Annotated in this window: 54 protein-coding genes and 7 pseudogenes (1 of these 61 running past the window's edge); 34 read left to right on the forward strand and 27 right to left on the reverse strand. The window is 38.1% G+C overall.

Going from position 1 to position 57671, the window contains the following annotated elements; genetic code table 11:
- Positions 1-397: 397 nt before the first annotated feature.
- From RM539_RS02300 to RM539_RS02310, 3 genes are all read left to right on the forward strand, one after another.
- On the forward strand, positions 398-652 hold the full coding sequence (locus tag RM539_RS02300) for a hypothetical protein (protein WP_311501887.1): 255 nt from the start codon (positions 398-400) through the stop codon (positions 650-652).
- 224 nt (positions 653-876) lie between these two features.
- A complete protein-coding gene (locus tag RM539_RS02305) occupies positions 877-2049 on the forward strand; it encodes a PQQ-dependent sugar dehydrogenase (protein WP_311501888.1) in 1173 nt (390 codons plus the stop codon).
- A gap of 162 nt (positions 2050-2211) precedes the next feature.
- On the forward strand, positions 2212-2919 hold the full coding sequence (locus RM539_RS02310) for a TerC family protein (RefSeq protein WP_311501889.1): 708 nt from the start codon (positions 2212-2214) through the stop codon (positions 2917-2919).
- On the opposite strand, the gene RM539_RS02315 is transcribed toward RM539_RS02310, so the two are convergent.
- From RM539_RS02315 to gntA, 5 genes are read right to left on the reverse strand one after another with little or no spacing between them, the layout of a single operon-like run.
- The gene (locus RM539_RS02315; protein WP_311501890.1) at positions 2916-3497 is read right to left on the reverse strand and encodes a DUF1989 domain-containing protein; all 582 of its coding nucleotides are present in this window, start codon (positions 3495-3497) and stop codon (positions 2916-2918) included. The genes RM539_RS02310 and RM539_RS02315 overlap by 4 nt on opposite strands.
- 10 nt (positions 3498-3507) lie before the next feature.
- Positions 3508-4422: a non-homologous end-joining DNA ligase gene (gene ligD / locus RM539_RS02320; RefSeq protein ID WP_311501891.1), complete on the reverse strand. Its 915-nt coding sequence runs from the start codon at positions 4420-4422 to the stop codon at positions 3508-3510.
- The gene (locus tag RM539_RS02325; RefSeq protein ID WP_311501892.1) at positions 4412-5014 is read right to left on the reverse strand and encodes a DNA polymerase ligase N-terminal domain-containing protein; all 603 of its coding nucleotides are present in this window, start codon (positions 5012-5014) and stop codon (positions 4412-4414) included. The genes ligD and RM539_RS02325 overlap by 11 nt, the downstream gene beginning before the upstream one ends.
- A gap of 12 nt (positions 5015-5026) precedes the next feature.
- Complete coding sequence (locus tag RM539_RS02330) at positions 5027-5641, reverse strand: FMN-binding negative transcriptional regulator (protein WP_311501893.1); 615 nt, start codon at positions 5639-5641, stop codon at positions 5027-5029.
- 2 nt (positions 5642-5643) lie between these two features.
- Positions 5644-6345, reverse strand: a complete 702-nt coding sequence (gntA, locus tag RM539_RS02335; protein WP_311501894.1) for a guanitoxin biosynthesis heme-dependent pre-guanitoxin N-hydroxylase GntA — start codon at positions 6343-6345, stop codon at positions 5644-5646.
- 180 nt (positions 6346-6525) lie between these two features.
- On the opposite strand from gntA, the gene RM539_RS02340 reads away from it, so the two are divergent.
- On the forward strand, positions 6526-6966 hold the full coding sequence (locus tag RM539_RS02340) for a hypothetical protein (protein ID WP_311501895.1): 441 nt from the start codon (positions 6526-6528) through the stop codon (positions 6964-6966).
- Positions 6967-7021: 55 nt separating this feature from the next.
- Here the strand turns inward: RM539_RS02340 and RM539_RS02345 are convergent, their stop codons facing one another.
- From RM539_RS02345 to RM539_RS02355, 3 genes are read right to left on the reverse strand one after another with little or no spacing between them, the layout of a single operon-like run.
- Positions 7022-7288 (reverse strand): SemiSWEET family sugar transporter, encoded by a 267-nt coding sequence (locus tag RM539_RS02345; RefSeq protein ID WP_311501896.1) that lies wholly within the window; start codon positions 7286-7288, stop codon positions 7022-7024.
- A 4-nt stretch (positions 7289-7292) separates the two neighbouring features.
- Complete coding sequence (locus RM539_RS02350) at positions 7293-7814, reverse strand: DUF421 domain-containing protein (RefSeq protein ID WP_311501897.1); 522 nt, start codon at positions 7812-7814, stop codon at positions 7293-7295.
- 51 nt (positions 7815-7865) lie between these two features.
- The gene (locus RM539_RS02355) at positions 7866-8714 is read right to left on the reverse strand and encodes an SDR family oxidoreductase (RefSeq protein ID WP_311501898.1); all 849 of its coding nucleotides are present in this window, start codon (positions 8712-8714) and stop codon (positions 7866-7868) included.
- A gap of 187 nt (positions 8715-8901) precedes the next feature.
- Between RM539_RS02355 and RM539_RS02360 the strand changes: the two genes are divergently transcribed.
- Positions 8902-9588: a glycerophosphodiester phosphodiesterase gene (locus RM539_RS02360; RefSeq protein WP_311501899.1), complete on the forward strand. Its 687-nt coding sequence runs from the start codon at positions 8902-8904 to the stop codon at positions 9586-9588.
- Between the two features lie 127 nt (positions 9589-9715).
- Entirely contained in the window at positions 9716-10933 is a 1218-nt protein-coding gene (locus tag RM539_RS02365) for a BaiN/RdsA family NAD(P)/FAD-dependent oxidoreductase (RefSeq protein WP_311501900.1), read from the forward strand.
- On the opposite strand, the gene RM539_RS02370 is transcribed toward RM539_RS02365, so the two are convergent.
- The gene (locus RM539_RS02370; protein WP_311501901.1) at positions 10920-11402 is read right to left on the reverse strand and encodes a TspO/MBR family protein; all 483 of its coding nucleotides are present in this window, start codon (positions 11400-11402) and stop codon (positions 10920-10922) included. The two genes, RM539_RS02365 and RM539_RS02370, sit on opposite strands and share 14 nt — an antisense overlap.
- Positions 11403-11496: 94 nt before the next feature.
- Here RM539_RS02370 and RM539_RS02375 point away from each other — a divergent pair, with 94 nt between their 5' ends.
- The 9 genes from RM539_RS02375 (at position 11497) to RM539_RS02415 (ending at position 20758) form a co-directional block, all read left to right on the forward strand.
- Entirely contained in the window at positions 11497-12588 is a 1092-nt protein-coding gene (locus RM539_RS02375; protein WP_311501902.1) for a diphosphomevalonate decarboxylase, read from the forward strand.
- Between the two features lie 204 nt (positions 12589-12792).
- Positions 12793-13731, forward strand: coding sequence for a mevalonate kinase family protein (locus RM539_RS02380; protein ID WP_311501903.1), 939 nt, complete (start codon positions 12793-12795; stop codon positions 13729-13731).
- A 15-nt stretch (positions 13732-13746) separates the two neighbouring features.
- Positions 13747-14652: a geranylgeranylglycerol-phosphate geranylgeranyltransferase gene (locus tag RM539_RS02385; protein ID WP_311501904.1), complete on the forward strand. Its 906-nt coding sequence runs from the start codon at positions 13747-13749 to the stop codon at positions 14650-14652.
- A gap of 275 nt (positions 14653-14927) precedes the next feature.
- A complete protein-coding gene (locus tag RM539_RS02390; protein ID WP_311501905.1) occupies positions 14928-15404 on the forward strand; it encodes a nucleoside deaminase in 477 nt (158 codons plus the stop codon).
- A gap of 109 nt (positions 15405-15513) precedes the next feature.
- Positions 15514-16368 carry a pseudouridine synthase gene (locus RM539_RS02395; RefSeq protein ID WP_311501906.1) on the forward strand — a complete coding sequence of 285 codons (855 nt, stop codon included), beginning with the start codon at positions 15514-15516 and terminating at the stop codon, positions 16366-16368.
- A 353-nt stretch (positions 16369-16721) separates the two neighbouring features.
- On the forward strand, positions 16722-18125 hold the full coding sequence (locus tag RM539_RS02400; RefSeq protein WP_311501907.1) for an arginine decarboxylase: 1404 nt from the start codon (positions 16722-16724) through the stop codon (positions 18123-18125).
- 58 nt (positions 18126-18183) lie between these two features.
- The gene (speB, locus tag RM539_RS02405; RefSeq protein WP_311501908.1) at positions 18184-19059 is read left to right on the forward strand and encodes an agmatinase; all 876 of its coding nucleotides are present in this window, start codon (positions 18184-18186) and stop codon (positions 19057-19059) included.
- Complete coding sequence (locus RM539_RS02410) at positions 19052-20023, forward strand: deoxyhypusine synthase family protein (protein ID WP_311501909.1); 972 nt, start codon at positions 19052-19054, stop codon at positions 20021-20023. Before speB ends, RM539_RS02410 begins: the two co-directional genes overlap by 8 nt.
- 99 nt (positions 20024-20122) lie before the next feature.
- Positions 20123-20758, forward strand: a complete 636-nt coding sequence (locus tag RM539_RS02415) for a lipid-A-disaccharide synthase N-terminal domain-containing protein (RefSeq protein ID WP_311501910.1) — start codon at positions 20123-20125, stop codon at positions 20756-20758.
- On the opposite strand, the gene RM539_RS02420 is transcribed toward RM539_RS02415, so the two are convergent.
- The 5 genes from RM539_RS02420 to RM539_RS02440 all read right to left on the reverse strand — a co-directional run bounded on the left by RM539_RS02420 (position 20723) and on the right by RM539_RS02440 (position 27381).
- On the reverse strand, positions 20723-22117 hold the full coding sequence (locus RM539_RS02420; RefSeq protein ID WP_311501911.1) for an MptA/MptB family glycosyltransferase: 1395 nt from the start codon (positions 22115-22117) through the stop codon (positions 20723-20725). The two genes, RM539_RS02415 and RM539_RS02420, sit on opposite strands and share 36 nt — an antisense overlap.
- Before the next feature lie 46 nt (positions 22118-22163).
- Positions 22164-23630: a cellulose synthase family protein gene (locus RM539_RS02425; RefSeq protein WP_311501912.1), complete on the reverse strand. Its 1467-nt coding sequence runs from the start codon at positions 23628-23630 to the stop codon at positions 22164-22166.
- The gene (locus tag RM539_RS02430; RefSeq protein ID WP_311502281.1) at positions 23630-24316 is read right to left on the reverse strand and encodes a glycosyltransferase family 2 protein; all 687 of its coding nucleotides are present in this window, start codon (positions 24314-24316) and stop codon (positions 23630-23632) included. Before RM539_RS02430 ends, RM539_RS02425 begins: the two co-directional genes overlap by 1 nt.
- Before the next feature lie 168 nt (positions 24317-24484).
- Positions 24485-26071, reverse strand: a complete 1587-nt coding sequence (locus RM539_RS02435; protein WP_311501913.1) for a 4Fe-4S binding protein — start codon at positions 26069-26071, stop codon at positions 24485-24487.
- Positions 26072-26088: 17 nt separating this feature from the next.
- Complete coding sequence (locus RM539_RS02440; protein WP_311501914.1) at positions 26089-27381, reverse strand: NAD(P)/FAD-dependent oxidoreductase; 1293 nt, start codon at positions 27379-27381, stop codon at positions 26089-26091.
- A gap of 99 nt (positions 27382-27480) precedes the next feature.
- On the opposite strand from RM539_RS02440, the gene RM539_RS02445 reads away from it, so the two are divergent.
- Positions 27481-28188: a DUF547 domain-containing protein gene (locus RM539_RS02445; RefSeq protein ID WP_311501915.1), complete on the forward strand. Its 708-nt coding sequence runs from the start codon at positions 27481-27483 to the stop codon at positions 28186-28188.
- A gap of 53 nt (positions 28189-28241) precedes the next feature.
- Here the strand turns inward: RM539_RS02445 and RM539_RS02450 are convergent.
- The 5 genes and pseudogenes from RM539_RS02450 to RM539_RS02470 all read right to left on the reverse strand — a co-directional run.
- Positions 28242-28877: pseudogene (locus RM539_RS02450) on the reverse strand (methyltransferase domain-containing protein); the annotation flags it as partial.
- 233 nt (positions 28878-29110) lie between these two features.
- Positions 29111-29365: a hypothetical protein gene (locus tag RM539_RS02455; RefSeq protein WP_311501916.1), complete on the reverse strand. Its 255-nt coding sequence runs from the start codon at positions 29363-29365 to the stop codon at positions 29111-29113.
- Positions 29366-30332, reverse strand: a pseudogene (locus RM539_RS02460) (glycoside hydrolase family 130 protein).
- Positions 30304-32196: a sodium:solute symporter family protein gene (locus RM539_RS02465; RefSeq protein ID WP_311501917.1), complete on the reverse strand. Its 1893-nt coding sequence runs from the start codon at positions 32194-32196 to the stop codon at positions 30304-30306. The pseudogene RM539_RS02460 and the gene RM539_RS02465 overlap by 29 nt, the downstream one beginning before the upstream one ends.
- Positions 32196-34418, reverse strand: coding sequence for a GH92 family glycosyl hydrolase (locus RM539_RS02470; protein ID WP_311501918.1), 2223 nt, complete (start codon positions 34416-34418; stop codon positions 32196-32198). Before RM539_RS02470 ends, RM539_RS02465 begins: the two co-directional genes overlap by 1 nt.
- Before the next feature lie 139 nt (positions 34419-34557).
- Between RM539_RS02470 and RM539_RS02475 the strand changes: the two genes are divergently transcribed.
- Together RM539_RS02475 and RM539_RS02480 are read left to right on the forward strand one after the other, a co-directional pair.
- Positions 34558-35646, forward strand: coding sequence for a sensor histidine kinase (locus RM539_RS02475; protein WP_311501919.1), 1089 nt, complete (start codon positions 34558-34560; stop codon positions 35644-35646).
- Positions 35643-36356, forward strand: coding sequence for a LytR/AlgR family response regulator transcription factor (locus tag RM539_RS02480; protein WP_311501920.1), 714 nt, complete (start codon positions 35643-35645; stop codon positions 36354-36356). The genes RM539_RS02475 and RM539_RS02480 overlap by 4 nt, the downstream gene beginning before the upstream one ends.
- 103 nt (positions 36357-36459) lie before the next feature.
- Here RM539_RS02480 and RM539_RS20055 read toward each other — a convergent pair.
- From RM539_RS20055 to RM539_RS02490, 3 genes and pseudogenes are all read right to left on the reverse strand, one after another.
- A pseudogene (locus RM539_RS20055) lies at positions 36460-36608 on the reverse strand (transposase); the annotation flags it as partial.
- A pseudogene (locus tag RM539_RS02485) lies at positions 36608-36867 on the reverse strand (transposase); the annotation flags it as partial. The pseudogenes RM539_RS02485 and RM539_RS20055, both read right to left, overlap by 1 nt.
- A 29-nt stretch (positions 36868-36896) precedes the next feature.
- Complete coding sequence (locus RM539_RS02490; RefSeq protein ID WP_311501922.1) at positions 36897-37916, reverse strand: helix-turn-helix domain-containing protein; 1020 nt, start codon at positions 37914-37916, stop codon at positions 36897-36899.
- 658 nt (positions 37917-38574) lie between these two features.
- Between RM539_RS02490 and RM539_RS02495 the strand changes: the two genes are divergently transcribed.
- From RM539_RS02495 to RM539_RS02570, 16 genes and pseudogenes are all read left to right on the forward strand, one after another.
- Positions 38575-38910: an arsenosugar biosynthesis-associated peroxidase-like protein gene (locus RM539_RS02495; protein WP_143411608.1), complete on the forward strand. Its 336-nt coding sequence runs from the start codon at positions 38575-38577 to the stop codon at positions 38908-38910.
- Positions 38911-39011: 101 nt separating this feature from the next.
- Entirely contained in the window at positions 39012-40070 is a 1059-nt protein-coding gene (gene arsS, locus RM539_RS02500) for an arsenosugar biosynthesis radical SAM (seleno)protein ArsS (protein ID WP_311501923.1), read from the forward strand.
- 8 nt (positions 40071-40078) lie between these two features.
- Positions 40079-40693 (forward strand): TIGR04282 family arsenosugar biosynthesis glycosyltransferase, encoded by a 615-nt coding sequence (locus RM539_RS02505; protein WP_311501924.1) that lies wholly within the window; start codon positions 40079-40081, stop codon positions 40691-40693.
- A 7-nt stretch (positions 40694-40700) separates the two neighbouring features.
- Positions 40701-41513: a purine-nucleoside phosphorylase gene (locus RM539_RS02510; RefSeq protein ID WP_311501925.1), complete on the forward strand. Its 813-nt coding sequence runs from the start codon at positions 40701-40703 to the stop codon at positions 41511-41513.
- A 2-nt stretch (positions 41514-41515) separates the two neighbouring features.
- Positions 41516-41851: pseudogene (locus tag RM539_RS02515) on the forward strand (arsenosugar biosynthesis arsenite methyltransferase ArsM); the annotation flags it as partial.
- The gene (locus RM539_RS02520; RefSeq protein WP_311501926.1) at positions 41829-41996 is read left to right on the forward strand and encodes a DOMON domain-containing protein; all 168 of its coding nucleotides are present in this window, start codon (positions 41829-41831) and stop codon (positions 41994-41996) included. The pseudogene RM539_RS02515 and the gene RM539_RS02520, both read left to right, overlap by 23 nt.
- The gene (locus RM539_RS02525) at positions 41974-42165 is read left to right on the forward strand and encodes a hypothetical protein (protein WP_311501927.1); all 192 of its coding nucleotides are present in this window, start codon (positions 41974-41976) and stop codon (positions 42163-42165) included. Before RM539_RS02520 ends, RM539_RS02525 begins: the two co-directional genes overlap by 23 nt.
- Positions 42166-42262: 97 nt before the next feature.
- On the forward strand, positions 42263-42925 hold the full coding sequence (locus RM539_RS02530) for a glycoside hydrolase domain-containing protein (RefSeq protein ID WP_311501928.1): 663 nt from the start codon (positions 42263-42265) through the stop codon (positions 42923-42925).
- 335 nt (positions 42926-43260) lie between these two features.
- Positions 43261-43561, forward strand: a pseudogene (locus RM539_RS20060) (family 20 glycosylhydrolase); the annotation flags it as partial.
- 468 nt (positions 43562-44029) lie between these two features.
- The gene (locus RM539_RS02540) at positions 44030-47047 is read left to right on the forward strand and encodes a SusC/RagA family TonB-linked outer membrane protein (protein WP_311501930.1); all 3018 of its coding nucleotides are present in this window, start codon (positions 44030-44032) and stop codon (positions 47045-47047) included.
- Positions 47048-47067: 20 nt separating this feature from the next.
- Positions 47068-48684: a RagB/SusD family nutrient uptake outer membrane protein gene (locus RM539_RS02545; protein WP_311501931.1), complete on the forward strand. Its 1617-nt coding sequence runs from the start codon at positions 47068-47070 to the stop codon at positions 48682-48684.
- A 27-nt stretch (positions 48685-48711) separates the two neighbouring features.
- On the forward strand, positions 48712-49746 hold the full coding sequence (locus RM539_RS02550; RefSeq protein WP_311501932.1) for a glycoside hydrolase family 18: 1035 nt from the start codon (positions 48712-48714) through the stop codon (positions 49744-49746).
- A gap of 33 nt (positions 49747-49779) precedes the next feature.
- Positions 49780-50937, forward strand: a complete 1158-nt coding sequence (locus RM539_RS02555; RefSeq protein WP_311501933.1) for a DUF1735 and LamG domain-containing protein — start codon at positions 49780-49782, stop codon at positions 50935-50937.
- Positions 50938-50954: 17 nt separating this feature from the next.
- The gene (locus RM539_RS02560; RefSeq protein ID WP_311501934.1) at positions 50955-51956 is read left to right on the forward strand and encodes a BT_3987 domain-containing protein; all 1002 of its coding nucleotides are present in this window, start codon (positions 50955-50957) and stop codon (positions 51954-51956) included.
- Positions 51957-53237: 1281 nt separating this feature from the next.
- Positions 53238-53387: a hypothetical protein gene (locus RM539_RS02565; protein ID WP_311501935.1), complete on the forward strand. Its 150-nt coding sequence runs from the start codon at positions 53238-53240 to the stop codon at positions 53385-53387.
- A 110-nt stretch (positions 53388-53497) separates the two neighbouring features.
- Positions 53498-53743, forward strand: a pseudogene (locus tag RM539_RS02570) (transposase); the annotation flags it as partial.
- Positions 53744-53852: 109 nt separating this feature from the next.
- Here the strand turns inward: RM539_RS02570 and groL are convergent.
- The 5 genes from groL to RM539_RS02595 form a co-directional block, all read right to left on the reverse strand.
- Complete coding sequence (gene groL / locus RM539_RS02575; protein ID WP_311501936.1) at positions 53853-55493, reverse strand: chaperonin GroEL; 1641 nt, start codon at positions 55491-55493, stop codon at positions 53853-53855.
- Between the two features lie 90 nt (positions 55494-55583).
- On the reverse strand, positions 55584-55859 hold the full coding sequence (locus tag RM539_RS02580; protein WP_311501937.1) for a co-chaperone GroES: 276 nt from the start codon (positions 55857-55859) through the stop codon (positions 55584-55586).
- 142 nt (positions 55860-56001) lie between these two features.
- Positions 56002-56334, reverse strand: coding sequence for a preprotein translocase subunit SecG (secG, locus tag RM539_RS02585; protein ID WP_311501938.1), 333 nt, complete (start codon positions 56332-56334; stop codon positions 56002-56004).
- A gap of 2 nt (positions 56335-56336) precedes the next feature.
- Positions 56337-57254 (reverse strand): DUF8458 domain-containing protein, encoded by a 918-nt coding sequence (locus RM539_RS02590; RefSeq protein ID WP_311501939.1) that lies wholly within the window; start codon positions 57252-57254, stop codon positions 56337-56339.
- A protein-coding gene (locus tag RM539_RS02595) for an LptE family protein (RefSeq protein ID WP_311501940.1) crosses the window boundary here: on the reverse strand, positions 57254-57671 show its 3' portion. Its footprint extends 86 nt past the window's final position; the window shows 418 of its 504 coding nt (coding positions 87-504); its start codon lies off the right edge, out of view — the gene reads right to left on this strand; its stop codon occupies positions 57254-57256. The genes RM539_RS02590 and RM539_RS02595 overlap by 1 nt, the downstream gene beginning before the upstream one ends.

The following is a 57671-nucleotide window of genomic DNA, read 5'->3' on the forward strand; positions in this document are numbered from 1 at the left end:
CAATACTCTTAGCATTTCATCTCTTTCCTGGGTTTGTACTTTGTTTCATGCTTAAGATAATGTATAAACCACCCTAAATAATTTTCGTCTATCTCCTGAAAAAGGAATTTTTTTCTTTGCATTCCAATCCTCTCGCCCGCACAAAAAGCTCTTCAGGAATGAAGGGCTTTTTTATTTTTATTATATTTTAGTTGAAACCGATCTTGTTTTTATCATAACCTTGATCCGAGAAAGCTGGAAGACCAGGAGATAAGGACTGTGTATTGTAAATAATTTGTGGAAATAGATTGGCAAACGCCTTTAAATTAACCTTTTCATAAAATCAAATTGCACTTCATAATTTTCATTAAACATTTGTTGTAAAACAGATTTATAATTTAGTTGAAAATTGTATGAATTGACTTTCAAAACCTTATTGATAAACCATATCCTTCTACCTTTACAAAATAAAGAAGGTGTTTCCTGCTTTTATATTGCAAAGAAAATAAGGATAAATAACCTGCATGTAATTCATACTGAATTCTGTGAGTTGTTACCGGAAGAAAGGGAACGCATAAAATTAGGCCATTTTGAGCATATTGAAAAAGCGCTTATCGCGGGACAGGAAAAGTTTAAGTATGTAAGGCTTTGTAAACATTGCTGTAAGTTTTAGCGAATGTAAGATATATAATAATCGATAATTGCCGTATTTAGCTAATTGACAGATAAGAAATTTCTTAACGTATGCGAGCGTTTCTTAATGAAAGAACACCTGTATATAAACCTCATCGGTACTATTTTTAGTTTTAGAGAAATTTTAAACACGTATTAACCAGTATTTAACGAAGATTGCTGCATTTTAAATCTAACTTCAGGCTTTATTTAAAATGAGAAGCTATGAAAATAAATTTAATCCCGTTCATATTTTTAATTGTGGGAACAATTAATTGTATTTCCCAGGAAAAAGGGGTGATTTCCGAAGAGAAAATTGGGCATATTTATAAGCCTGAAAAAGTTAACCCCACGGAAGATAAGCTCAGTTCCCTTGAAATGCCGGAAGGATTCAAGATTCAGAAATTTGCTGAAAACCTGGAAAAACCCAGGATGATGGCGGTAAGCGAATCCGGAGATGTTTATGTTACCCGCCGCCAGGGAGATGTAGTGCTTTTGAAGGATGAAAATGGGGACGGAAAGGCAGACATCCAAAATACTGTGGTAACAAAAGAGGGTGCACATGGTGTGGCTATAAAGGGTAATACTTTTTATCTCATTACCGTTAATGATATTTTTAAAGCTGAGATTAATAACGATGGTTCTATAGGAGAGCTGGAAAAATTTGTTAAAAATCTACCAGATGGAGGTCAGCATCCAAATCGTACTATAGAATTTGGGCCAGATGGGATGTTGTATGTATCCGTAGGAAGCACCTGTAATGCCTGCGCAGAGACCAGGGAGGAAAATGCGACTATTTTGAAAGTAAATCCTGAAACGGGGGAACGAACAATTTTTGCTACAGGGCTTCGTAATACCATTGGTTTTCAATGGCATCCTGAAACCGGAGCATTGTATGGTATGGATCATGGTATTGACTGGCTGGGAGATGATGATCAAAAAGAAGAGTTAAATAGGATCGAAGAAGGTAATAATTATGGCTGGCCATATATATACGCTGATGGAAAATTTAATAAAGCCGATGAACCTCCAAAAACAACATGGGAGGAATATGCTAAAAAAACTACTTATCCTGAACTGCTCTTCACCGCACATAGTGCACCTATGGATATGATTTTTTATAAGGGAAATATGTTTCCCGAGGAATATGAAAACTCAGCTATAGTTTCTTTTCACGGTTCGTGGAACAGGAAACCTGCTTCAGGTTATAAGTTAATGAAAGTTAGCTTTGCAGATGGTAAAGCTGCAAAAGCTGAAGATTTCGTCACCGGATTTTTAAGCAAAGATGGATCTTCCCAATTTGGCAGGCCTGTGGGATTAGTTGAGCTTCAGGATGGGTCGGTATTAATTGCAGATGATGAGACCGGTATTATCTACAGGCTTAGTTATCAGGAATAAATCAAAAATACGATCTGTAAAGGAAGAATTAATTTATAAAACAAAATAGAAGCCCTGGAATTGTAGTTAAATGTAAAGATAAAGTTGAGCTAAACTAAATTCAGTTTAATCCATTTTTCCTAATTTGGACCTTTATTTCAAAATCTTCATCCGCTTTTTAATATGGAAATATTCTTACAGCCCGATACCTGGGTAGCTCTGCTCACACTAACATTTTTGGAAATAGTTCTTGGGATTGATAATATAATTTTTATATCACTTGTAGCTGGAAGACTGCCTGAAAATCAGCAGAAAAAAGCCCGCCTGGGTGGACTCTCTCTGGCCCTTATCACACGTATTCTTCTGCTTCTAAGTATAACCTGGATTATTGGATTAACAGAGCCTGTAATGACAATAAGCAGCTTTGATCTTAGTTGGAGGGATCTTATTTTAATTGCCGGTGGTATTTTCCTGCTCGTTAAAAGTACACTTGAAATTCATCATAAAGTAGAAGGTCAGGAAGGCGAGCAATCGGTAAGAAAGGTAAGTTCCTTTAGCTCGGCTATTGCCCAAATTGTATTACTGGATCTTGTTTTTTCTTTTGACTCCATACTAACAGCAGTAGGACTTACTGAAGAAATAATCTTAATGGTAATAGCTGTGATAATAGCAATAATTGTAATGATGATATTCGCTAAACCTGTAGGTGAATTTGTGAATAATCACCCCACAATTCAGATTTTGGCGCTCTCATTTTTAATATTAATTGGTGTAATGCTCATTGTGGAAGGAGCACACTATCATGTTCCCAAAGGTTATATTTACTTTGCCGTATTCTTCTCGCTTACCATTGAAATGTTGAATATGCGGTACCGTAAGAAAAATGTTTAATCTATAACCTCGTAGTGGATGGGCTTAAAACTGCCATTGTTGCTGTCTTCGGCAGAGCAGGCGGTTAAGCCTACTATCAAATCCATCCGTGCTTCAAAAAGAACAAAATCCCCTGCTTTACTTAGTGGGGGATCAACGCTTAATTTCCCGTTTTTATCAAATTGTACATTCATAAATATGTTAAATGCTGTGGGGATATCATCAGGTTCAATGTCAAATTTTTTGAGGTTGGTATGAAGATTTTCAAAACAGCTGGGGTGATATTCAGAATTATTGTACATAATTTGAAAAGTTTCAGGGCTGCAGGGAGCCAGGAGGAAATCATTACGCCCGTTCGTGTCTTCAAGTATTTTCATCATTTTCTGGCTTCGATTGCTCCAGAGAAAGTTTCCGCGGCTTATAAGGATGCTCTCCTCAAAATCCAGGGTTTTTCCGCTGGAAATTTTTTCCCTTTTGTCTTCAGCATTAAATAATACCAAATCGCTTACCTGCTGGCCTTTGGGATCGGTTACTTTTAACTTTTGTCCTTTTTTTATTCTGAAAGCTGCGCCTGTTTGCTTCTCGATTACCTGTGTCATTCTGTGTTTTTTATTCTTTAATAATTTTCTCAAATGCCGTTTTGGCAGCATCCAAAGTAGTTGCTAAATTTTCTATGTTCTTCCATGGATCTTCTTTTCTTCCCATTCTACGAAAAATATTCTTTATATTATATTTTTGAGCAGTATCCAGGGTAGATAATTCCTGCCAATCTATAGGTGTTGCTATAGGTGCACCGGGTATTGGCCTTATTGAGTAGGGTGCCACTGTGGTTTGCCCCATGCCGTTCCTGGCCACATCCAGGTAAAGCTTATTTTCACGCTTATTTTTTCTTGTGGCCGTGGTAAATTTCTCTGGATGTTGTTTTTCAAGGTAGATGGTAATCTCCTGGGCAAAACCTCTTACTTCATCAAAGTTCTTTTGCGGTCTTAATGGTATTGCCAAATGGAGGCCCCGGGAACCAGTGTTCATAAGGAAAACTGGTAAATTCAGTTTCTCAGTAAGAAATTTTTTAAAAATAAGTGCGGCAGATTTTACTTCAGCAAAATTATCTTCGGAAGGATCCAGGTCAAAAATCATCCTGTCGGGATAATCCGGCTCGTCTTTTTTGCTTAGCCAGATATGGGGCGTTATACAAGCCTGATTGGCTAAATAAATCAGAGTGGGTTTGTTGTTGCAAAGAACATAGCAGGTAGAGCCGCCATCCTGCTTTTCAATTTTTATGGTGTTGATCCAGTCCGGAAAATAATCGGGTTCGTCTTTCTGAAAAAACCTTTTGTTTTCAATCCCATTAGGAAATCGTAACATGGTAATTGGCCTGTTTTCCAGGTGCGGAAGCATGACTTCGGCTATTTTTTCATAATATTCAATCAGGTCACCTTTTGTATAACCTTCCCCGGGAAAAAACACTTTTTCCTGTTTGGTGATTTCGAACTCGAATTTCCCCTTATACTTTTCAGTTGCCATCTTTTTCTGAAGCTTTTTTAATCTGGTCAATCGTTCTGCCGGTGAGCACTGATTTATTTTCTGTACTTACCGGGTTTTTTCTTGCATCAGCTTTATCATCATCAGATTTTTTGAGGAGCCATTGTTCATCTTCACCTTGTTTTATCCTGATAAGACTGTAACCTCCCTGCATTTTTTTCCCGTTCAGGACAAAACTTGCTCTGCCATTTTTCAGCTGGTTTTCTAAGGGAATTAGATTTCCTTCTTTGTCTTTTTTCTTAATTTTATATGTGCCGGTATCCCAAACCATTACGGTTCCGCCGCCGTATTGGTTTTTAGGAATAACCCCTTCAAAATCGGCATATTCAACAGGATGATCTTCTGTTGCAATTGCCAGGCGCTTATCTTTTGGGTTTGTTGAAGGTATAGCCCAGCTTTTTAAAACTCCGTCTACCAAAAGCCTGAAATCATAATGCAGGTTAGAGGCATCATGTTTTTGAATAACAAAAATATCCTTTTTACCTTTTGCGATTTCAGGGTCTCCAAAAGGTTCGGAAGAAATATCAAAATTTCGTTTTTCCTGATATTTTTTCAATAAGCTTTTTGCCGCCATAGTCTAAACTATTTACATATTATTCTCCTTCTCAATATCCTGCTTTAATTTCTGGCTATGGCTGTTTTCCTTTTGTTGTAAATGCCGGGTTACCGACTCCAGATCTTCTTTCTCAAATCCCTGATGTAATTTTGCAATAGCTTCCGTTTTTACGGGTTCACACCAAAATCCTGTAATGAGTGGTAAATGTTCTTTCAACATATCTTCAGGAAGATCTTTATAATAAATGGGGTTTTTCTGATCTTTTTCAAAATGTTCCACCAACTCATTAAGTGATTGTTCCAATTCTTCCCTGCTTTGCAGTTTTAACCTCACATTTACATGAACTGCGGAATAATCCCATGTGCTTATATCTTTTTCCTTATACCATGAAGATGAAACATAGTCATGAGCTCCATGGAAAATAAGCAGGGCTTCAATGCCATCTTTTAAATATTGATACTGCTCACTGTTATAGGCAATATGGCCGTACAAAATATAATTATCAGGGCTTCCTTTTGTAAGCATAGGGATATGAGTTGCAAGCAGCCGATTCCCCTGTAATACAAAAGTGGCAAATGGGTGGTTGTTTATAAAATCAAAGATATAATTCTTATCGGTCTTTTGATATTTACCCCTTTTATACATTTTTACAATTTCCCGTTAAGAAAAGGACATTTCCATTCTTCTCCAACTTTTCTGCCGCTATACTGTCTCGCTTCACTGTTTTTTCCAAAATCTTCCAGCATAGGATTAATATTTCCCTGTAATTGTGTGTCCCTTTCCCTTATTTTATTTCGTACAGTTTGATAGGTGCCCATTTCCCTTAACTTTTCAAATTGCCAGTGCAGGTTAAAAGCAATGGTTGGAAACGGACTTTGCCTGGCTTTTCTTGAACTTTTAGGATGTAGCCCTACAATATAAAAAGCCCTTCCGCCAAGGCTAAAACTAAATTTATTGCTCTCGGGATCTTTGCTTACATTAGGATCCCATGGTGTATCATCAACTTCGTGAAGAAACTGGAGCTGTTTCCATAGTAATTGTTCAAATTGCTCTTCGCTGAAATTTTTACGGCCTTTAAAAGCAGCCATAAAAGTGAAAAAGACATTTGACTCAAAATCATAATTTTCTATATATTTTTTTAAATCTGCGAGTATTTCCTGAGCTGCCTTTTTGGAACCAAAACTTTCATAGGTATGAAAGTCTACGTGATCCATACTAAAAACAGTTTGTGCCATTACACAGGGATGATTGTCTTTTATAATAAAATTCTGAAAAATTTCTTTCATCTCTTTTCCAGTTTTATCAACGGAAAGCTTTACTTTTTGCGATTTTACTTCTTTTGTGATCATTTATAGAAAGGGTTTTTGCTAAATTTAAAATCTTGGAGCCTTTTGTTGAAAGACTTTAAGAATATCTTAATGCTATTTTTAGTGAAGATTAACTAGAGTAAGGCATTAGTGTTAAGTTCCTTCCTATTCGGGTTAAATCTTGTAGATATGTGATATATTTAAGCTACTAAAAAATTGAATATGAATTTTTATGTGATACTATTTGCAAGTGTTATTTCCACATCTGTGATGACAATTTTTACATATATATGTGCCGCAGTAAAGCGTGGGCAGTTTCGGCCGCCGGAGTTGCTAAACATGTTAATTAGTAGGAGTAGCATCTTTCCTGTTGAAGTTGGAAAAACCAGTTTTGCAGGATGGATAATTCACTATTCAATAGGCTTCTTTTTTGTTGTTATTTTTAGCTTACTCTGGAATTTTTTTTCTGTAGAAATTTCGCTTCTTAGCGGAATTATTTTCGGTTTTGGTGCCGGCCTTATTGGAATTGGTGGCTGGAAAATAATGTTTGTTCTTAATGAAAACCCTCCTGAAATAGAGTTGAAATCCTATTTTCTTCAGTTACTTTTGGCACATATTCTTTTTGGGATTAGTGCAAGCTTGGTGTTCATGTATGGCTATTAAAAATATTGAAATCCAGAAATCTGTTAGAATTAATCTTCATCATGAATGTCAGTAATTATTTCTTCTTTCTGAATCTTACCATAAGGTAAAGCATAAAGGAATTCAAGGCCAGGGAAGCCCCGTTAGTGGTAATTATAGGAATATCATTTTGAGTAATTCCGTAGATAACCCAAAGGAATACACCAAGCATTAAAATCCCGAACATAAAAGGAGAAACATCATCCACTTTTTTAGTTTTCCAGGCTTTTCTAATCTGTGGTATTACTGAAACCGTTGTGCAAATTCCCGCAACTATTCCCAATATATCTGTCCAGCTCAGCATTATATCAGCGTTTTACATCTTTTATAAGCCATTCCTCTAATTCCTCATTTTCATCATTACTGTGTAAAACCGAAATATCTCCCGTAGTTTCAAATATTACCGCTCTTACCTGGGATAAATTCAGCACATTGGCCTCCCTTAATTTTGACCGCACATCTCCTTCAGTCACCCGGGCTTTTTTCAGGTTATCCCTAAGGATTTCTGTCCTGTCCATGAGGAGCAAAGGAGAATTATCCACATGATCGCTTATAATTTTAAACCGTCTTAAAAAGGCAATAGAAATCTGTAGCATGTAAATTACCCCCAGGCCCACAATACCTTGTATTAAAGTAACAGAAGCCGTTAAAAGGGTGGAGGCGATAATGGACCCCACGGCCACTGTCATGGCAAAATCGAAACTGGACATTTTGGAAAAACTGCGTTTCCCGGTAATTCGGGTAAAGATAATTACTGCTGCATAGATGCCGATTCCCGTTATACATATTGCAGCCAGGGATTCCCAGGAGCTACCAAACCATTTATCCATAAATACTATTTAAAAAATCTCTTTTGGTGTAATTTACAACAAAATGAAGGTTTAACCTCCAATTTGTTCCCCGCCATTTATATGAATTACCTGCCCTGTAATATAGCTACTGTCTTCACTGGCCAGAAATACATAAGCAGGTGCAACTTCCGAAGGTTGTCCAGCCCTTCCCATAGGAACTTTTTTTCCAAAATCTTTAATATCACCAAAAGTAGATGGAATTAAAGGAGTCCAGATTGGGCCGGGAGCAACAGCATTTACTCTTATCTTTTTACTAACCAGCATTTTTGAAAGAGATCTGGTAAAAGTAGTGATGGCCCCTTTAGTGCTGGAGTAATCAAGCAAATGGGAGCTGCCCCGGTAGGAAGTGACAGAGGTGGTGTTAATTATGCAGCTGTCTTCTTTCAGGTGTTTAAGTGCCTCCTTTACAAGAAAGAAATAAGGATAAATATTTGTCTCGAAAGTTTCCTTCATTTGGTCTGTGGTGATATCTTCAATGTTTTCCTGCGGAAACTGAACGGCGGCATTGTTCACTAGGATATCAATTTTGCCAAATTCAGAGATGCTTTTTTGAATGGCCTCTTTGCTAAATTCCTCTTTCTTTAAATCCCCTTCAATAATAAGACATTTTCTGCCTTCCTGTTCTACCATTTTTTTGGTTTGTAGAGCATCATCGTCTTCTTCAAGATAAATAATTGCCACATCGGCTCCTTCCCGGGCAAAATGCACGGCCACACTACGGCCAATTCCGCTGTCACCACCTGTTATAAAAGCAGTTTTTCCTTCAAGTTTATTGCTGCCTTTATAATTTTCCCTGATGATTTTTGGCTCGGGATTCATCTGGTTTTGATCGCCCGGCTGACTCTGGTCCTGCTGCGGAAAATTTTTTGACTGTGTCATAGCTTCAGATTTTATACGATTTGTAGTTAATTGTACCCTTCATAATCTTTTAGTGCTGAAGGTAAAATTGATCTAAAATTAGGAAGGCCTGTATCAAATAAAATGTTAAGTGATATTAAGTCTTTCTAAAATCGATTTTAGTAGGCAGAAAGGAAATGCTTTTCAGCTAAATAAATACATTTGTCATATGAATTCGATTACAAAAATTGGCCATCGGGGAGCAAAAGGTCATCTTGCTGAAAATACGCTGGAAAGTATTGAAAAAGCGATTGCTTTTGGAGTGGAGATGATAGAAATTGATGTGCACCGATGTGCTTCAGGAGAAATTGTGGTAATCCATGATTTTACTTTAGACCGAACCACCAATGGCAGTGGCGAAATTGCCAAAAAGGACTGGGAACTTCTGAAGATTTTACAAGTAGAAGGAAAATACAAGATTCCGCTGCTTACTGAAGTTTTGGAACTTATAGAAGAAAAATGCGCAATTAATATTGAGCTGAAGGGCTTAAATACTGCAGAAGCCGTTTGCAAAATAGTGCAGGAACATATCAAAAAGGGCAAATGGGACTATGAAGACTTTATCCTTTCCAGTTTTCAGAAGAATGAACTTTTTGAAGTAAGAAAACAGGATAATAATATTCCAATTGGGGTTTTAAGTAAAGCCAGTTTAACCGAAGCCATACACCTGGGGAGAGATCTCCGCGCATCAGCTATTCATCCTTCCGTGGGTATTGTTACCAGGGATAATGTGAAGCAGGCTCAGGCCGAAGGTTTTAATGTGAATGTATGGACGGTAAACGAACCTGATGCAATTGCCAGAATGAAAGAGTTTGGTGTGAACGGAATTATTTCAGACTTTCCGGACAGACTGTAATTTGGTGTAAAAGTACGAGGTTAGAGGTTAGAAGTGGGAAAAGTGAAGAGTGAGATTTGAGTTAAAAGTTTTTCAAAACTATTAACAGACAACAGACAACAGACAACAGACAACAAACAACAAACAATTGAGATACGACATTATAATAATTGGTGGCGGAGCAGCCGGGTTTTTTACCGCTATAAATGCTGCGGAAATGACTCCGGGAGCAAAAATCCTTATTCTTGAACGTGGGAAAGAAGTTCTTACCAAAGTTCGAATTTCAGGTGGAGGACGCTGTAATGTTACACACGCCGAATTTATTCCGAAGGAATTGGTTAAAAATTATCCAAGAGGAGAAAAGGAGCTGCGCGGGCCGTTTCATCAGTTTATGACCGGCGACACCATTGCCTGGTTTGAAGAACGCGGTGTGGATCTAAAAACTGAAGAAGACGGAAGAATGTTCCCGGTTTCAGATACTTCAGAAACCATTATAAACTGTTTTCTTTCCGAAGCAGAAAGGCTAAAAATTGAGATAAAGAAAAGTGAAACGCTTAAATCTATACGGGAAGCAGGTGAATGCTGGGAATTAAAAACTTCAAAAACGGTTTATTCCGCAGAAAAAATAGTAATGGCGACGGGCAGTAATCCTAAAATATGGAATTTGCTGCAAAAGCTGGGACATAATGTTAATACTGCCGTCCCTTCGCTATTCACCTTTAATATTAGTGACGAACGGATTAAGAGTCTTCCCGGGATTTCAACTTATGCTGAAGTAAAAGTGCAGGGAGAGAAACTTCAGGATGAAGGGCCGCTGTTAATTACCCACTGGGGGTTAAGCGGCCCCGCTATTTTAAAATTATCGGCCTGGGGTGCAAGAAAATTACACCAAAGAAGTTACCAGTTTCAAATACTGGTGAATTGGCTGCCCGGCTTTTCTTCCGAAGAAATTCTGGAAAACTTGAAAAGGTTAAAGTTTGATCTTGCTAAACAGCAGGTACTTAAAAATGCCCAATTTGACCTGCCAAAACGTTTATGGCAAAACCTGGTAGCGGCTTCGGGTATAGCGGAAAAAGATATTTGGGCCAATATTAATAAAACTCAGCTCCTGGCTTTGTCTGCCCAGTTAACTGAAGCTAAATTTAAGGTAAACGGGAAAAGCACATTTAAAGAAGAATTTGTTACTTGCGGCGGAGTGGACCTTAAAGAGGTGAATTTCAAGTCTTTTGAAAGCAAACTTCATGAAAATTTGTTTTTTGCAGGTGAAGTTTTAAATATTGATGCAGTTACCGGGGGATATAATTTTCAAAATGCCTGGACCGGTGGCTTTATTGCTGCAAAAGCAATGGCTGCTAAAGGGAATTAAGACGCCACACTTCAAAATTTACCACCGCAATAAAAAGTACCCAAATTGCATAGGGGATCATTAGATATATGGCTTTGCTGCTAATTATCCTGAACCATTTAATAGTGATAAGAACAAGAATAAAAAGGGTGGCGATATCCAGTAAGGCCCATAACGGGCGGTGGAGTCCAAAAAATAATACCGACCAAAAAGCACTAAGCAGCAGTTGAAACCCAAAATGATAAAGTGCCACTTTTACCCATTTGTGATAGAAGCCTTTGTGCCACACCAATCCTGCGGCAATTCCCATTAAAAAATACATGATGAGCCACGCGGGATTAAAGATCCAGGCCGGCGGATGAAACCGTGGCTTCTCGAGCTCTGTATACCATTGCGAGATTCCGGCTTCTGTAGCTATCCCGGTAAGAAAGCCGAAAAGCAGGCAGACAGCTACGGCAATAGTGCTGCGTATGAGTAGTTTATTGCTCATTATGGTTGGTTTTCCATACTAATTTAAAAATTTATTTGAATTTCTCCTTTAGAATTCAACAGCATAAAAGTTTACCTTTGTTGAAATTTTTGAAATGATCGTAGAGGAGTTTGTTCCAAAGAAATATTTACAACCTGTTGAAAGTGGTAGCTTTAAATGGCAGTCTCCAAGCAACATTGCGCTGGTGAAATACTGGGGCAAAAAGAAGCATCAAATTCCAGCCAATCCATCGGTGAGTTTTACGCTGGATCATTGTAAAACGCTCACACAGCTCGATTTTCAAAAGAAAAAGCCGGGGTCTGATTTTGACTTTGATATTTTCTTTGAAGGCAGTAAAAAAGAAGATTTTAAACCTAAGATTAATACTTTTTTTAAGCGAATTGAAAGATACTGTCCTTTTCTGAAGGAGTATTCTTTACAAATTCATTCTGAAAATACCTTTCCACACAGTAGCGGGATTGCTTCTTCGGCCAGTGGGATGAGCGCTTTGGCTCTTTGTTTAATGAGTATTGAAAAAAAACTGAACCCCAACATTTCTGCGGAATTTTTCATAAAAAAAGCATCTTTTTTATCCCGTTTGGGTTCAGGAAGTGCCTGCCGCAGTATTGAAGGAGAACTTGTAGTTTGGGGGAAACATCAGGAAATTAAAGGCAGCAGTGATTTTTTTGGGATTCCTTATCCCAATCATGTTCATACAAATTTCAAAAATTATCAGGATACTATTTTATTGGTTGATAAGGGCAGGAAAGAAGTGAGTAGCAGTGTTGGCCATAATTTAATGCATGGCCATCCTTTTGCGGAAGCCCGGTTTAAGCAAGCCGGGAGAAATCTTGCTGATTTAAATTCGGTTTTGGCAGAAGGTAACCTGGAGGAATTCATCAAAATTGTGGAAAACGAAGCCCTTTCCCTGCATTCCATGATGATGAGCAGTATGCCTTATTTTATACTGATGAAGCCAGATACGCTTGAAATAATCAATAAAATCTGGGATTTCAGGAGGCAGAGTAGTCTGCCGGTATGTTTCACCTTAGATGCAGGGGCAAATGTGCATGTGCTTTATCCTGAAAAGGATAAATATGAAATTTTTGAATTCATTAAGAATGAGTTAGTTGCCTATTGTGAAAATGGGCAGTATATTTGCGACCAAGTGGGAAGCGGAGCAATACAGTTGCCAATGGATAATTGATAATGTACAATGGAGAGGGAAAATGTTATCAAAACAAAAAGCTTTTTATTCTCCGCAAAGGTTGTTAATTTATAAAAGAAAAGAAAAGTATCTGGATTCGCAGAGAGACATTCAGGAAATTTTGAAATTATTGATTGCTATTATTAAAACAGCAAAGCAAATATAATTATCAATTGTCCATTAACAATTCTCAATTTAAAATTTATGAAAGGACCTTTATTTTATTCAAAAATTCTTCTTTTCGGGGAGTACGGGATTATTAAAGATTCCAAGGGCTTATCTATCCCTTATAATTTTTATAACGGGGCTTTGAAAGTTTCGGAGGATCCTTCAGAAGAGGCAAAAAGATCTAATATAAATTTGCAGCGGTTCGCAAATCATTTAAAGGAACTGCAGCAAAAAAATCCGGAATTAGTGCATTTCGATATTGAAAACCTGAATGCAGATATTGCCAAAGGCATGTATTTTGATTCCAGTATTCCGCAAGGCTATGGAGTGGGGAGCAGCGGTGCACTTGTGGCGGCTATCTATGATAAATATGCCACAGATAAAATTACTGTTCTTGAAAATCTTACCCGGGACAAATTGCTTAAGCTGAAAAAAATCTTTGGCGAAATGGAATCTTTCTTCCATGGGAAGTCTTCGGGACTTGATCCGCTCAACTCCTATTTAAGTATTCCCATCCTTATTAATTCCGGGAACAATATAGAGCCTGCAGGAATTCCTTCCCAAACTGAAAAAGGAACAGGGGCGGTATTTTTGATCGATAGCGGAATAACCGGGGAAACCGGCCCAATGGTCAACATTTTTATGGAGAATATGAAACAGGAGCCTTTCCGCAAAATGCTAAAGGACCAGTTTGTTAAACATACCGATGCCTGTGTGGAAGATTTTTTAAAAGGTGATGTAAAATCTCTGTTTAAAAATGTAAAAAGTCTTTCTCATGTGGTGCTGGATAATTTTAAACCTATGATTCCGGCGAAATTCCATAAGATCTGGAAACACGGGATTGATACCAACGATTATTACCTGAAACTTTGTGGTTCCGGCGGCGGTGGATATATTTTAGGTTTTACAGAGGATATAGAAAAAGCTAAAAAAGCACTTAAAGGCTATAATTTAGAAGTAGTCTATAACTTTTAGAACTTCAGGGTTAACATGGCGGCTTTAATGAACAAACGCTTTTTGCTTAAGTTGCTTAGTTTATTTTCTGTGGTTCGTGGTTACAACATCCTAATTGTAATCATTGCACAATATCTAACTTCAGCCTTTATTCTGGCTCATGATTTGCCCTTAAGGGCTGTTATTTTTGATGATAACCTGTTTTTTTTGATACTTTCCACCGCAACAGTTATTGCGTCGGGATACATTATCAACAATTTTTACGATAGTGAAAAAGACCTTATAAACCGGCCAAAGAAGACTATGCTGGACCGAATAGTGAGTCAGCGTACAAAACTTTCTGTCTACTTTATTCTGAATTTTGCCGCGATTTTTTTTGCCAGTTATGTTTCATTTCGTGCGGTGGTCTTTTTCTCCCTGTACATTTTTGTGATCTGGTTTTATTCCCACCGGCTCAAAAAAATCCTTTTTCTTGGCAACCTGGTAGCTTCCATCCTAACAATAAGTCCGTTTTTTGCAATATTTATCTACTACAGAAATTTTGAAACTGTTATTTTTATTCATGCTACATTTCTTTATTTAATGATTGTAATGCGGGAGTTAGTGAAAGATCTTGAAAATATGCAGGGTGATCTGGTGCAAAATTATCAAACCATTCCCCTGGTTTATGGTGAAAAATGGAGCAAATTTTTTCTTTCGGCGCTTTCGGTTATTGCGGTGGTGCCGCTTATGCTGCTTAGCACGAGGTTTGAAATAGGTTATATGGAATATTATTTTTATGTTTCACTGGGATTGTTGGTGTTTTTCCTGTTGTTTCTTTACTTCAGCAAAGCAAAATGGCAGTATTTGGTGCTTCATAATATTTTGAAACTAATCATTGTTGCAGGAGTCTTCAGCATTTTACTTATTGATCCGGATGAGGTACTGAACCGGGTGTTTTAATTCTCATTGAAGGTTTATTTCTTAAGACTTATCTCGAAATTTTAGGATGGTTTGCGATTCAAGCTTCGCGCGCTTGTCCTAATATATTTAGTTTTTATTCCTTCGGAAGAATCTTTCGGCTTAGAAGCAACAGAACATTGATTTTGATTAATTTTGAACCCTCAATTGAAGGATCAACCGTTCAGAAAAAATTGTCACCTAAAGTTAGCCCGGGCGTCAGACGGGATTAGTTGAGAGGTTCAGAAGAAAATAGAAGCGATTGTAAATTTTGTTAAATGAAAAAAACTCATGAAGATTTCCTGAAGCAGGCCATAGCGCTTGCTGAAAAAGGAATGGATGAAGGCGCCGGCGGCCCGTTTGGTGCGGTAATAGTAAAAGATAATGAAATAATAGCTGAAGCATACAACAGAGTGACTTCTACCAAAGATCCTACAGCCCATGCTGAAGTGGTGGCGATTAGAAAAGCCTGCGAAAAATTAAATGATTTCCAGTTGGATGGCTGTATTTTATATACTTCCTGCGAGCCCTGCCCTATGTGCCTGGGTGCAATTTACTGGGCCAGGCCAGATGAGGTTTATTATGCTTTGGATCGCGATGATGCCGCTGAAATTGGTTTTGACGATCAATTCATTTATGATGAAATTGAAAAAGATATGGGATCGCGTCGTATTAAATTTGTAAAAATGGCCAGGGAAGAAGGGCTGCATGTATTTCAAAAATGGCAGCAAAAGGCCAACCGAATAGAATATTAGAGTCTGAAATTATATCTTTTGAAACTGTGGGGATCCAATCTCCACTAAATCTTTTTACAAATTTTATTCAACTCGGAATCTATCGAGTATCTTTGCAAAAAATATCAATATGGGCAGTAGAAACGACAAATCCTCAAAAGGAAGTATGAGTGGACGGCAGCATGACGGAGAGCGAAAGAAATCTTATTCTCGTGGGAACGCTCCTGTTAACAAGAACTCCGGCCCACGGGCAGGACAAAAATCTAAATCAGAAGCAGGTGGGATTCGCCTGAATAAATATATTGCCAATGGCGGAGTTTGCTCAAGAAGGGATGCTGATATTTTCATTTCAGCCGGAAACGTTACTGTAAACGGCAAAACGGTTACTGAAATGGGTTATAAGGTGCAGTTGAATGATGAAGTGAAATTTGACGGCCGAAGTATAAGCCCGGACAAACCTGAATATTTTCTGCTCAATAAACCTAAAGGTTTTTTTACTACGGGAAGTATAGAGAAGGGCGGCCGCACGGTTATGGATATTATGGGCAAAGCATCAAAATCCAAACTTGATCCTGTTGGGAAGTTGGATACCCAGGCTACCGGCCTTCTGCTTTTTACTAATGATGGGGCGCTGGCAAAAAGCCTGGCAAAACCAAAAAATGGTATCCGCCAGATTTATCATGTGGAATTGAATAAAAACCTTTCGCAGGAGGACCTTGAGAAGATAAGAGAGGGGCTTTATATTGAAAAAAGTAAACTTACCGTCCAGGACGTAAGTTATGTATCAGATCGGCCGAAGAATGAAATTGGACTGGAAATAAAAAGTATAAAGCCACATATTGTTCAGAAACTTTTTAAAAGTCTTGGATACGAGGTGGTAAAGCTGGACCGGGTGGTATTTGGCGGCCTTACCAAAAAAGATCTGCCACGAAGCCGGTTTCGTACCCTTACCAATCAGGAAATAATCAATCTTCGTAATCTTTAATTCCCAGGGGGCAGAGTTTCTGTTCTTGCTGCAAAGCGGGAATTTTCTGATGATAGTTTTACACTTCTAAAGTATCTATTCAGAAAATTTCTTCGGAAAGTATTTGAGATATTTTTATACATTTATACTCCAATCAGAAAAGGTTAAAACTGTTGATGATAAAGATTTCAAAAAAGTGATAATTTCTTTTCTCTTCAAACCAAGGACGCTCAGCGCAAAGTATTGCTTTGCATACAAAAAGTTGGAGCAGGGTTGGGTGCTACCGGAATTTTCTTAACAAGAATTTACCATCCATATTTTTTGGTACTATAAATTAATATCTGATTTTTACCTTTTAAAATTAAACTAATCCATTGAATACCAAGTATAGCGATCTCATAGACCAGACTTATTATTTCCCTCAGGAAGAATTTACACTTCAAGAAAACAGCCTGCATTTTCACGATATCGATTTGATGAAGCTGGTAGAAAAATATGGTGCTCCGCTAAAGTTCACCTATTTGCCCAGAATTTCTGAAAATATAAATCGTGCGAAGAAGTGGTTTCAACAGGCTATTGAAAAACATGATTATCCGGGTAATTACAATTATTGCTATTGTACAAAAAGTTCCCATTTTGAGCATGTGCTAAATGAAGCGCTTAAAAATGATATACATATTGAAACTTCCTCTGCTTTTGATATTAATATCGTGGAGAAATTAAAAGCTTCAGGGAAAATTACCGATGAAACTTTTGTAATCTGCAATGGTTTTAAAAGAGACCAGTACGTAGCCAATATTTCCCGCTTACTAAATGAAGGCCATAAGAATTGTATTCCTATAATTGACAATTATGAGGAAATAGATTTGCTGGGTGATAAAATAAACGATGATTTTGAAGTAGGCATTCGAATAGCTTCGGAAGAAGAACCAAAATTCGAATTTTACACCTCAAGGCTGGGCATTGGGTATAAGGATATTGTTCCTTTTTATAATCAGAAGATAAAGAATAATGACAAGGTGAACCTCAGGATGCTTCATTTTTTTATCAATACCGGCATCCGGGATACAGCGTACTACTGGAACGAGCTGAACAAATGTTTAAAGGTTTACATTAACCTGAAAAAGATTTGTCCCAGTCTGGATAGTTTAAATATTGGTGGTGGATTTCCTATAAAAAATTCGCTTGCTTTTGATTATGACTACGCCTATATGGTAGATGAAATTATTAATCAGATCAAGTTGGCATGTGAGGAAGCAGATGTGGACGTGCCGCATATTTTCACAGAATTTGGTAGTTTTACTGTAGGCGAAAGCGGTGGTGCCATTTATGAAATCCTTTATCAGAAGCAACAAAATGACCGTGAAAAATGGAATATGATCAATTCTTCCTTTATCACCACTTTACCAGATACCTGGGCTATCAGCAAAAAATTTGTAATGCTTGCTGTAAACCGCTGGAACGAGGAATATGAAAGGGTGCTGCTGGGTGGATTAACCTGTGACAGCGACGATTATTATAATTCTGAACAAAATACTAACGCCATTTATCTTCCAAAGTTTAAAAGAGATAAACCACTTTATATCGGTTTCTTCAATACCGGGGCTTATCAGGAAACTATTGGTGGCTTTGGCGGATTACAGCATTGCCTTATTCCGCAGCCAAAACATATTTTAATAGATAGAGATAAAGAAGGCAATATAAGTACCGAAGTCTTTAGCCAGCAACAAGATGTAGAAGATATGCTGAATATATTAGGTTATGGTTCAGGCAAATAAAAATTTTATAACTTTAGTTCATATAAAACATTCAGTTTAAAACAATCAACAACTAGCAATGAGCAAAAAGAATTACGCAGGGATACCAGATAAATACGCCCGTATAGATGATGCAAAGGTGGTATTGATTCCTGTCCCTTACGACGGAACCAGCACGTGGCAGAAAGGAGCAGATAAGGGTCCTGATGCATTTTTGGAAGCTTCGGAAAACATGGAGCTTTATGATATTGAAACACGAAGCGAGGTTTATAAGAAAGGAATATACCTGGCACCGCCCGTAACTGAAAATGCTTCTCCAGAAAAAATGGTGGAGGCGGTTTATAAAACGACAAAGAATTATATAAAACAGGAGAAATTCGTGACGCTTTTTGGGGGCGAGCACTCTGTTTCCATAGGTTCTGTACGTGCTTTTAATGAAGCTTTTGAAGACCTTACCGTGGTGCAGATTGACGCCCATGCAGATCTAAGGCCGGAATATGATGGTTCTAAATGTAACCATGCCTGTGCAATGCATGAAGCCAGTAAAAACACTAATTTGGTGCAGGTGGGAATCCGTTCTATGGATATTTCTGAAAAAGACTATATGGATGAAAATCAGGTTTATTTTGCCCATGATCTTTATGAAGACTGGCAGGATGATGCTATTGGACAAATGACGCCAAACGTATTTATTACCATAGATCTTGATGCTTTTGATCCTTCTATTATGCCATCTACAGGGACTCCTGAACCAGGTGGATTATTCTGGTATGAGACACTGGAATTCCTGAAAATGATGTTTAAGAAGAAAAATGTAGTCGGTTTTGATATTGTGGAGCTATGCCCGAATAAGAATGAAAAATCTTCAGATTTTCTAGCAGCCAAACTTTATTATAAAATGCTGAGTTACAAATTCAAATATTCAAATTATAACGAAGACGACGAAGATGAGTAAAGGTGCAATCTCGCAATTTATTGAAAAGTATTACTTACATTTTAATTCTGCAGCCCTGGTAGATGCAGCAAAAGATTATGAAAAGCAGCTGAACAAAGGTTCAAAAATGCTGGTTTCGCTGGCTGGTGCCATGAGTACGGCAGAATTGGGGAAAATATTTGCTGAAATGATCCGTCAGGATAAAGTGCAAATCATTTCCTGTACCGGCGCTAATTTGGAGGAAGATGTAATGAATCTTGTTGCTCATTCACATTACAAACGCGTGCCTAATTATCGTGATCTTACTCCCAAAGAAGAATGGGATTTGCTCGAGCAGGGCCTGAACCGTGTGACCGATACCTGTATTCCTGAAGAAGAAGCTTTCCGCAGGATTCAGCAGCATATTGTGAAAATCTGGAAAGAAGCTGAAGAAAAAGGTGAGCGGTATTTTCCGCATGAGTATATATACAAGTTATTGCTTTCCGGGGTTTTGGAAGAGCATTACGAAATTGACCTGAAGGATTCCTGGATGTATGCCGCTGCAGAGAAAAATCTGCCGATAGTGGTGCCGGGCTGGGAAGACAGTACTTTGGGTAATATTTTCGCTTCCTATTGTTTAAAAGATGAGTTAAAACCCTCTACCATGAAATCCGGGATAGAGTATATGACCTTCCTTGCCGACTGGTATACTGAAAACAGTAAAAGCGGGATTGGTTTCTTTCAGATTGGAGGTGGAATTGCCGGAGATTTCCCAATTTGCGTGGTGCCAATGCTTTATCAGGATATGGAAAGAACAGATACTCCTTTCTGGAGCTATTTCTGCCAGATTTCAGATTCAACAACCAGTTATGGGTCATATTCCGGAGCAGTTCCCAATGAAAAAATTACCTGGGGAAAACTGGATATAGATACTCCAAAACATATTATAGAAAGTGATGCCACCATTGTGGCGCCGCTTGTATTTGCTTATTTGTTGGATATGTAATACAACGTTTATTATAAACAAAGGCTGTTCAATATCGCTTTTAATATATTGAACAGCTTTTTTCATTGGCCTACCCGGCCGCTTATAAATATTTCCCGAATGAATCAATGGATAACTTTTGCAATTGGCTTTATGGCCCAGCTTTTATTCTCTGCCAGGCTTGTTTCCCAATGGTTTCTTTCTGAAAAAGCCAAAAAAGTTGAAACTCCGGTAATGTTCTGGAAACTTAGTCTTCTTGCGTCTATCCTTTTATTTACCTACGGGTATTTGAGAGAAGACCTGGCCATTATGCTGGGACAGTTTTTAATTTATGGTGTCTACTGGAGGAACCTGAGTATTCAAAACGAATGGAAAAACCGCCGTTTTATCTTTAAACTGCTTGTTGTGCTCTTTCCAATTCTTATCATTTCCTATATAGCTATCTTCGGAAGGCTGGACTGGAAAGACCTTGTTAAAGGAGATAATATCGCTCCCTGGATGATCGCTTTAGGAATATTTGGACAGTTGGTTTACACCTGCAGATTTTTCTACCAGTGGTATTATGCCGAGAAATTTCATAAATCAACTTTGCCGAAAGGTTTTTGGATTCTGAGTCTTATGGGTTCCTCACTATTGTTTACCTACGGAATTTTCAGAAAAGATCCGGTTCTAATCTCCGCGCATTTTTTTGGCGGAATAATTTATACACGAGATCTTTACCTATCTAAGAGAACGGAAGCTAAAGCCAGTAATTAAATTTTCTTGGCGCAAAACTTCAAATATAAAAACGCCAATGACACTGAGATATTCCGCAGCAATAAGCCAGGAATTTTCCTGAAATTGAGGATTACTATATGCGGAGTAGCTTAATATAACCATAAAAGACCATAAAATTACATATCGGTAAGTGGTGAAGACTGAAAGCAACAGGGGAGTGGCTATATACCAGGGATGAACGGTGGTGCTTAAAAAAAAATATGCGCTAATCCCGAAGAGAAAAGTAGTGAGGAACGACTGAAAAGTTATTCTTTTTTTGCCAAATGCCAGTGCAGTTAGAATTAATAGTGTAATTAAAGGTAATATTTTCCCCACATAAACAATAACATTATAACCGGTAAACTGAAAACCAATCCAGCGGATGATATAAAATACACTGGCGTTGAATTCGAATTTGCCAAACCACAGGCCAATGCTTTGAAAAAAGTTCCGCAGAATTTCTTCAGAGAAAAATGGCACAAATGTAAGAACAACCATAGATATTATAATGGCGTAGAATGCAATCAGTTTTGGGAGATCAATATTTCCTAAAGAGGGAATTTCTTTTCTATTATTTCTTCGGAAGAACTTCAAAAATAAAGGCAGAAGTATAAGTGGTAATAGCTTAACAGAAATGGAAAGGCCTAAGAGCAAAGCTGCCCATATCCATTTCTTTCGATATAATAAATAGAATGACCAGATTAGGAAAAACAGCATTACTCCTTCAAAATGCAGATTTCCGGTAAATTCTATGATGATAAAGGGATTGAGAATATACCAGAAAATCCTGTGTTCTGGCAGTTTTAAAGCTGTAAGAAGTTTTCTTCCGAAGTACAATATCCCTAAATCTGCTGCGATAGTTATTACCCGCATCACCACCACGGCACCCGATATGCTTTTCCCTGATAAAAAAGCGGCAACGGTAAAAAAGAACTGGTTTAGCGGCGGATAATTAGTGAAATTTGCAGCACTTAATGTTCCCATTTCCTGAATCAGCTCTGCCTGCCCTTGAATTTTTGGCTGTTCACCGGCCCATTCTACGGGCAAATGTAAAAATGGATTAAAGCCTTCAACTATTAATCTTCCATCCCAGATAAAGCGGTAAAAGTCCTGGGATAGATTCGGCAGGGCAAAAAGGAATAAAAGCCGGAAAAAAATGGCTGCTCCTGCCAGGAACCAAAAATTAGGTTTTTCTAATTGAACAAGTTTAAAACTGATAAAAAACAAGCCGGCATAAAGGCTTATGAGCTTCATGAAATCTTCCCTCGCCAGGTCATAACCAAATGAATAGTAGAAAGCCGCTGCGGCAAGCAACATTAAAATGGAAAACTTGTGATATTTTATGAATTCCAGGTTCATTTATTTTCCGGCCTGGCAGATTTTTGAAACCTCCATGGCCAGTTATTTATATTTTTACAGATCTAAAAATCACAAAACCGAAGCCTGCGAAGAGCATCAGGTGAAAAATGATCAGGCTAAAGTCGTTTAGTAAAAAGGCACTGTAAATTGCAAAGCCAAAATATAAGAAACACAAAATTTCAAGGATTGTGTTTCCTGAAATATTCCGTGAAATATATTTATTGTCTTTCCAGGAGGTCTTTAACGAATCAATATTAAATTTTGGTGTACGTACAAAAGCAGATTTTTTTCCGAAGTGTCCTTCCAGCACGGCCAGTGAATTATGAACTGAAAAACCCATGGCTACTGAGAAAAATGTGAAAAACATAGCCACGAAATTAAAGAAGCTTTTAAGGCCTTTTCCGTGGATTTTTGACCAGGCTGCGTAATAGCAAAAAATGAAAATTATGGTACTGATTGCAAAAAAGGCAGCTACATTAAAGTACCAGCCCAATTGCGCATTATGGTTTTTTATAAAAAGTACCGGCACACTTAAAATGGCTAATAAAAGCACAATAAGGAACATGCTGGAATTAAGCAGATGAAAAAAAGCATGAAATTTAGTTTTTGCAGATATTCCTTTATTCTTAAAAATTTTAGAATAGTTTTTTCTGAAATTTTCAGCACCACCTTTATTCCAGCGAAACTGCTGCGATTTTGCCGCACTCATTACTATGGGTAGCTCAGCGGGGGTTTCTACTTCTTCAAGATATTTAAATTGCCAGTTTTTAAGCTGCGCCCGGTAACTCAAATCCAGGTCTTCGGTTAAAGTATCTCCGCTCCAGTTACCGGCTTCAAGAATACATTGTTTTCTCCAGACTCCGGCGGTTCCATTAAAATTGATAAAATGCTTACCGAAATTCCGTCCTGTTTGTTCCAGGATAAAATGAAAATCAAGGGCAAATGCCTGGATTTTGGTAAGAAGGGAATAATTTCGGTTTAAATGCCCCCAGCGGGTTTGTACCACTCCAATGGTTGGATCTTTAAAATATAGCACCGTTTTTAAAAGCCAGTCTCTGTTCGGTAAAAAATCGGAGTCAAAAATGGCAATAAATTCTCCATTTGCAGTTTTAAGGCCTTCTCTTAAAGCGCCGGCTTTAAATCCTTTTCGGTCCTTCCTGGTGATATGCTGAATATCCAACCCCGATTTTTTCAATTCCTGAACAATCGCTCTGGTTTTTTTCAAAGACTCATCGGTGGAATCATCCAAGACCTGGATTTCCAGTTTTTCCCGGGGATAATCAATCTCAGCAATGTTTTTCAGCAAGCGTTCTACAACATATATTTCATTATACAGAGGCAACTGAATGGTAACAGTTGGGATTTCGGAATCATTAGAAAAATTAAATTTTTCAGAAGTTTCCCCTGATTTTTTGGATTTTATATAATTCAGCAGCAGCTGTAACTGCGATATGCTGTAAAAGAAAATCAGCAGCAGGGCAAGGGTATATATTATGATAATGGCTAAATCCATTATTTAAAGCTGTATTTAAAAATCCACCCCAGGATCTTTACACCTGCAAAGATAGCGCCTTTAACCGTGCCCGAAACTTTGGAAATACCAATGCGGTTTTTGTAACGTACAGGAATTTCAGTGTAAGTGAGATGTTGTTTTATAGCTTTTAACTGCATTTCTATCGTCCAGCCATAGGTTTTGTCCTGCATGTTCAGCACAAGCAATTTTTTATATTTTATTGCTCTAAAAGGTCCAAGATCTGTAAAGCGGGCATTAAAGAAAAGTTTCATAAGGGAAGTGGCCAGCCAGTTTCCAAAAATCTGGGGGAAAGTCATAGAGCCTTTATCGCGCAATCTCTTTACCCGGGCACCTACCACAAAATCAATATTATCATCAATTATAGGAGCGGTGATTTTTGTTAATTCTGAAGGATAATCACTGTAATCGCCATCAAGAAAAACAACAATATCGGGTTTAACAGTCTGCTCCGCGAGATATTCCATTCCTTTAAGGCAGGCATAACCATAACCTTTTCTTGGCTCGAATAAAACAGTGGCGCCGGCAGCTTCCGCATTTTTTTCGGTAGCATCGGTGGAATTGTTGTTTACCACAACCACTTCATCTACCACTTCAGGAATTTCTGAGATTACCTTACCAATAGATGCCGCCTCATTAAATGCAGGAATAATAACTTTCACCCTCATTGAGGGGCTTAATTCCCGATTTGCCTCGGATTTATTAATTTTTTTTTTCAATTCATCCATCGTTGGCTTGCCACGAGGTTCTTGATTTGGGGGCATTGAAATTTGAGGTTTTTTGAAGCTCTCCCGGAAACTAATAATTGGTACGCAAATAAAAGGCTTTACTTACAATTATTTGCTTTTCTGCTTAATTAAGTCCATTAGATCCACATCATTTCCCAGCAATACTTCTTCAGAATTAATCCGGCCTTCCTGCGGACCATCTTCCAGTTTTAAAACACCACGAGGGCAGACTGCAGAGCAAATTCCGCAGCCAACACAACTGGAACGCACCACATTTTGCCCTTTTTGAGCATACGCCCTAACATCTATTCCCATCTCGCAATAGGTAGAGCAATTCCCGCAGGAAATACATTGGCCACCGTTGGTAGTAATTCTGAAACGAGAAAATAGCCGCTGTTGCATTCCCAAAATAGCAGCCATGGGACAGCCGAAGCGACACCAGACCCTGTTGCCGAAAATTGGATAAAATCCAACCCCAATTACCCCGGAAAAAGCAGCCCCAATCAAGAAACCGTACCACTGGCGCAATTGCCCCCCGTGGAAAAAGAAAATGTTTCCATTGCCGCTAAAATAATTAATGCCAATAATGGCGAGGATGATTGCCAGGTAAGCAATGGCGCCACGCTTGGCATCCTCAGCAAGTTGTTCCCTCTTAAAGATCATGATTAATGCGAAGAAGAGTGTTAGAAAACCGGCAGAACCCCACAAAAAGACATCTTTCGTGAGCCAGGTTTCACCGGGATTTTCATTTAGAAAGCTATAGACCACAGCAATGGTCATTACCACCACAAATACAAGTACGCTATGTATTACCCAGCGCTCGATTTTCCAGGCTTTTAAAGATTTATCTGAAAGCTGCCTATATGGATCGCCGGCAGTTTCAGCTAATCCGCCACAACCGCAAACCCAGGAACAATACCAACGTTTTCCGTATTTATAAGTTAGAATTGGAGTAATTACAAAAATGGAAGCAATGCCAAAAAAAAGCATTATCATTCCGATATTTCCTGCGGAAAAAAATGTTTCCAGCTTATAATCGGCAAAAAGATCATAATTAAGCGGCCAGATATTAGCCGGATTGAAATAAGGCTGATTTAGCCGAACCAGAATTTCAGGAATCAGGAATGCAAAGCCCAACTGGAAAAACATCACTGAAAAAGTGCGGAGAACTTCGTACCGGTTATGGCGGTACTTCAGAATAAATTTATAACCAAAAATTAGAATGGCAAGTGTGTAGAGCGTGCCATACATAAACCACTGGCTGGCGGGATTCCCGCTGATAAGCCGGCTAAGCGGATCAAAAAGAGCCACGAGACCGGTGTTTTCGCCATCAGGATTTAATCCCAGATATTCCGGAAACCAATAGAGAACAATATAGAGCAGTGTGAGGCCAATACCTAATATCCATGCCCAAAAGCCACGGCCGCTAAGCGATTTAAACCAAACCCCGTTGTTTTTAATCCCCGCATGTTTTCCCAGGTATGCGTCGTTGGCAAAAATTATAGTTCCTAAAGTTATCAGGCCAATTGAAAGACTTAGAAAAAGGGTTTTATTCGGAAAATTGACGTTAAAGGCGGACAATAGAAGAATTGCCAATCCCACCAAACCAATCGCAGAAGCAACTTTTTGAGTATTGGAAATTGTTTTTGGCGGTTCTCCCGTAAGGGACATATTATGGTGAATTTTTGTGCTCATGTTTTAGAATTAATCAACTAATTTTCCTCGTTTACAAAATCATTTTTAAAACTCATGAAAATCTCCTTTTCATGTCGGTCATAAAATTCCGGGTCAAAATTGGCTTCCCGTAAATTTGCCAGGACATGATTTATTGTTCGCCCCTCGTTCAACCAAAGGTCAAAAATCTCGTGGCGCATGCGAAGCCCAAAGGTATTAATGCCATTAAACCTAGTATTTTCAGTATTAAACGAAATAGTAATGGCTTTTGTGCCATCTTTATGCTGCCAGTGAAAATGTTGCTCATTAGCTTTTGGCCGTGCCCAAACCCAGCCGTAGGTCTGGTATTCAATGTCAAAAAATTTGGCGCTGTTAAACCAGTTACCGGGATTATATTTCATTTTCCTGCCAGTTAAAGTTTGCGCCACAGCTTCTCCCATCATCCTGCCGGTGTACCACACCGCTTCCACCGGTTTTCGCTGGCCTATAACCTCGCGCTGTTGTGCACAGTCGCCAATAGCGTAAACATCTGGAATATTTGTTTGAAGATAATTATTAACAAGGATTCCTTTGTCTAATTCCAGTTTGGTTTTTCTTAAAAAATCTACATTTGGCCGCACCCCCGTACATAATCCCACCAATTGGCAGGCGATTTCTTCCCCGCTTTTTGTGATTACTGCGCGAACTTTATCATTTTTATCAGAAAGTATTTTATCCAATTCAGTTTCATTCAGTATTTCAACTCCGTGGGATTTAATGTGGTCAGAAATCATTTTTGCATCTGCATGAGGTAAAACATTTCCCCAAAATACTTTTTCCCTTACCAGAATTGTAACTTCAATGTTCCTGGTTCGGAGCATTTCTGCCAGTTCCACGGCAATTAAACCACCGCCTACCACTATGGCATGCCGGCAACTGGCCGTATTTTCTTCCAGAAGCTGAAGGTCCTGTTTGGTAACCAAACCCTGTACTCCATCTAAATCCTGCCCTTCCCAACCAAATTTATTATAGACAGAACCCGTAGCGATGATGAGTTTATCGTAAACCAGCGGATCACCAACGGCAAATAATAATTTTTTAGCTTCAAAATCTATTTTTTCCACCCTGCCATACTTCAGTTCAATCCTGTTTTTTTTCCAGAACCAATCTTCATAAGGTTTTAGATGTTCCCATTTCATGTGGCCCATATAAACATACATGAGGGCGGTGCGTGAAAAAAAATATTCGCTTTCATCAGAAATCACGGTGATTTTTTTATCCGAATTCTTCCGGATATGTCTCGACGCTGTAATTCCCGAAATTCCATTCCCAATAATAACAATGTGCTCCATAATTTTTTATAGTTTTAGAGGGTTTGGAAAGATATTGGTGTCACTTATTTGGTGAAGGCTTAGACGAAAATTTCTTCTCAAACTTAAAATTAAATTCAGATGAAGCATTTTACCTTTTTGATATTCTTTTTCTCTGCATTTCTTTCTGCACAAAGTAATGCGGAATTCTTTGATAAAGCAGATGATTTTTTCCGATCCTATGTAGAGAACGGTAAGGTAAATTACGCTGAAATTAAGCAGAATCGCAACGAATTGCAGGAGTTATTAAACCTGGCTAAAAGCTTTAATCCAACTCCTGAAAATGAAGATATTTATAAAGCCTTCTGGATTAATGCCTATAATCTTGCGGTTATAGATGGAATTGTAGACAGGTATCCGGTTAAATCACCTCTCGATATTAAAGGCTTTTTTGATGAAGAGAAACACAGTTTGGGGCAGAAATCGGTCACTTTGGATGAAATAGAGCATGAAAATCTTTTTGGCAGGTTTCCTTCTGAAGAAAGATTTCATTTTGTCTTGGTTTGCGCAGCAAAAAGCTGTCCGCCTTTATATTCCAGGGCTTATATACCCGAAAACCTAAATGAGCAACTGGAACGACAAACCAAAGATGCCCTGAATGATCCACAATTCATCAAAATTGAAAATGATACAATACTGTTTTCGGAAATTCTTAAATGGTACAAAGAAGATTTTACCCAAAACGGAAAAAGCCTGCTGCAGTATGTGAATCAATACCGGGAAAATAAAATTCCTTCAGGAACAAAGACCGGATTTTATGACTACAACTGGAACCTCAATGCGCTATAAGGGAACATTGTCTTTTTGCAAATTTTAGCAGTTTTATTACTGTTTCATGTAGTTCAGCAACAGCCACCACCATCGTAGTGGAAAGTAGATTCGCTTATAAAAATATCATCTCTTCCCAAATCAGCTAATGCTTTGACTGTTTTGTCACAGACTGCCAGCGGCTGATTCTGTAAAAGAACGTGGCCTTTTTTGTCATCAAAATAGCCTTCATTTCCATAATAAATAGCAGCTTTTCCGGTAAAAATGCAGGGGCCATCCTCAGGCATGGGATCTTTAATGGCGGCCACTTCAACAGATTCGATATAAATTAATTCTTCTGTGGGATAATGTTTTGGATCAAGGATGCGGTATGGTTTCCTCGCCCTTATTTCAATAGTTCCAAAGCCTACATCAGTGAGTGCTTTTACATATTCCTCCAGGGGAAGAGAACCGCTTAAACATAAAGCCCGGAGTTGTTCGTCATTTCGCAATACTTCATTCATCTGTTGTTCACAAATAGGATCGCTCATTACCAGCCTTCCGTGAGGTTTCAGAACACGGTACATTTCTTTAAGCGCTTTAGTAAGATCTTCAGTTTTAAAAATATTAAAAAGACAGTTTTGGGCGGCAACATCAACAGAATTATCTTCCACAGGCAAATCCAGGGCATCTCCTTGTTTGAGATCTACATAGCTACTCTTAAACCATTCAGCGTTCCGTTTATATTTAAGGCAGATTTAATTCCGGTGATATCTCAGCTGTCAATCTTATTTCCTCCTTCTCGATAGGCTTCGGTCAACACAAATCCCAAACAGGATTTAAAGCATTCATTTTGAATTTCAATATACTTTTGGCATCCCCATCAGGATCGATGAAAACTTCAAAATCGTTGTCATAAATATGGTATCCCATTGCTTTAATGTGGCCCAGGTATGAGGTTATTCTAATTTTGCAAAGATATAAAAATACTCCTCATCCCAAAGCATTCTTGCCTTGCATTGGTTCTATAATTATGGGTTTTATCTCCTTCAATACCTATAAAATCTGCAGTCCATTTTGCTTCTTCCAGCTTCTCTTCAGCTTTACCATCTATAGTAATTACTTCTAAAGTTTTATTCGTCACATAAACATGGGGAGTTTCTTGCACAACAGCATTCAGAAAAAAAAGCGAACCAAGAATGAATAAAAAGGATTTCACCTAAAGACTATTATTTTTTACAAAATCAAGGATCTCGCTTATCCTTCCAAGGCGACACCGGTCACCGTATCTGCCGCACCATAATGGAACACTAATTTATCTTCTTCATAAGAATGGAGGGCAGCGCATGGAAAAAGAACATTGGGCACATCCCCGGTAATTTCATAAAGCTCAGCCGGCGGCATAAGATATGGCTGCGACCTGTATTTTACTTTATCAGGTTCATGTTCTTCAAGAATTGCCGCACCAATAGAGTACCTAAACCCATTGCGGGTGGCAATTACTCCATGGTAGAACATCAGCCAACCTTCATCTTTAAGAATTGGGATTGGGCCTGCACCAACTTTGGTACATTGCCAGGCACTATCTTCAAACGGTGCAACTTTTATTACAGAGCGATGTTCTCCCCAGTACTTCATATCTGGACTATAACAATATAAATATCCCCAAAAGCCGTGTGGGCATTAACACAGGTACGACTCAGCATCGCATATTTTCCATTTATTTTCTCCGGAAATAAAACGTCGTTCCTGTTAAAAGGCGAGAATGCATTTTCGCACTGGAAGAATTCCTTAAAATCAAAAGTTTAGCCAATGCCAATGGTTGGACCATGATAGCCATTGCACCAGGTAATCCAGTAGCGGTTTTCAATAAAAGTTACCCAAGGATCGTACTTATATTCGAAATCTATAGTTTGGGTGTTTCCCGCCTGAAAATTTATTGGCTTATATTCAATATTCCAGTTTATACCGTCTTTACTAAAACCGGCAAAAATATTCATTTGCACCGCTTTGTTATCAAATCTAAAAACGCCGGCAAAACCATCTTCGAAAGGCACTACGGCACTATTAAAAATACTGTTGGATATGGGAATGGCATATCGATCTATAATAGGATTCTGGTCATGACGCCATAATACATCTTTGGATTTTTGATGTTTATCCTGCCATGGTATGTTCTTCATCATCTTTAAATTTTACTTTATCCAGCCAGGTGAATTTTAAAATTAACGAGATTATTAAAAATACGGCAAGCGTGATCCACATTTTGCCATAATCCCGCACCACCAAAAATATCGGTAATAAAATCATACTGGACTGCCAGACTATTCCAACAATACAGTTGAACATATCCAGCCAAAATTGGTCGTTTTTTTCTACTTTTTCATCTTTTAAATTTTCCCTTACCGGTTTCCACCAACCCCATGGATGCACATTTTTGTAAAAAGATTTTAGGGTGACCATATCTGTTGGTTGGGTGAAAAATGTTCCCAGTAAAGACCCCAGAATGGAGCAGACCAGGATAATTGGAAACAGGTAAATGGCAGGTATTTCTGCAAGTTCATGTAAAAGAGTATCAACTTCCAGATTTGCTTTGTTCTGATCTAAAATAAATTGTAGTGTCGCCACAATTAATCCTGCCAGCATCCCCCAAAAATAGCCCCAGCCATTAAAACGCCACCAGATCCATTTCAGGAAATTTGCTGCAACATAACCACCGTAAAGGGAACTAGTAATCCACAAGGTTATGGAGTTAATTGAATCTGCAAAAAAGCCCATTACCACACCAAGAATTACCACCGCAAAGGAGGCAATGTGGCTGGCTTTTACATAATGCTCATCAGAAGCTACTGGTTTAAGGTATTTTTTATAAATATCGTTGACAATATAAGCGGGCCCGGCATTTACAAAGGCTGAAAAAGTTGACATAAATGCCGCGAGCAAACCGGCCAGCAATAAGCCTTTGATCCCAACAGGCACCTGGTTATTAATCACTTTAGGCAGTATCACCTCAAGATCATTCCCGGTTACAGCACCGCTTTCCACCATTTGCGGGGCTATAAAGAATAATCCCAGCAACACGATGCCGGCAATAAGCAGGTAACGAGGAATAAAAAGTACCAGATTGGTAAATCCGCTCATATACGCGGCCTCTTTTACGCTTCGGGTAGAAAGGATACGCTGCATATCGTACCCGGGAGTGGGACCGGCTACACTGGAGAAAAAACCTTTAAAGATCGTCATCCCTATAAAAGCACTGAACATCTTATAACCCTGAGTATCTATAAGATGGTTAAATTCCTGATAATCCCCGGACCAGAATCCGGTAAGCTCATTTCCGAAGAAGACATTTTTCCATTCTTCAGGTATCACATTGTTTACCTCAACATCGGTAAAAGCCATGAACGTATACCCTGCAACTAAAATCCCTGCAACTACCATAATACCGTATTGCAATACTTCAGTAGTCACTACAGAAAACATTCCGCCTTTAATGGTATAGATCGTGGTGAAAAATATAATTAACAAGGCATAAATCTGTTCAGAAGTAAACAAATTTGCCCCGGCCAGATTTAAGCTTAAATCCCAGGGGAGAATTACCGTCAAAAATTTACCGGCGCCTTCAAAGAAATACGCGATAAAACCGATGGAAGCAACCACGGCGAATATTGCCACAATTAAATGCGACGCCCGGCCTGCCTTACCGTCGCCAAAACGGGTTAGTATCCATTCAGACCCCGTCATCACCCTGGAGCGCCTAATCCATACCGCCAGAAACATCATAACAAAAACCTGGTTGAAAACCGGCCACATCCACATAAACATAAAACTCTTTACCCCATAGAGAAAAAGTATACCCACCATCCAGGCGGTACCCGATACATCGAACATCCCCGAGCCGTTACTAAGGCCCAGGTAATACCATTTTATAGTTTTACCTCCTAGAAAATAAGAATCCAGGCCTCTGCTCGCTTTTTTCGATACCCAAACCCCAACACCAAGCGTTAATAAAATATAAAGTACAATTATGATTACATCTACTATATGCATTAATCCTGATTGTTTTTGGCCACGCCCCAATTCTTGTTAGGTTCACTGCCCATCGTTAATTCCAATTTCCCTCCTTCTAAAATTTGCTTATGGCTTATTGAAGTTTGGTTAAACTCCTCACCATTCAATTTGGCCGACTGGATATAGAAATTTTCAGGAGAGACATTTTCAGCCTCTATAGTACACTGTGTCTCGTTTTCCAGATTAATTGTTGATTTTTGAAAAATCGGGCTACCAATCTCATAGCTTGCACCAGCGGGATTAAAAGGATATAAACCCATAGCACTGAAGACATACCAGGCAGACATTTGCCCTGCATCTTCGTTCCCGCTTAATCCATTTGGAGAAGTGTTGTACTGCGTATTTAAAATTTTATGAACGTAATATGGGGTAAGCCAGGGTTTACCTGCTTTATTAAATAAATAAGCGATATGGTGGCTAGGCTCATTTCCATGGGCATACTGGCCTATGAGACCTGAAGTATCTGCAGAAGTATGCTCTCCAGTAATCTCTGAACTTTCATTAAAAAGCTGTTCTAACTTTTCAGTAAATGGCTCTTCCCCGCCATGAAATTCAATTAAGCCTTCCGGTTGATGTAACACAAACCAACTATGTTGCCAGGCATTACCTTCTGTATAATCGGTATTAACCCGGTGTTGAGAATGCTTTGGATCAAAAGGGGTATGCCAGTTTCCATCAGAAGATTTTCCGCGCATAAAGCCGGTTTCAGGATCAAAATGTTTTTTGTAGCCTTCAAACCTTTTCAAAAAATATTGGTAATCTTCTTCTTCACACAGTGCTTTGGCCATTTGGGCCACTGATTTGTTTCCAAAATCATAAGGTACATATCCATTTTTTTTATATTCCTTCAGGCTTCGCTGGTCCTGCATCATAGTATTCTTCATCGCCTCGTATGCTTTTTCTGCATCAAAACCTTTTATTCCTTTAAAATAGGCTTCAGCAATAACAGGAATTGAATGGTAGCCGGTCATGGTATTGGTTTCATTTCCATAGAGCGTCCAAACCGGCAGAGAGCCGCTTTCTTCATAATAGGCGAGCATGGAATTGATGATGTCTGAAGTCCTTCCGGGGTCGGTAATGGTGAGAAGTGGATTTTCAGCTCTAAATGTATCCCAAAGAGACAAAGTTGAATAGGTTATCCCACCGGCTTTAGCGATACTATCGTTTTGCAAGCGGAATTCCCCGTTTTTATCACTGAAAGTAACCGGAGATAAATTTGAGTGATACAGGAGGGTATAAAAAATGGTTTTCAAAGAATCAACCGGAGTTTCCACAATAATATCAGAAAGTGCTTTTTCCCATACTCGATTGGATTTAGTTTTAATATTTTCAAAGTCGAAGTTTGCATCACTATCCAGGTTTTCTTTCGCGTTTTTCAGGCTCACTGAAGAAAGAGCCACCGCTACCTGAAGTTCTTTATTTTCTTTCCTGAAATATAGCTGTGCTGAAGTTTTGTTATTGCTTACCTGGGATCCGGAAACCGCTTCTCCTGCTGAATATAATTCAGATTCAGTAATTGGCCTGGGAAATTTTGCCACAAAAAACACCTTTTGGTTTTTGGCCCAGCCTGTACTATGGCGGTATCCTGTGATTGTATTTTCATCTTCTATCTTAATAGAAGTTTGGGTGGAATTATCCCAGTTTATAGCAAAACCAAAATCGATAATTACAGACTGCCTTTCTCCCTCTCGAAAAGTATAATGATGATATCCCGGTCTTGTAGTAGCGGTTAATTCAACATTCACATCAAAATCCTGCAGATATAATTGATAATAACCAGGCCGTGCTGTTTCATTATTACGGGAATAACCGGAGAGGTAGGGAATATCATTTCTTTCTTTTACCTGCGTGGTAAGATCTATTTTTTTATTTACCGGCATAAGCAGAATATCGGCAAGATCACCAATCCTGGTACCGGAAAGGTGTGAATGACTAAAACCTGCCACCAGGGAATCTGAATAGTGATAACCGGAGCACCAGTCCCACCCGCTTAAGCCATTATCCGGACTTAACTGCAACATCCCAAATGGGCGGCTTGTCCCCGGGAATGTATGCCCATGACCGCCGGTGCCGATAAATGGATCTACATATATTGCTGATTTTTGTTTCTTTGGGAAACCCTGTACATTTTCCTGCTCTGCCTTTTTAAATGATATTAAGAAAAGTACCAGGCTTAGAAATGTGCAATATCTTCTTATCATAAGTTGATTTTTCGAATTATAGCCGACTTAGTGCCACTTATATGCTAAATATTTATATATTTCTCAATAAATAAAAAGTTATTAGACCAATAACATTCCTGAAAAGACAAACAACTTAATAGTTAAGAAAACTAAAAAATTGGCAACGCATAAATTCAGAAAAAACTTCCTGTCCTTTCCGAAAATTGTAAACTATGAGATTAAACCCAGCCACCACGTTATTTTCTGGAGCATATATTTTTTGATAAACACGCTACGTTGGGGGAGCTATTATGAAGATTATATTTTATCACTAAAAGGAAATATGCTTGGTTTTCCCATACACATGTTTCTATGCTATGTAACCATCTATTTCCTTATTCCGAAGTTTATTTACAAAAAATTTTATATACTTTTTTCCACATCGCTATTTCTGCTCATTTTTTGTCTGGTAATTGTAAAATTTGAGCTCACCTATTTCTTAATTAACAATAATGTATGGCCTGAAGGTCCCGAAACCAATAACCTTACGGTTAATTACATGATCCAGATGATGTTGGGGGAGCTTTATGTGATTTCTTTTGTAACCTCTATAAAAATTACGATTGATTATCTTTCAACAAACAGGAAAGCCGCAAAACTGGAACAATCAAAATTAGAAACTGAACTCCGCTTTTTACGCTCCCAGATTTCACCTCATTTCTTTTTTAATACTTTGAACAATATTTATTCGCTTAGCTTGGAAAAATCTGAAAAAGCTCCGGATGTTATTTTGAAATTATCTGAGTTAATGCGCTATTTATTATATGAGACCAAAAATAAGCAACAAAGCCTTGAAAAGGAGATTCTTTGTATACAAAACTACCTGGATCTTGAACGCATTAGGCATGGTGAAAATCTTGACATAAAAATGGAAATCTCAGGAGGTATAATTGGGAAAAAAGTTGCTCCCATGCTATTAATTCCTTTTGTGGAAAATGCCTTTAAACACGGGATAAATGCAAATATTGGTGAAGTTTTTGTGAATATTAACATTAAAATTGAAGAAGAATTTCTATATTTTGATATTACTAATCCCATTACTAAATCCAAAAGTAAGCGAATGCTTAAAGATAATAATAATGGTGGCATAGGGATTTCTAACGTGAGAAAGAGACTGGAATTAGGTTATTCCCAAAATGAATACGATTTGAAAATTTTCGAAAAGGATAATCTTTTTCAAATTTTTCTAAAAATAAAATTAAGATGAGCCTTACGTGCGTAATAATTGATGATGAACCTCTGGCTATTAAGGTTATAAAGAATTTTATCGAACAGATGAACGAATTAACCCTGAAGTCTACTTTTAACAATGCTGTGGAGAGTATACAATATATTCAGGAACATGAGGAAATAGATCTGATTTTTCTGGACATTAATATGCCCATGTTGGACGGGTACAGCTTTTTAGAAAGTCTGAAGAAAAAACCCGATGTAATTATTACCACCGCGCATGAAGAATATGCTGTAAAAGGATACGAAATGGAAATTTTAGATTATCTGGTAAAACCAGTTTCTTTCCCTAGGTTTGTTAAGGCAATAAACAAAGCCAAAAGTCAAAATTCTATTCATGTTTCTTCAAAAACACAAACACAAACACAAACAGAAGCAGAGCACATCTTTATAAAGATTGATAAAAAGCTCATGAAGAAGATCTATCTGGAAGAGATACTGGTAGTAGAAAGTTTGAAAGATTATATAAAAATTGTCACCCTTACCGGGAAATATATAGTTCACCAGACCTTGAGCAGCTTTACCGATTCGCTCCCTCAAGACAGGTTTATTCGTATACACCGCAGCTACACTATTGCCATTTCCAAAGTACAGGCCATAGAAGGTAGCAGCGTAGAAATTGCAGGTTTCAGATATGTAATTGGTCGGAGTTATCTTAGTAAATTTAAGGAGGCCATTCTAAAATAGACACTATCCCACAAAGTGTATAAAGTTTAAATAACAGGGGGTGGACTTTTTTAAAGTTTGACCCTTTTTCATAGATTGTTAGGAACTGATTTAAAATGATACCTCAATTCCTGATGGGCATTAACCACTTTTTAGTAGCTTCCCTTGTAGCCAAATATAAAGACTTCATAACGGCCTCATCTGTTGGAAGGATAATTTATTTTTGGTTTACTTCCTGATTTTCCCATTGAGGTTCTCGATAAGGTTAGTGGTCGTTTGGGGACCATCATGGGATTAAAGGAAGAGCATTGCGATCCCTGGGAACCTGGATCTGTGATTCCCCGAAGGACGTTTGTACCATTTTCTGACCAAAACCATAACGAGCACTAAGGTTATCGAACTTGTAGTTTTTATTATAGCCCAGATGGCCATCGAGTTCACCTTCAAGCATCTTTTCGATACCTCGCTTTTTGAATTGTTTCAAAAAGCCGTTGAGTTCGTCTCCGCTTTTGAACTGCTTCAAAAACTCAATTTATGAGATAGTACTCTAAAATAAAATTTTTAATCTTGCTTTCTTCTTGTTTTTAAAAAATACTTCGGATTCACTCCGTACTTTTCTTTGAAGATTTTAGAGAAATAACTACGGTTGTTAAGCCCTATAGCCACTACAATTTCAGAAATATTCCTGTCTGAATTAATCAGCATCCCTTTAGCTGCCTCCAGTTTAATATGCTGCATGTATTTATTAACAGTAAGATCATATACATATTTAAAGCCTTCCTGTAGTTTGTTGACATTTGTGCCTGCTTCTTTGGCCAGCGATTCCACTGTAAGATTACTTCCAAGATCCCCCTGAATTCTTTTAGCCACATAATCTACTTTTTGAATGTCTGATTTTCTTAAGATTTGAGGTAGCCTGTCTTCATCCTCATCATCCTGATATTGGGAAATCTGGATAACCAACATTTCAAAAGCTTTACCCTCAAGAAACAAAGACCTCAAAAACCCGGTAAGGTCCTTACGATTTATTTCATCCATTAAATCGGCAGCTTTAATACTGTAATTACCCTGATAGAAAAATTGCCTTTCAGAAACTTCATCTATAAAAAGTTCTTTCAAGGTGGGGTTCAGATCCTTGAAATCATAATTAGACCTGTGAGTAAAAACCGACCTTATTATTTCCAGGCTGGAAACATAAGTGGACTCATTAGCTTTAAAATGCAGGGAATGGCCATTGTAGCCGCTACTTGAAACTATAATATTCTGATAAGTATCAATAGTATTGATTTTATGGGCGTCCTGAAAAGAATGACCTACCCTACCTTCTGAACAAAAAATAAATTTTAAGGGATGTACGGTATTTAAAATAAAGCCAATCTCCACATCCTGAAAAAACTTACAATTATAGGTAATAATTCCTATGCCGGAGTCAAAATTTGCACCTCTTATATAACCTTCTCCTATATCTTCCGGAAGATTCACTGTTAATTCTCCACTCCCATCTGTTATAGAAGCATTTAAGGATTCTGCAATGTCATAAATTATTTCCTTTACTGGTAAGGTCTTAACGTCTATTCTCATATTGTGGGGCTTCATCAGCCACTTATATTCACCCGCAAAGGGTCTGATCTAATTCAACAATTTTTAAAATCTCCCTGCTTAAACCAAGGTTGTAGTAAAATTAATATTTGCCAATAATTCCAACATATACACTGTAGATATTATGGCAATACAGGTAACAGTCGTTTGAAAAACGTTAGAACCCGTTGTTAATGTGGCACGGAAACATCATATAACCATTGTTTACAGTAATAATTAAACTAATAACAGTAATTAAAATGGATAAAAACATAGAAATTTGCTCAATAATTCAAAGGCTGAACTTCGCACATTTTGTCTTTTTTAACCTCCCGAGAAATATGACATTATTCTTAATTTTACTTGGCCTCGAAATCCTGATTGTACTTATAATTTCCTTTTTCCTTCTAAGAAAAATTCACAGAGTTAACAGGAATAGTAATCCTTTTTAGAGTAGATTATATTTTATAAATATACCTGATCTTCAATTTATACAATTTTCTCCAACTTCCCCAAATTTATCAAGATTCTTTAACTATTGTTGATGAATTTTAATTGGTTTCCTGGAAATCTTAATTTTTATTTTCTTTTATTTTAGCATTTCATTTATTCAATCCTTATGGGGAGTCGAGTTCAAACTGTTATATTTAAATAAAATATTATGTCTAAAAATTATTACGATCCAGCCGATTTGCGAAAATTCGGAGAAATTACAGAATGGAGTGAAGAACTGGGAAATAAGTTCTTTGACTATTACGGAAAAGTTTTTGAAGAGGGAGCCCTTTCCGCCAGGGAAAAATCTTTAATCGCCCTTGCCGTGAGCCACGTGGTAAAATGTCCTTATTGTATTGATGCCTATACCAAAGACGGACTTCAGAGAGGCATTACCAAAGAAGAAATGATGGAAGCTGTACATGCAGGAGCGGCTATAGAAAGTGGCGCCACTTTGGTACACGGTGTACAAATGATGAATAAGTACAAAAAATTAAGTATGTAATTTCACCTGAAGCTGTTCGTCTAAACTTCTATAAAATTACGTTTACTTCTGATTTACTCTTCCCTTAGATCAGAAGATTTTGCGTTTATTGAATTTTCTCTATGTCCATAAAGTCACTTAAAGCAAGAAAAGATAAATTATCCAGTGCTGCCAACCAGCTGGAATTTTTAAATGATGGCCTGTTTGAAGAAGGAGAATTACCACGGTTTAAAGATAAAATTGCAGAAACAGGCAATTTTCCCTTCAAACCAAAAAAACTTGAAATTCTCCAGATTAACCTTGGCTACATGTGCAATCAGGTATGCTCGCATTGCCATGTAGATGCCGGGCCGGACAGGAAGGAAATCATGACGATGGAAACCATGCAGCAATGCCTGGAAGTGATAAAAACCACAGGTGCCCATACTTTAGATTTGACAGGCGGCGCACCCGAGATGCACCCGGATTTTCGCTGGTTTGTGGAAGAAGCTGCCAAAGCCGGTGTAAATGATTTTATTGTAAGGTCTAATCTTACCATTATACTAGCCAATAAAAAATATCATGACCTCCCCGATTTTTTCAGGAAACATAATGTTCATGTTGTTTCTTCCCTCCCTTTTTATAAACGGGAAAAAACAGATAAACAGCGCGGCAGCGGAGTGTTTGATAAGTCTATAAGAGCACTTCAAATGCTCAATGACGTTGGATACGCTAAAGAAGGCACCGGTTTAAAACTTGATTTGGTTTACAATCCTTCCGGAGCATTCCTTCCAACCAATCAGGAGGCTATGCAACGTGACTTTAAAAAAGCATTAAAAGAAGATTTCAATATAGATTTCGATAATCTTTTCGCCATTACCAATCTTCCCATAAGCCGCTTTCTGGAGTATCTTATTGCTTCTGAAAATTATGAAGATTATATGTATGCCCTGGTTGAAGCATATAATCCCGCGGCTGTGGAGAATGTTATGTGCACCAACACCATTTCGGTAAGTTGGGACGGCTGGCTTTATGACTGTGATTTTAACCAGATGTTGGAACTTAAGGTAAACAGCAAGGTAAAGCATATTAGCGATTATAATGAAGATGTTCTTAACAACAGGAAAATTATAATTTCACAACATTGTTATGGTTGCACCGCAGGTGCAGGCAGCAGCTGCCAGGGAAGCGTCACAAAATAACTTATTAAATGCAGCAAAATAAAGAAAAGCGTTTACTTCTAATTTTTACCCGAAATCCCGAACCAGGGAAAGTTAAAACCCGGTTGGCCAAGGATATCGGGAATGACGCAGCCCTGGATATTTATAAATTTCTCCTGGACCACACGGTTTCTATTACAAAAAATCTGCCTGTAAAAAAGCAGGTTTTCTTTTCTGAAGTAATCCCGGGCAACGATAATTGGAAAGAAAATATCTATGAAAAAAAAATTCAGAAGGGAAAGGATCTTGGAGAACGAATGGAAAATGCTTTTAAAGAAGGTTTTCTTGCAGGGTTTCGCGAAATAATTATTATTGGAAGCGACATCTACGATCTTAAACAACAGGACCTGGAGCTGGCTTTTGATGAACTTAAGAAGAACGATTATGTTATAGGCCCGGCGAGTGACGGAGGTTACTATTTATTAGGAATGAAATCCCTAAATCCCGATTTATTTAAAAATAAGGCCTGGGGCAGCAATTCAGTCTTAGAATCTACCCTTGAAGATATAAAAAACAACCAAATTAAATTACTCGAAGAGCGTAATGATGTAGATGTGTATTCAGACATTAAAGACCACCCTACCTTCAGTAAATTTTTAAAATAATGAATTTATGATTAAAGAAATAGCAGAATCTACAGATTTTCTCAAGTCCAAAGGCTTTGATGCGCCTGAAATTGGAATAATTTTAGGAAGCGGCCTGGGAAAACTTGTGGAGGAAATTGAAATTGAATCAGAAGTAAGCTATAACCATATACCTTATTTTCCTACTGCCACTGTTGAATTCCATAAAGGAAAACTGATCTACGGAAGCATGGAAGGTAAAAAAGTAGTCGTAATGCAGGGTAGGTTCCACTTATATGAGGGTTATACCCTGCAGGATGTCACCTATCCGGTAAGGGTAATGAAACATTTAGGCATACATAAATTACTGATTTCTAATGCTTCCGGTTCCATCAACTTAAACTTCAAAAAAGGTGAAATCATGCTTATAGACGATCATATCAACCTGCAGGGCGGTTCTCCCCTGGCTTTTAATGGAGTGGAACATCTGGGCGAGCGCTTTGTGGATATGAGCCAACCTTATAATCTTGAAATGAATAATTTATTGGAAACTGCCGCCAAAAATAACGGTATCACCCTGCACAAAGGTATTTATACCGCTGTCTTGGGGCCGCAACTGGAAACCCGGGCAGAATATCGTTACCTCAAAATAATAGGTGCAGATGCCGTGGGTATGAGTACCGTTCCTGAAGTTATTGTTGCCAATCATTTAAGAATTCCGGTTTCCGCGGTGTCGGTGATTACAGATGAAGGTAATCCTGATGATTTAGAACCTGTAGATATTAACGATATTCTGGCTATGGCTGCAAAAGCCGAACCGCAAATGATCACACTTTTTAAAGAAGTAATTAAAGCACTGTAAATATGAGCTACCTTGAAACCACCAGAAACGTTTACCGTGACGCTGCATTGACTCCCGACGTGGGATTATGCTGCACCACAAATCCTGTTTGGGAATTACCTGGCCTTAAAATTCCTAAAATCATGCAGGAGATGAACTACGGTTGCGGCAGCACCGTGCACCCCAGAGATCTTTCCAATAATCCCAGTATATTATATGTTGGCGTTGGCGGCGGAATGGAACTGCTTCAGTTCGCTTATTTTTCACGGAAAGAAAATGGTGTTATAGGGGTAGATTCTGTTGATGAAATGCTGGAGGCTTCAAGAAAGAATTTTAATGAAGCTGAACTTCAGAATGAATAATCCCGGAGATATTGATAATTCCTGGGAAGTAGAAATCGTGATGCCCTGGGAAGTTTTGACAGAAGCCAGCAACAGTGGTGAAATTCCGGTAAATTATTTTTGGCGTATGAATTTCTCACGTGTTATGGGACCACGTTCTTGAAAATGGTACTTCTTCCAGGAAGAAGGATGAGAACGGAAATTTTTTGCCGGAGTACAATTGGGTATGGGCTCTGCATGGCATCAATATGCATAAGCCGGAGCATTGGGACTACGTTTATTTTAGCGATAAAAAACCTTCAGCTATTCCTGAAGATGAATATATTCGCTGAAAATGTATGAATTATATCGTGCCCAAACATGATCTTGCTACATTTGGTGGGACACTAAGTTAAGGGTAATAATTAAAAACCTTAACTTTATAAAACGATGAAGGAAAATAATCAAAAGCCATTTTCCCAATTCAACCATGAGTGTGAAGAAGCCTCTCCAAGATATTATGCGGTACAGCTTTTAGATTATGATATAAAGGCTGAACTTACAGCAACACAAAGAACCGGAATCCAGCGATTCACCTTTCCTGAAGATAGCCTTTTTGTGCCGCAGGATATTCCGGGGCTAATCCAAAAGACCGGAGGAAAAGAATGCTTTACTCAGAAACTGGATTCCATGTTTAACTGGTATCCGAAAAGGGGAGATAAATCGCCTATTTTTAGTAGCGGAATGATTGGCCAGTATGTCCATGGAAATGAGCCCAGCCATCATGTGACTTATCTATATGATTATATGGGCATACCGTCAGAAATCCAGCGGCTGGTTCATGAAATCCTTACTGAACAATACAAAAACGAGCCTAAAGGGCACTGCGGAAATGGAGATTGCGGGCAAATGTTTTCCTGGTATATCTTCAGTTCGCCAAGATTTTATCTCGTAAATCCGGCGCAGGGTACTTATTTATTAGGAGCCCCTTTATCTGAGCAGGCTAAAATTCAGTTAGAAGATGATAAGAAATTTGTCGTAAGAACAACCATTTTTAGCCCGGAAAATCAATTTGTTGCGAATATCAAATTGAAATATATTACCCATAAATAAATTACGAGCGGTGGAGATTTACTATTTTGAAATGATAAACGAACCGGTAGATGATATGCTGAAAACGCCGGAGCCGAATATAATTTATTGATTTTTAATTAATTATTTGAAGATAAAGTCATCCTTACCTAATTCAGGGCTTATTGGAAAATAACATATGAGATGCTGAAACAAGTGCAGCATCATTGTAACGAAAATTGTTTCCGATTTATGACAGAATAAAACCTAAACCACGATTTTATGAAATTGGTTAAAATATTGCTTTTTTATTCTAATTACTGCTACAAGCTGTGGCGAAAAAAATCCTTCTTTTAAGAAGAAGATTTGGTTCTGGTATCAAAGAAATAGTAGCCTATGCGCAGGAAAAAGAATCCGCGTAACTCCTGAAATAGAAATGCCGACACCCGTAATGTGTACCATTGCTGCTTACCCGTGGTGGTCCTGTGCCGGTGAGCCTATTGCGGTATCCTCAGACGGTATCTGGCCAATTACCAGCATTTACTGCGCAGGAAAGGATTCCACTTTTAAGTTTCTGGAAGAGGTTCTTACAGAAGTCATGGAACTGTTTCAGGAAAATATATTCACGTAGGCGGAGATGAAGCCATAAAAACCAACTGGAAAATCTGTCCGGATTGCTAGCGCAGGATTAAGGAAAAAGGACTTGGTTCCCTCGCAGCCGGTTTATACTCTGGTCAAGCCATCTTTTCAGAAAATCAACGTTCATCTCGATGAGAATTATTTTTCCTGTGAAACCTTGACCATAGAATCAACCTTCTACAGAAAATCTAAACCTAAAGATTAATAAATAACAAGGTTTTCAAAAATTTCCTTATCAATTTCATAACATAAGACTTTTCTAAAAAAAATACTGATTCAATGATTTTTTAATTAAATTAATTAGTGTATGATTCAAATAAAGCTAAAAAATGTATTTATTCCATTAATCAAAACGATTTTTAAATAAAAGTTGTTTAGCTATGGAGAGATGTTGTCCGTCGAAATAATTTTAAAGTAGTTAAGTTTTTACTAATATTTAAGATAAAATTAATAAATATTGGTTTTAGCGAAATTTAAGTGCTTATCAGAATCAAATTAGTTATACGTATGGTCAAAAAAATATTTTTTTTATTGTGTATTGGTTTGGGATTGCCTCAAATTATTTCGGCACAGGAACAAACTGTCAGTGGAATTGTTACTGAAGTGGGAAGCGGCATGCCATTGCCGGGAGTTACAGTTATGGAAAAAAGAACCTCTAATGGAACTTCTACAGATTTTAATGGGGATTTTTCATTAGCAGTTGGGGAAAATACCATTCTGGTGTTTTCTATGATTGGTTATGAAACCCAAGAAGTTCCTGTGACTTCTGGAGAATTAAATGTTGAGATGCAAATAAATACGGAAGCTTTGGACGAAGTGGTGGTGACAGCACTGGGGATAAAAAGGGAAGAGAGAGCACTGGCATACAATGTGCAAGAAATTGAGTCGCAGGAAATAGTACAGGTTAAGGATGCCAATTTCATAAATAGCCTTGCGGGTAAAGTTGCCGGTGTGAACATAAGTACCAGTTCTACCGGTATTGGTGGTTCTGCAAGGGTGGTAATGCGTGGTACAAAATCAATTTCAGGTAATAATAATGCATTGTATGTAGTAGACGGTATTCCGCTGCCTTCACTGCAGTCTGATCAACCATCTGACATTTTTTCTGGAGCTGGCCAAACAGGGGATGGAATTTCAATTTTTAATCCTGAAGACATAGAATCTGTAACAGTGTTGAGTGGACCTGCAGCAGCAGCTCTGTATGGTAGTGCCGCTGCTAATGGTGTTGTAATGGTCACCACAAAAAGTGGTCAGGAAGAAGGAATGACTGTGAATTTTTCAAATAATACCACTTTCTTTTCTCCTTTTGTGTTGCCCGACTTTCAAAACCTTTATGGTGTTACTGAAGCAGGTAGCTATTCCAGTTGGGGGGATGAACTTTCTGAGCCAAGTTCTTACGATCCAACTGATTTTTTCCAAACTGGGTTCAATGTAACAAATTCAGTTAGTATTTCAACAGGTACAGATAAAAATCAGACCTATTTTTCGGCTTCTTCTGTAGCTGCGGAAGGTATTATAAATAACAATAATTTGGACAGGTATAACTTCTCATTCAGGAACACCAGTAATTTTCTTGATGATAAATTATCCATGGATATTACTGCCATGTATATGTATACCGAAGAGCAAAACATGCTAGCACAGGGTCAATATTTTAATCCATTAATACCTATATATCTATTTCCTCCGGGAAGAGATATTAGAAAATATCAGGTTTTTGAACGGTATAACCCTACTCGAAATTTCCAAACACAGTATTGGCCTTTTGGCGATCAGGGGTTTCAGATGCAAAACCCATACTGGATTACCCAAAGAAACATCTTCAATAATGATAAGAATAGATATTTGATGAGCGGATCTTTAAATTATGATATATATGAAGGGATCAGCATAACTGGAAGGGTGAAATTCGACAGAAATAATGCATTAAACGAAAGGAAATACTATGCCTCTACGGCTGGTTTATTTGCAGGTGAAAATGGAGCTTACTATAGGCAGAATGCTGATACAAGGCAATTATACACCGATGTTATAATGAATATGAACAAGCAGGTGGAAGATTTCTCAATTTCAGCAAATATCGGGGCGAGCTTACAGGATGTGGAATATGATTTTTCCACCTTCGGTGGCAATCTTCAAGGAGTACCAAATTTATTTGCGTTACATAATATAAACCTTAATCAGGCTGAAACTTTACAAAATGGATATCATGACCAAACGCAGGCAATATTCGCAACAGCTCAGGTTGGGTATAAAAATATGGCTTTTCTTGATGTTTCTGCCAGAAACGATTGGGTGTCTGCCCTGGCAAATACCGATGCAAACTCCATTTTTTATCCTTCTGTAGGACTATCCGCTATAGTTTCAGATTTATTTGATTTTAATTCTGATACATTTTCATATTTAAAAGCCAGGGCTTCATATAGTGAGGTAGGAAATGCGCCCCAGCGCTATATCTCTATAGCAACTTACCCGGTTATTAATGGATACCCGCAAACAAGTACTTTTCTTCCTGCAACAGGTTTAGAACCAGAACGAACAGAATCTTTTGAGGTAGGTATTAATGCCAGGTTATGGAATAGGTTAAAGATCGATTTAACAGCTTACACCTCATCTACCTATAATCAATTGTTTAATCCTTCACTTTCATCAAGTTCAGGGTATGATAGTTTCTATGTTAATGCAGGGCAAATAGACAATAAAGGTATTGAGCTTTCTGTAGGTTATGATCAGGAATTTGGAGATTTAAAGTGGTCTTCGAATCTTACCTATTCACTTAACAGAAATAAAATTGAACAATTATTACCTTCTTATACTATAGAAGAGACTGGTGAAACTGTTTCTCTTGATAGTTTAAACATGGGAGGCACCGGAAGTTATAGGATGATTTTGACCGAAGGCGGATCAATGGGCGATATTTATGTAAACACCTTAAGGAGGGATGCTCAAGGTTATATTTATGTAAATCCTATGAATTATAGCGTTTCACCGGATCAAGAAAGATTTGTGAAAGCAGGAAATTCCAATCCTGATTATATGATAGGGTTTAGAAATTCCTTTGAATATAAGGGTTTTAATTTGGGGTTTTTAGTCAATGCCAGGGTTGGTGGTGAAGTAGTTTCGGTTACACAGGCAATTATGGATGCCTATGGGGTTTCTGAGGCATCAGCGCAGGCCAGAGATGACGGTGGTGTTCTCGTAAATGGATTCCGAGTGCCCTCACAAAGCTATTATCAAGTTGTTGGTGGCGGCACATCAGGAATTGGCTCACGCTATGTTTATAGTGCAACCAATGTAAGGTTGGCTGAAGTGTCCCTGGGATATAACCTGGATTTTGAAAATAAGTTTCTTGGATTGAAGAATCTCAATTTCTCCCTAATAGGACGTAACTTATTTATGTTTTACAACAAGGCACCGTTTGATCCACAAGCCACTGCAAATACAGGAACTTATTATCAAGGCGTAGATTATTTTATGCAGCCTAGTCTACAAGGGATCGGTTTTTCGGTTAGAGGAAGGTTTTAATAAATATTAAATTCATAGAAATGAAAATATATAAAATTTTGAATAATAAGATGCCTCTTATTGGTGCTTTAAGTGCTTTACTTTTCACTGCCTGCACCGACAATTTTGAGGATTATAATACAAATCCTTACGAAACCACAGAAGAAATGTTGGGGTACGACAACCTTTCAACAGGATCTTTTTTTGTGCAGATGCAAAGAAATGTTTTCCCTATTGCACAGCAACCTGAATTTGGGGATGAAGTATATCAAACTATGCAAAACCTTGCGGGTGATGTTTTTTCCGGGTACATGGGAGCAACTAATAACTGGTATTCTGGAGCAAACAACACTACTTACGCTTTGATTCCGCAATGGTACGGGCAGGCCTTCAGCAGGGCGTTTGTAGATGTGATGCCTGCATGGAATTCTATTAGAAATAGTGCAGAGGAAGAGCTTCCACAGGTTTATGCAGTTGCTACCATCGTAAAAATAGAGGCTTTGCATCGTATTACAGACATGTATGGGCCTTTACCATATCTTAATTTTGGAAGTGGTGCTTTACAAAATGATTATGATAGCCAGCAGGAAATTTATTATTCCTTTTTTGATGAATTAAATGAAGCCATTGAGATTCTAACGAATTTTAACATAGGCTCACCAGATGCAACCGTATTAGATGATTACGATTACATTTATAATGGAAATGTTGAGCAGTGGATAAGATTTGGAAATTCTTTAAAACTTAGGCTTGCTATTCGTATTGTAGATGTAGATCCTTCAAAGGCCCAAACTGAGGCTGAATCTGCAATTAGTCATCCAATGGGTGTAATGACGAGTGCTTCAGACATTGCTGCGCTTAATCGTGGTGATGACTTCAACTATAACCATCCTCTGTATATTATAAGTCACAATTTTGACGATGTAAGGATGGGAGCTGAAATGGAATCTTACCTTGAGGGTTATAATGACCCAAGAATCGCCCAATATTTTGATCCTAACCAAGATGGGGAGTATATTGGTATTCGTAATGGTATTAATATTAACAGTAAATCTGACTATGCGGATGGCCCTTTTTCAAATTTAAATATTTCAGCGAATGCTGATATTATATGGATGAATCCTGCTGAGGTGTATTTTTTACGTGCTGAAGGCAATTTACGAGGATGGAACATGGGAGGTGAAGCCAGAGATTTATATGAAGAAGGGATAAGAATTTCTTTTAACATTAGCGGGGCATCGGGCAATGTAGAAGCCTATTTAAGTGATGGTACTAGCCAGCCTATTGGTTATACCGATCCTGTTAGTAACGGAAATAGCGTAGGAGCTTCAAGCGATTTAGTGAGTGATATTACAATCCAGTGGGATGATATGGCCAGCTTTGAAAAAAATCTGGAGAGAATCATAACACAAAAATGGATTGCAATTTATCCTGATGGTCAGGAAGCCTGGTCAGAATTTAGACGTACTGGTTATCCTCATGTTTTCCCCGTTGTAATTAATAACAGCGGTGGCCTTATCAGTACTTCTGAACAAATACGCAGACTACCGTTTCCTTCTCAGGAATATCAAAATAATTCTGCCGGGGTCAATGTTGGAGTTTCTTTATTGCGCGGAGCTGATAATGGAGGAACCAGACTTTGGTGGGATGTAAATTAATAGTAAAAAAATAAAATCTTGAAAATAATGAAAAAAAGAAGATATTACTTATTAGCTTTTTTTATATCGATTTGTTTATCAGGGATATTTCTAGCTTGCGATACAGATCCTGAAGCATTGAATATTGAAAGGCCATACACCTATAGTGAGGAGTATTACGAAAGCTTAAGAGCCTATAAAGAATCAGATCACCAAGTTTTTTACGGTTGGTACGCAGCTCCAGGGCAATTAGAGGGCGTGACAGCAGGTTATAGGCAATCCCCTTCTATGGGTGAACATATTGCAGGAGTGCCAGATAGTCTGGATTTCCTGAGCCTTTGGTTCGGTATTCCTTCTTTAAGGGAAGACGATTCCTTAAGCAGCTATAATCCAATTGCTTATGAAGAAATGCGTTTTGCGCAGGAAGTAAAGGGCACCAAAATGCTTGTGGTGGAAATTACTAGAATGGAGGGATATAGTTGGCTGGAATTATCTGAAGAAGGTATAAGAGATTATGGAGATTATCTAATGGGAATGGTGTTTGACAATGATCTCGATGGGTTAGATCTTGATTATGAGCCAGAGGGCGACTGGATTGCAGGAGAAAATTTTGCGACCCTCGTGGAGTACATTGGTAACCGTTTAGGCCCAATGTCTGAAAATCCAGATAAATATTTAATCATTGATTATTATAACCAAACACCACCTCCCTCTGTGGAGCCTTATATAAATTATTTGGTAAACCAGGCTTATACTCAAGGAAGAACATCAACTTCAGCCCAATATCTTCAATCCAGGTATAATCAGGTAAGTGACTGGCTTCCAACAGAAAAATTTATAGTTACCGAAAATCTTGGAGAATGGTACGAAACAGGGGGAGCACCGTTTACCGAAGCTGATGGAAATACAATGAATGAAGATGGTGAGCAAATTTATTCTCTTGAAGGAATGGCGCGTTGGAACCCCAGGCAGGGAGAAAAAGGAGGTTTTGGAGGATTTTATTTTGGAAGGGATTATATTAATTATCCTCCTTATCAAAATGTGCGGCAAAGCATTCAGGCAGCAAATCCTGCTGTTAGGTAAATAAGCCAAAAATAACCTGAAAAAATAAAGAAGATGAAGATAAAATATAATATAAAATTGATTAGTGCGATAATGCTTTGTGCTGTGCTTACAATCCTGAGTTCCTGCGATGATTTTGTAGATTTTCAGGACGTAATACTCATAACCGGTACAGAAGAAAATAACGTATTGAGGTTTGCGGTAGAAGAAGCGCCAGCAACTTTCTCCATAACGGCAAGTTCCACTGCGAGAGTTACACAAGATGTCAATGTTAACTTTAATGTAGATCCAGATATGGTTCCAATTTATAATGAAGAAAATAATGCTAATTATGAGTTTGTACCTGAAGGGAGTTATGAAATTTCTTCAAACAGTTCTCAAATTTTATCAGGTACAGCAGTATCAGATCCCGTAACTGTTACTATAACCTCAACTGAAAATTTTGTAGAAGGAAGAAATTATATTATCCCGGTAACAATTTCTGGACAGGGAAGAATGAAAGTACTGGAAGCTTCAAGAACCGTATACCTTCGGGTTTCCAGGGTCATAGATTTTAATGCCGTAGATATATCCAATCCCGATTTCTATGATACTTATCAATTTAGTGAGCCTATAACAGGAATTACGGAATTTACTTATGAAATACGTTGTAAAATTGATGAATGGCATTCGGGTCAACCCCCCATCAGCCGTTTATCTAACTGGGGTCCTGTAGATGAATCCTTACCAAACCTTTTGCGTTTTGGGGAAGCAGGAAGTGATGTTAATCAATTGCAATGGGTAAGTGCAGAAGGAGCAACTTTTTCAGAAACCCGATTTGCTACAGATACATGGTATACAATTTCATGTGTATATGATGGTTCAGATTATAGACTTTATGTGAATGGATCATTAGATAGCCGCTTTAGTGGTTCGGGGCAGCAATATGTTCTCGCTGCACTGGAATTGGGGATGTCTTATGGCGGTTATGAATATTCCCAAAGATTTTTAGGAAGCGTAGCTGAAATAAGATTTTGGAATAGAGCTTTATCTTTAAATGAAATCCAGGCAGGGCTATGTGCAGTCGATCCATCTGCAGAAGGTCTTCTAGCATACTGGAAACTTAATGAAGGCGAAGGAAATGTATTTTACGATAATACGGGAAATGGGCGTGATATGGATTGGTCCAATGAAGTAGTGTGGAATACCGATGATAACCAATGTGCTCAATAAAAATAAAACTATTTATTATGAAAAATATAGCAAGTAAAATCTTAAATTTTATTGGGTTAATAGCTATGTTCACAATAGGTGCATGCAGTAGTGATGATACCAATTACGATTTTGAAGGTGATACTACAAATAGAATCTTCGTAAACTCAGGAACCCAAATGGTAAACAATTATAATGGTTTTAATACATCTGTAGTATCTACGCCGGTAGGATATATAAGTGAAGGAGTCTTTGCTAAATTTCCAGTTCGATCTACATTAAGGACATCCTCAGATGTTATGGTGAATTTTGAGGTCAATAATACTTTAGTTGATAACTACAATTTAGAAAATGGAACCAACTTTAGTACGGTGCCAGAGGGTATGGTAAATCTTGAAGTGCCATCACTAACTATCAATCAAGGGAATTTTCAATCTTCTGACTCAATTTCCTTATCAGTTCCATCAGAAAGCTATTCTCAGTTAACCGAAGAAAACTACTTGGTCCCAATAACAATTTCCTCTTTGGAAGATGCAGGAAATGCAGAAATTAGTACAAATCTCAATACTGTTTATTTAATGATAAATACCTTAGAGACTAATGTATATGACGGGGCGGTAGAAGAGGATATGGAAGGTGAAGTTGTTGAGGATAAATCTACCTGGACAGCTACAACAGATGTTCCTGTTTCAGCAGGTTTATTAGAAAATATGTTTAATCCAGATGTAAGTGACTATTGGTTCATTAGCCCGGCTCAGGAGACTGAATTGATTGTAGATCTAGGAATTGAATATACTGATATTAAAGCTATTCGTTTTAACAGTTATAGTTCAAATTTCTCATTGACTTCTATACATGTTTCAACAAGTAATGATGGAGAGACTTGGATTTCCCAAGGTACGGCTGGATTATCAACCTCTTCCAGTTATCAATATATAAAATTTTACGCGCCGGTAACTGGTCGTTATTTAAAATTGGGTATTGAGGGATGGTCTTCTTCATCTTATGTAATTATGTCTACTTTCGATATATATCAATAACTTCTTTTAAACATTAAACTTTTTACATTTTACTAAAATAATTGTCGCGAATTCTCGGCAAAATTAAATCAACCTTAAATATTTAGATATCTACTTTCGCATAATAAAGGTCTTGGAAAAGATAAAAAAATATTGAATAGAATCTCAGAACTATTAGAGTATAATTTTACTGTTGTTAAGTTTTATATAATCAGCACTTTAATTTTTTAAATTAAAATTACTGAATGGTTACTGATAATTCCTAGGGCAGAAAAAAACATCAAAAATCATTATTAAATACTAATTTCATTGATTAGCCAAAGGAAACCGATTGGTAAATGACCAACCGGTTTCCCTTTTTTAATTTCAGAAGATAGATGAAGAAAATTTATTTTTGTGTTCTACTAGTTTCAAAATTTTCTTACTGCTCAGGATATCAGTAATCAATTATATAAAGATTTGGCGCAGAATAGGGGTGAGGGTGGAAAACTTAGTTTCTTTAATGACATTAGAAGAAAAAGTAGGGCAGCTTACTATGCCCTTGGGTTGGAAGATGTACACCAAGAACGGTAAAAATGCGGCAATAAGCAGATTTTATAAAGAAGAAATATAGACCAGGCATATTGGTGGTTTATAGGGATTGCAAAGAGCAGATCCCTAGACACAGAAAACACTGGAAAATGGGCTCTACCCAAAAGAAGCTGCTAAAGGAACCAATGCCATTGAAAATAGCCGTTTAGAGATTCCATTGTTATTGTAAGAAGAAGCTATGCATGGGCATATGGGCATTGTGACTACCGTTTTTCCAACTGCTATAAGCGAGGCCCGCACCTGGAACCCAAAGCTACAAATGGCAGAAGCCATTGCTGAAGAAATTTGTGCCTAGGGAGCCAAGATGGTTCTGTGTGGAGGAAACTTTTGGGGAGGATCCTTATCTAATTTCAGAAATGGGAAAATCTATCTTTACCGGTTTCTAGGAAGAGACCGGGGAAGTCTCAAGAACGGAAAGCATGTTGTTGTTGCCATCTTAAAACATTTTGCAGCTTATGGGATTTCTGAAGGTGGCCACAATGGAGGTGCCGTCCCAATTGGAGTTGCTACTTTTATTCGGACATAAAATTTAAGACCGTTTGTTACCAAACAAATATCTAAGAACCATGAAAAAACGATTTTACAGTCCCGAATTAAAGGAGCAAGCAGTTCGTTTAAGTTACCAGCGCGAGAATATAAAAGAATTAGCAGATGAACTAGGCAGAAGTCCAAAGGATCTACAAATGGCGCAAGGCAGCTAAAACAGCTACATTGCCTAAGCCTGAAAAACCAATACCCGATGATACTTTAGAGCTTAAAAGACTTCGCAAAGCCCTTAAAGAAAAGGAACTTGAACTTGAAATATTAAAAAAGGCCGTGCACATCTTCTCCAAGAGCGATGGGAAATCTATGGATTTATAGCCAGCTATAAACATTTATATCCGATAGAGAGGATGTGCAAGGTTTTTAAAAACTATCAGACTTTTTCCTGCAAGTCCATTGCGTCGATGGGGGTGCACCTGATAACCTAGATAAGGAACAATGTGAAGAATTCGCTGATGACACTCTCGGACAAAATACTGCTGAGAAAGCGTTCTATTATAGAGACTGTAAACGATGAACCCGAGAATATATGCCAGATTGAGCATTCAAGGCACAGGAGCTTCGGCAACTTTATGACAAACTTTATCTGTAGGCTTATAACCTATAGTTTCCTGCGCAAAAAACCATCGATCAAATCTCAAACTATCCAAACACAACAGCTGGCTATTTTATAATCGAAATCGGATTACAAGGTCAGAAAAAGACCTTGGAGGATTGAAACAAAGAACCCGCTTCAAACAATTGAAGCGGGTTCTTTGAATATTAGAAAGTCTAACTTCTATCTTACATCATTCCTGGCATTCCGCCACCCATTCCTTGTGGCATTCCACCGCCTCCGGCATTGTCTTCAGGGATGTCTATTAATGCACATTCTGTAGTAAGGATCATTCCGGCAACAGATGCAGCGTTTTCAAGAGCTACACGGGTTACTTTCTTAGGATCTATAATACCGGCTTTCATCATATCAACAAAAGTATCGGTTTTAGCATCGTAACCAAAGTCTTTTTCGCCTTCAATTACTTTGTTAATAACCACAGATCCTTCTCCGCCTGCATTTTCAACGATAGTTCTTAATGGAGATTCGATAGCGCGGGCAATTATCTGGATTCCTGTACCTTCATCTGCGTTTTCAGCTTTCAAAGATTGAAGAGCTTTAATGGCACGAACTAATGCCACACCACCACCGGCTACAATTCCTTCTTCCACAGCCGCACGGGTTGCATGAAGGGCATCGTCTACTCGGTCTTTCTTCTCTTTCATTTCTACTTCAGAAGCAGCACCAACATAAAGTACGGCAACACCGCCTGCTAATTTCGCAAGACGCTCCTGTAGTTTTTCCCTGTCATAATCAGAAGTAGTAGACTCTATCTGAGCTTTGATTTGGTTTACACGTTCCTCAATATTTTTTTGCTCTCCGGCACCGTTTACTACAGTGGTATTATCTTTATCTATAGCAACTTTTTCAGCAGTACCTAATTGATCGATAGTAGCATTTTCCAGGGTGAACCCTCTTTCTTCAGAAATTACAGTACCACCGGTTAAAAGGGCAATATCTTCCAACATTGCTTTTCTTCTGTCTCCAAAACCAGGAGCTTTTACGGCAGCGATCTTAAGAGAACCTCTTAATTTGTTAACTACCAAAGTAGCAAGAGCTTCCCCATCCACATCTTCAGCAATAATTAAGAGAGGCTTTCCAGATTGTGCCACCGGCTCAAGAATTGGAAGAAGATCTTTCATCGCAGATATCTTCTTGTCAAATAACAAGATATAGGGACTCTCAAGATCTGCAGTCATTTTTTCGCTGTTGGTAACAAAATAAGGAGAAAGATATCCTCTGTCAAATTGCATACCTTCAACTACATCTACGTAAGTCTCAGTACCTTTTGCTTCTTCTACAGTGATAACACCTTCTTTTCCAACTTTTCCAAAAGCTTCAGCTATTAATTCCCCGATAAGCTCGTCGTTATTGGCAGAAATTGAAGCTACCTGCTTAATTTTTTCTGAGGAGTCTCCAACTTCTTTGGTTTGATTAACCAAATCTGCAGTTAAAGCCTGTACCGCTTTGTCTATCCCTCTTTTAAGATCCATAGGATTAGCACCGGCGGCAACGTTTTTAAGGCCTTCTTTTACGATAGCCTGGGCAAGAACAGTTGCAGTTGTAGTACCATCACCTGCAAGATCGTTGGTTTTGGAAGCAACTTCCTTAACCATCTGCGCACCCATATTTTCAATCGGGTCTTCCAGCTCGATCTCTTTCGCTACAGTAACACCATCTTTGGTAACCGTTGGTGCTCCGAAAGATTTGCTGATAATTACATTACGGCCTTTAGGACCTAAAGTTACTTTTACTGCATTTGCAAGTGCATCCACACCGCGCTTAATTCCATCGCGTGCCTGAATGTCAAATTTTATATCTTTTGCCATTTTTTAAAGATTTTATTATTTCCGCAGAGCGGAAAGAAAGATTAATTTTTCAGTTGATTTCTATGTCGGGATCCCCCTACAGAGAAGAATTTAGACTATCGCAAGGATATCGTCTTCTCTCATAATTAAATAGTCTGTACCTTCAAGCTTAAGCTCGGTACCGGCAAACTTGCCGTAAAGAACCATGTCTCCAACATTCACTGTCATCTCGTGATCTTTTGTTCCTTTACCTACTGCCACAACTTTTCCTCTTTGTGGTTTTTCTTTAGCGGTTTCAGGAATATAAATCCCCGATGCAGTTTTTGTTTCAGCTGCTGCAGGCTCAATAAGAACTCGGTCTGAGAGCGGTTTAATGTTTAGTGCCATTTTAATGTTATTTAGGTTAATTAATTTTTTTACTTGACACTGTATATTTCGAAAATTGTGCCAGTGAAAAAAGACTGACATTTATCAAAAAAAAATGCCAGCTTGTCATAAGCTGGCATTTATATCACTATAAAGTTGAGTTCTATTCCTGATTATCCACCGGTTGTTGGGGAGCGGGTTGTTGCGGTACATTCATCTCTACATCTTCGTCACTTTCAAAAACGCCTGTAGAAGAAGTGCCATCTCCCATAATAGTCACATTAGAAAGTAATATGAGGACCAATAACAGCGTAGCCAGGGTCCAGGTACTTTTATCCAGAAAATCATTGGTTTTCTGTACACCACCTACCTGCTGTCCGCCGCCTCCAAAGGAAGAAGAAAGCCCGCCTCCTTTAGGATTTTGTACCATGATTACCACGATTAGCAAAAATGCTACTATAACTATTAAAGCCAAAAAAATTGTAAATGTGCTCATTATCAGTCTGTATTGTTATCTTGTAATTTTTCTATTGCCCGAATTTGGTCTGCAAAGGAACCACTTTTTTCGGGATTTTTCAAAATTAATATTTTATATGCCTGGATTGCTTTTTTATAGTTTTTCTGTTCAAGATAGACCCGCGCCAGGGTCTCCGTCATTAAGGCTTCAGGTGTAACGGCATTTCGTTCTGCCAGGTTGGCTTTATTGGCAGGTTTCCCCGGTTTAATCTTAGGACTTTTTGATATAAACTCATCAATAAGTTCAAAATTCTTGGTATGGGCAGGGGCTGTTTCGTCATCTTTATGAATTTCTTCTTTGGAAATTTTTTCTGAAGAATTTTCTCTTATAACAGGTTTTGCTGAAGTAAGTTGCAACCATTCTGAAAAAGAATGTGATTCCGCAGAGTTAAAATTTAATGGTTCCCCAATTCCCAGCTCTTCTTCTGCGGAGGAATTTTCTGAAATTTGCCCTTTTTCGATTTCTTCTTCTTTCTGCAGAGGTTTTTCCGGGCGTTCAAATAAAGCAGGATCCATTACTCTTTCAGATTCCGACTGTTTCATCTTTATAGCCTCATCTATGGCAATGCTGCGTTTGCCAAAAACCTCTTCCGCTTCAAAAACTGTTATTTCTTTAAGACGTTTTTCCTGCTGCTTAATCTGCTCGGCAATTTGGTTTTGATTGAATTCCGGAGAAGTGATATAATCAAAAAGTACACTCCTGTCGCCGGTATAGGCGGCGGTCTTTTTTAAAGCTGTATTGTAGCTAAAGGAACGGTGCTCTTTTAGACCTTTTAACCTTAGCGCCCTTACAGCCTGAAAATAAGGGTATTTGGTGAGAATTTCTTCCAGATGGGAAGTATCCCTGGCGCCAACTTTAGCGGGATGTTCCAATAAATATGTTATTTCCTTTAATTCCATTACCAATCGGTGAGGGCGGCATTAAATATATCCTGGGTTATACGGGTGAATATTTCGTCAACTGCAGTTTCCAACACCCCGCCTACCAACTGTGTGTTGGCAGGATAATCATAATAAAAGGAGAAGGTTCTTTCAAAATCCTTTTCTGGTTCCAAAGTATTATAATAACGAACATTTACAGCAATAGTCAAACGGTTTTGCGCAGCGGTATTATCGGCCGTGGCGGTCATTGGAGCAATATAATAATCTACAATTTCCCCTTCAAAAATAAGCTCACCATTTTCATTAGTAAGATTAAGATTGGTTTGATTCAGGATCAGGTCCTGAAGAGAAAGGGTGAATTGTCTGTCTATTCCGGGCTCTACCAGGTCTGCCTGATTTTCAAAAAAGTTTACCTGGAAAGTTTCCGCATTTCCA

The sequence above is a fragment of the Autumnicola musiva genome (assembly GCF_031846585.1).
In the GTDB taxonomy this organism is placed as follows: domain Bacteria; phylum Bacteroidota; class Bacteroidia; order Flavobacteriales; family Flavobacteriaceae; genus Autumnicola; species Autumnicola musiva.

Bases quoted from the DNA above. Each gene is read 5' to 3' on its own strand.
- RM539_RS02305 (WP_311501888.1), top strand. From the start codon at position 877: ATGAAAATAAATTTAATCCCGTTCATATTTTTAATTGTGGGAACAATT.
- RM539_RS02310 (WP_311501889.1), top strand. From the start codon at position 2,212: ATGGAAATATTCTTACAGCCCGATACCTGGGTAGCTCTGCTCACACTA.
- RM539_RS02315 (WP_311501890.1), bottom strand. From the start codon at position 3,497: ATGACACAGGTAATCGAGAAGCAAACAGGCGCAGCTTTCAGAATAAAA.
- ligD (WP_311501891.1), bottom strand. From the start codon at position 4,422: ATGGCAACTGAAAAGTATAAGGGGAAATTCGAGTTCGAAATCACCAAA.
- RM539_RS02325 (WP_311501892.1), bottom strand. From the start codon at position 5,014: ATGGCGGCAAAAAGCTTATTGAAAAAATATCAGGAAAAACGAAATTTT.
- RM539_RS02330 (WP_311501893.1), bottom strand. From the start codon at position 5,641: ATGTATAAAAGGGGTAAATATCAAAAGACCGATAAGAATTATATCTTT.
- gntA (WP_311501894.1), bottom strand. From the start codon at position 6,345: ATGATCACAAAAGAAGTAAAATCGCAAAAAGTAAAGCTTTCCGTTGAT.
- RM539_RS02340 (WP_311501895.1), top strand. From the start codon at position 6,526: ATGAATTTTTATGTGATACTATTTGCAAGTGTTATTTCCACATCTGTG.
- RM539_RS02345 (WP_311501896.1), bottom strand. From the start codon at position 7,288: ATGCTGAGCTGGACAGATATATTGGGAATAGTTGCGGGAATTTGCACA.
- RM539_RS02350 (WP_311501897.1), bottom strand. From the start codon at position 7,814: ATGGATAAATGGTTTGGTAGCTCCTGGGAATCCCTGGCTGCAATATGT.
- RM539_RS02355 (WP_311501898.1), bottom strand. From the start codon at position 8,714: ATGACACAGTCAAAAAATTTTCCGCAGCAGGACCAGAGTCAGCCGGGC.
- RM539_RS02360 (WP_311501899.1), top strand. From the start codon at position 8,902: ATGAATTCGATTACAAAAATTGGCCATCGGGGAGCAAAAGGTCATCTT.
- RM539_RS02370 (WP_311501901.1), bottom strand. From the start codon at position 11,402: ATGAGCAATAAACTACTCATACGCAGCACTATTGCCGTAGCTGTCTGC.
- RM539_RS02375 (WP_311501902.1), top strand. From the start codon at position 11,497: ATGATCGTAGAGGAGTTTGTTCCAAAGAAATATTTACAACCTGTTGAA.
- RM539_RS02380 (WP_311501903.1), top strand. From the start codon at position 12,793: ATGAAAGGACCTTTATTTTATTCAAAAATTCTTCTTTTCGGGGAGTAC.
- RM539_RS02385 (WP_311501904.1), top strand. From the start codon at position 13,747: ATGGCGGCTTTAATGAACAAACGCTTTTTGCTTAAGTTGCTTAGTTTA.
- RM539_RS02390 (WP_311501905.1), top strand. From the start codon at position 14,928: ATGAAAAAAACTCATGAAGATTTCCTGAAGCAGGCCATAGCGCTTGCT.
- RM539_RS02395 (WP_311501906.1), top strand. From the start codon at position 15,514: ATGGGCAGTAGAAACGACAAATCCTCAAAAGGAAGTATGAGTGGACGG.
- speB (WP_311501908.1), top strand. From the start codon at position 18,184: ATGAGCAAAAAGAATTACGCAGGGATACCAGATAAATACGCCCGTATA.
- RM539_RS02410 (WP_311501909.1), top strand. From the start codon at position 19,052: ATGAGTAAAGGTGCAATCTCGCAATTTATTGAAAAGTATTACTTACAT.
- RM539_RS02415 (WP_311501910.1), top strand. From the start codon at position 20,123: ATGAATCAATGGATAACTTTTGCAATTGGCTTTATGGCCCAGCTTTTA.
- RM539_RS02420 (WP_311501911.1), bottom strand. From the start codon at position 22,117: ATGAACCTGGAATTCATAAAATATCACAAGTTTTCCATTTTAATGTTG.
- RM539_RS02425 (WP_311501912.1), bottom strand. From the start codon at position 23,630: ATGGATTTAGCCATTATCATAATATATACCCTTGCCCTGCTGCTGATT.
- RM539_RS02430 (WP_311502281.1), bottom strand. From the start codon at position 24,316: ATGAGGGTGAAAGTTATTATTCCTGCATTTAATGAGGCGGCATCTATT.
- RM539_RS02435 (WP_311501913.1), bottom strand. From the start codon at position 26,071: ATGAGCACAAAAATTCACCATAATATGTCCCTTACGGGAGAACCGCCA.
- RM539_RS02440 (WP_311501914.1), bottom strand. From the start codon at position 27,381: ATGGAGCACATTGTTATTATTGGGAATGGAATTTCGGGAATTACAGCG.
- RM539_RS02445 (WP_311501915.1), top strand. From the start codon at position 27,481: ATGAAGCATTTTACCTTTTTGATATTCTTTTTCTCTGCATTTCTTTCT.
- RM539_RS02465 (WP_311501917.1), bottom strand. From the start codon at position 32,196: ATGCATATAGTAGATGTAATCATAATTGTACTTTATATTTTATTAACG.
- RM539_RS02470 (WP_311501918.1), bottom strand. From the start codon at position 34,418: ATGATAAGAAGATATTGCACATTTCTAAGCCTGGTACTTTTCTTAATA.
- RM539_RS02480 (WP_311501920.1), top strand. From the start codon at position 35,643: ATGAGCCTTACGTGCGTAATAATTGATGATGAACCTCTGGCTATTAAG.
- RM539_RS02490 (WP_311501922.1), bottom strand. From the start codon at position 37,916: ATGAGAATAGACGTTAAGACCTTACCAGTAAAGGAAATAATTTATGAC.
- RM539_RS02495 (WP_143411608.1), top strand. From the start codon at position 38,575: ATGTCTAAAAATTATTACGATCCAGCCGATTTGCGAAAATTCGGAGAA.
- arsS (WP_311501923.1), top strand. From the start codon at position 39,012: ATGTCCATAAAGTCACTTAAAGCAAGAAAAGATAAATTATCCAGTGCT.
- RM539_RS02505 (WP_311501924.1), top strand. From the start codon at position 40,079: ATGCAGCAAAATAAAGAAAAGCGTTTACTTCTAATTTTTACCCGAAAT.
- RM539_RS02510 (WP_311501925.1), top strand. From the start codon at position 40,701: ATGATTAAAGAAATAGCAGAATCTACAGATTTTCTCAAGTCCAAAGGC.
- RM539_RS02520 (WP_311501926.1), top strand. From the start codon at position 41,829: ATGAAGCTGAACTTCAGAATGAATAATCCCGGAGATATTGATAATTCC.
- RM539_RS02530 (WP_311501928.1), top strand. From the start codon at position 42,263: ATGAAGGAAAATAATCAAAAGCCATTTTCCCAATTCAACCATGAGTGT.
- RM539_RS02540 (WP_311501930.1), top strand. From the start codon at position 44,030: ATGGTCAAAAAAATATTTTTTTTATTGTGTATTGGTTTGGGATTGCCT.
- RM539_RS02545 (WP_311501931.1), top strand. From the start codon at position 47,068: ATGAAAATATATAAAATTTTGAATAATAAGATGCCTCTTATTGGTGCT.
- RM539_RS02550 (WP_311501932.1), top strand. From the start codon at position 48,712: ATGAAAAAAAGAAGATATTACTTATTAGCTTTTTTTATATCGATTTGT.
- RM539_RS02555 (WP_311501933.1), top strand. From the start codon at position 49,780: ATGAAGATAAAATATAATATAAAATTGATTAGTGCGATAATGCTTTGT.
- RM539_RS02560 (WP_311501934.1), top strand. From the start codon at position 50,955: ATGAAAAATATAGCAAGTAAAATCTTAAATTTTATTGGGTTAATAGCT.
- groL (WP_311501936.1), bottom strand. From the start codon at position 55,493: ATGGCAAAAGATATAAAATTTGACATTCAGGCACGCGATGGAATTAAG.
- RM539_RS02580 (WP_311501937.1), bottom strand. From the start codon at position 55,859: ATGGCACTAAACATTAAACCGCTCTCAGACCGAGTTCTTATTGAGCCT.
- secG (WP_311501938.1), bottom strand. From the start codon at position 56,334: ATGAGCACATTTACAATTTTTTTGGCTTTAATAGTTATAGTAGCATTT.
- RM539_RS02590 (WP_311501939.1), bottom strand. From the start codon at position 57,254: ATGGAATTAAAGGAAATAACATATTTATTGGAACATCCCGCTAAAGTT.